General features: G+C 59.0%; 36 protein-coding genes and 2 pseudogenes (2 of these 38 cut by a window edge). 21 read left to right on the top strand and 17 right to left on the bottom strand.

The genetic code is table 11. The annotated features are described in order from the left end of the window. Together X727_RS163285 and X727_RS163290 are read right to left on the bottom strand one after the other, a co-directional pair. Positions 1-991, bottom strand: partial view of an acyltransferase gene (locus X727_RS163285; RefSeq protein ID WP_023697358.1) — the 5' portion only. It extends 98 nt beyond the left edge of the window; 991 of the gene's 1,089 nt are visible here — the first part of the coding sequence; the start codon lies at positions 989-991; its stop codon lies beyond the left edge, outside the window. Positions 992-1,012: 21 nt separating this feature from the next. Next, entirely contained in the window at positions 1,013-2,197 is a 1,185-nt protein-coding gene (locus X727_RS163290; RefSeq protein ID WP_023715458.1) for an acyltransferase, read from the bottom strand. Positions 2,198-2,904: 707 nt separating this feature from the next. Here X727_RS163290 and X727_RS163295 point away from each other — a divergent pair. From X727_RS163295 to X727_RS163305, 3 genes are read left to right on the top strand one after another with little or no spacing between them, the layout of a single operon-like run. Then, a complete protein-coding gene (locus X727_RS163295; protein WP_023833445.1) occupies positions 2,905-4,128 on the top strand; it encodes a DegT/DnrJ/EryC1/StrS family aminotransferase in 1,224 nt (407 codons plus the stop codon). A gap of 9 nt (positions 4,129-4,137) precedes the next feature. Beyond that, positions 4,138-5,721: an oligosaccharide flippase family protein gene (locus tag X727_RS163300; RefSeq protein WP_023715459.1), complete on the top strand. Its 1,584-nt coding sequence runs from the start codon at positions 4,138-4,140 to the stop codon at positions 5,719-5,721. 18 nt (positions 5,722-5,739) lie between these two features. Then, positions 5,740-6,792, top strand: coding sequence for a GNAT family N-acetyltransferase (locus X727_RS163305; RefSeq protein WP_023715460.1), 1,053 nt, complete (start codon positions 5,740-5,742; stop codon positions 6,790-6,792). Positions 6,793-7,511: 719 nt separating this feature from the next. On the opposite strand, the gene X727_RS163310 is transcribed toward X727_RS163305, so the two are convergent. The 3 genes from X727_RS163310 to X727_RS163325 all read right to left on the bottom strand — a co-directional run bounded on the left by X727_RS163310 (position 7,512) and on the right by X727_RS163325 (position 12,778). After that, the gene (locus X727_RS163310; RefSeq protein ID WP_023697353.1) at positions 7,512-8,231 is read right to left on the bottom strand and encodes a Crp/Fnr family transcriptional regulator; all 720 of its coding nucleotides are present in this window, start codon (positions 8,229-8,231) and stop codon (positions 7,512-7,514) included. 712 nt (positions 8,232-8,943) lie between these two features. Next, complete coding sequence (locus X727_RS163320) at positions 8,944-11,244, bottom strand: mannose-1-phosphate guanylyltransferase/mannose-6-phosphate isomerase (RefSeq protein WP_023833444.1); 2,301 nt, start codon at positions 11,242-11,244, stop codon at positions 8,944-8,946. A gap of 13 nt (positions 11,245-11,257) precedes the next feature. Next, positions 11,258-12,778 (bottom strand): phosphomannomutase/phosphoglucomutase, encoded by a 1,521-nt coding sequence (locus X727_RS163325; RefSeq protein ID WP_023697350.1) that lies wholly within the window; start codon positions 12,776-12,778, stop codon positions 11,258-11,260. A 121-nt stretch (positions 12,779-12,899) separates the two neighbouring features. On the opposite strand from X727_RS163325, the gene X727_RS1000000167655 reads away from it, so the two are divergent. The 3 genes from X727_RS1000000167655 to X727_RS0133085 all read left to right on the top strand — a co-directional run bounded on the left by X727_RS1000000167655 (position 12,900) and on the right by X727_RS0133085 (position 16,288). After that, positions 12,900-13,325 (top strand): hypothetical protein, encoded by a 426-nt coding sequence (locus X727_RS1000000167655; RefSeq protein WP_155923507.1) that lies wholly within the window; start codon positions 12,900-12,902, stop codon positions 13,323-13,325. Between the two features lie 167 nt (positions 13,326-13,492). Continuing rightward, complete coding sequence (locus X727_RS163335; protein ID WP_023825218.1) at positions 13,493-15,373, top strand: GNVR domain-containing protein; 1,881 nt, start codon at positions 13,493-13,495, stop codon at positions 15,371-15,373. 126 nt (positions 15,374-15,499) lie between these two features. After that, entirely contained in the window at positions 15,500-16,288 is a 789-nt protein-coding gene (locus X727_RS0133085) for a sugar transferase (protein ID WP_023833443.1), read from the top strand. Between the two features lie 550 nt (positions 16,289-16,838). Here X727_RS0133085 and X727_RS163345 read toward each other — a convergent pair. Together X727_RS163345 and X727_RS163350 are read right to left on the bottom strand one after the other, a co-directional pair. Then, positions 16,839-18,152 carry a polysaccharide biosynthesis/export family protein gene (locus X727_RS163345; RefSeq protein ID WP_023697345.1) on the bottom strand — a complete coding sequence of 438 codons (1,314 nt, stop codon included), beginning with the start codon at positions 18,150-18,152 and terminating at the stop codon, positions 16,839-16,841. 14 nt (positions 18,153-18,166) lie between these two features. After that, positions 18,167-19,039, bottom strand: a complete 873-nt coding sequence (locus tag X727_RS163350; protein ID WP_023697344.1) for a glycosyltransferase family 2 protein — start codon at positions 19,037-19,039, stop codon at positions 18,167-18,169. A gap of 294 nt (positions 19,040-19,333) precedes the next feature. On the opposite strand from X727_RS163350, the gene X727_RS163355 reads away from it, so the two are divergent. After that, positions 19,334-20,518, top strand: a complete 1,185-nt coding sequence (locus X727_RS163355; protein WP_050589034.1) for a glycosyltransferase — start codon at positions 19,334-19,336, stop codon at positions 20,516-20,518. Here the strand turns inward: X727_RS163355 and X727_RS163360 are convergent. Next, entirely contained in the window at positions 20,511-21,641 is a 1,131-nt protein-coding gene (locus X727_RS163360; RefSeq protein WP_023833441.1) for a glycosyltransferase family 1 protein, read from the bottom strand. The two genes, X727_RS163355 and X727_RS163360, sit on opposite strands and share 8 nt — an antisense overlap. Before the next feature lie 190 nt (positions 21,642-21,831). Here X727_RS163360 and X727_RS163365 point away from each other — a divergent pair, with 190 nt between their 5' ends. Together X727_RS163365 and X727_RS163370 are read left to right on the top strand one after the other, a co-directional pair. Next, on the top strand, positions 21,832-23,103 hold the full coding sequence (locus X727_RS163365; protein ID WP_023697341.1) for a glycosyltransferase family 1 protein: 1,272 nt from the start codon (positions 21,832-21,834) through the stop codon (positions 23,101-23,103). Positions 23,104-23,359: 256 nt separating this feature from the next. Next, on the top strand, positions 23,360-24,790 hold the full coding sequence (locus X727_RS163370; RefSeq protein ID WP_023715466.1) for a DUF4214 domain-containing protein: 1,431 nt from the start codon (positions 23,360-23,362) through the stop codon (positions 24,788-24,790). Positions 24,791-25,283: 493 nt separating this feature from the next. Here X727_RS163370 and X727_RS163375 read toward each other — a convergent pair whose 3' ends face one another. Then, a complete protein-coding gene (locus X727_RS163375; RefSeq protein ID WP_031199989.1) occupies positions 25,284-25,955 on the bottom strand; it encodes a response regulator transcription factor in 672 nt (223 codons plus the stop codon). Between the two features lie 1,483 nt (positions 25,956-27,438). Between X727_RS163375 and X727_RS163380 the strand changes: the two genes are divergently transcribed. Continuing rightward, entirely contained in the window at positions 27,439-28,881 is a 1,443-nt protein-coding gene (locus X727_RS163380; RefSeq protein ID WP_023833438.1) for a hypothetical protein, read from the top strand. Between the two features lie 294 nt (positions 28,882-29,175). On the opposite strand, the gene X727_RS163385 is transcribed toward X727_RS163380, so the two are convergent. After that, positions 29,176-30,078 (bottom strand): glycosyltransferase, encoded by a 903-nt coding sequence (locus X727_RS163385; protein WP_245274099.1) that lies wholly within the window; start codon positions 30,076-30,078, stop codon positions 29,176-29,178. Positions 30,079-31,023: 945 nt separating this feature from the next. Here X727_RS163385 and X727_RS163390 point away from each other — a divergent pair. Beyond that, positions 31,024-31,458, top strand: a complete 435-nt coding sequence (locus tag X727_RS163390) for a hypothetical protein (RefSeq protein ID WP_245274098.1) — start codon at positions 31,024-31,026, stop codon at positions 31,456-31,458. A 280-nt stretch (positions 31,459-31,738) separates the two neighbouring features. Here the strand turns inward: X727_RS163390 and X727_RS163395 are convergent, their stop codons facing one another. The 5 genes from X727_RS163395 to X727_RS1000000169505 form a co-directional block, all read right to left on the bottom strand. Continuing rightward, positions 31,739-33,424 (bottom strand): SEL1-like repeat protein, encoded by a 1,686-nt coding sequence (locus tag X727_RS163395; RefSeq protein WP_245274097.1) that lies wholly within the window; start codon positions 33,422-33,424, stop codon positions 31,739-31,741. Positions 33,425-33,500: 76 nt separating this feature from the next. Beyond that, positions 33,501-34,907 carry an HlyD family type I secretion periplasmic adaptor subunit gene (locus X727_RS163400; RefSeq protein ID WP_023697333.1) on the bottom strand — a complete coding sequence of 469 codons (1,407 nt, stop codon included), beginning with the start codon at positions 34,905-34,907 and terminating at the stop codon, positions 33,501-33,503. A 39-nt stretch (positions 34,908-34,946) separates the two neighbouring features. Further along, the gene (locus X727_RS163405) at positions 34,947-37,565 is read right to left on the bottom strand and encodes a peptidase domain-containing ABC transporter (protein WP_245274096.1); all 2,619 of its coding nucleotides are present in this window, start codon (positions 37,563-37,565) and stop codon (positions 34,947-34,949) included. A 7-nt stretch (positions 37,566-37,572) separates the two neighbouring features. Beyond that, positions 37,573-37,752 carry a hypothetical protein gene (locus X727_RS1000000168770; protein ID WP_023715472.1) on the bottom strand — a complete coding sequence of 60 codons (180 nt, stop codon included), beginning with the start codon at positions 37,750-37,752 and terminating at the stop codon, positions 37,573-37,575. A 934-nt stretch (positions 37,753-38,686) separates the two neighbouring features. Beyond that, positions 38,687-40,945 (bottom strand): DUF4347 domain-containing protein, encoded by a 2,259-nt coding sequence (locus tag X727_RS1000000169505; RefSeq protein ID WP_280805911.1) that lies wholly within the window; start codon positions 40,943-40,945, stop codon positions 38,687-38,689. Between X727_RS1000000169505 and X727_RS1000000168755 the strand changes: the two genes are divergently transcribed. Further along, positions 40,844-41,077, top strand: a complete 234-nt coding sequence (locus tag X727_RS1000000168755) for a hypothetical protein (protein WP_023715473.1) — start codon at positions 40,844-40,846, stop codon at positions 41,075-41,077. The two genes, X727_RS1000000169505 and X727_RS1000000168755, sit on opposite strands and share 102 nt — an antisense overlap. Before the next feature lie 28 nt (positions 41,078-41,105). Here X727_RS1000000168755 and X727_RS163415 read toward each other — a convergent pair whose 3' ends face one another. After that, entirely contained in the window at positions 41,106-41,420 is a 315-nt protein-coding gene (locus X727_RS163415; protein WP_023715474.1) for a hypothetical protein, read from the bottom strand. Positions 41,421-42,526: 1,106 nt separating this feature from the next. Between X727_RS163415 and X727_RS1000000165445 the strand changes: the two genes are divergently transcribed. The 3 genes from X727_RS1000000165445 to X727_RS163425 are packed head-to-tail and all read left to right on the top strand — an operon-like array spanning position 42,527 to position 49,630. Continuing rightward, positions 42,527-46,252 carry a glycosyltransferase gene (locus X727_RS1000000165445; RefSeq protein ID WP_050591255.1) on the top strand — a complete coding sequence of 1,242 codons (3,726 nt, stop codon included), beginning with the start codon at positions 42,527-42,529 and terminating at the stop codon, positions 46,250-46,252. Positions 46,253-46,262: 10 nt separating this feature from the next. Beyond that, a complete protein-coding gene (locus X727_RS163420; protein WP_196814961.1) occupies positions 46,263-47,345 on the top strand; it encodes a glycosyltransferase in 1,083 nt (360 codons plus the stop codon). Beyond that, a complete protein-coding gene (locus X727_RS163425) occupies positions 47,342-49,630 on the top strand; it encodes a glycosyltransferase family 25 protein (protein ID WP_023833430.1) in 2,289 nt (762 codons plus the stop codon). Before X727_RS163420 ends, X727_RS163425 begins: the two co-directional genes overlap by 4 nt. Positions 49,631-49,676: 46 nt before the next feature. On the opposite strand, the gene X727_RS1000000165925 is transcribed toward X727_RS163425, so the two are convergent. Further along, positions 49,677-50,864 (bottom strand): FkbM family methyltransferase, encoded by a 1,188-nt coding sequence (locus X727_RS1000000165925; RefSeq protein WP_196814960.1) that lies wholly within the window; start codon positions 50,862-50,864, stop codon positions 49,677-49,679. A gap of 262 nt (positions 50,865-51,126) precedes the next feature. Here X727_RS1000000165925 and X727_RS163435 point away from each other — a divergent pair, with 262 nt between their 5' ends. The 6 genes and pseudogenes from X727_RS163435 to X727_RS1000000165910 all read left to right on the top strand — a co-directional run. After that, positions 51,127-51,858 carry a hypothetical protein gene (locus X727_RS163435; RefSeq protein WP_245274095.1) on the top strand — a complete coding sequence of 244 codons (732 nt, stop codon included), beginning with the start codon at positions 51,127-51,129 and terminating at the stop codon, positions 51,856-51,858. A gap of 355 nt (positions 51,859-52,213) precedes the next feature. Continuing rightward, positions 52,214-53,632 (top strand): hypothetical protein, encoded by a 1,419-nt coding sequence (locus tag X727_RS163440; RefSeq protein ID WP_023833428.1) that lies wholly within the window; start codon positions 52,214-52,216, stop codon positions 53,630-53,632. Between the two features lie 94 nt (positions 53,633-53,726). Next, a protein-coding gene (locus X727_RS1000000165920) for an IS5 family transposase (protein WP_155923506.1) occupies positions 53,727-54,484 on the top strand; the annotation gives its coding sequence in 2 pieces (ribosomal slippage) (positions 53,727-54,054 and positions 54,054-54,484; 759 coding nt in all). Between the two features lie 310 nt (positions 54,485-54,794). Further along, positions 54,795-55,058 (top strand): annotated as a pseudogene (locus X727_RS163450) (iron chelate uptake ABC transporter family permease subunit); the annotation flags it as partial. A 23-nt stretch (positions 55,059-55,081) separates the two neighbouring features. After that, positions 55,082-55,323: pseudogene (locus tag X727_RS163455) on the top strand (ATP-binding cassette domain-containing protein); the annotation flags it as partial. A gap of 2,267 nt (positions 55,324-57,590) precedes the next feature. Then, positions 57,591-57,671, top strand: partial view of a hypothetical protein gene (locus tag X727_RS1000000165910; RefSeq protein ID WP_245274094.1) — the 5' portion only. It continues 549 nt past the right edge of the window; 81 of the gene's 630 nt are visible here — the first part of the coding sequence; its start codon is at positions 57,591-57,593; the stop codon falls past the right edge of the window.

Here is a 57,671-nt window from a genome sequence, read left to right as displayed (position 1 = left end):
TCAACACAAGTTCGATGGGGGCCGAGATCCAGTCCGGCGCTTCGAATGCGACGCCGAACTTCCGGGCCGCTGCCTCGACGTTGTAGAAATGAATGAACTCGTGGAAAACGTAACAGCCGTAGCTTATGCGTCCCAGGTTGCGCAGGGGCCTTGTGTCCAGAAGGGCGACGAAACGCGAGGCCTGGTTCCTCGCGATCTGGAAGACCAGAAGCGCGGCTGTAGCCGCGACTGCCGGCGCATAGACGCGCCAGACGATCTCGTCCTTGAGGACTGTCAGGGGCAAGATGAGAAGCGCCAGGGCGGCGATGCTCTGGGCCGCCGTGGAAACCAGCCATGCCGGTACCCGCCGGTCGAGGTTCAGTCCTGCCAGACCACCCAAGGCGAGATAGCCAAAGCCGATCATGGGATTCAAGCCGATGACCTTGGACGATGCTCCGGCCCATTCGAGGCCCGCCTGAGTGATGAGACCCACAACCACGAAAGCAACGCAGATCTGACCGGCGGCCTTGCTGTGGGTGAACAGCAGCAAGGGTGCAAACAGCACATAGAATTGCTCTTCGATCGCCAGCGTCCAGAAGTGGTTGAAATGGCCTACCCAGTGGCCGGTCGTGAACACATAGATGTTCGTGGCGTAGAGCAGCATGGCCTGGGGCGCGCCGCCTTCGAAGCCATCGAAGTGAACGTACAGCGAGGCGATCAGGAAAACGCCGATCGTCGCGTAATAGACGGGGAATATCCTGGCCGTGCGTCGAAGATAGAATCGCCCCAGACCCGCAAGCGTTGTCGTCTCGCCAGCCTCGACTGCCACCCGCGTGCGAGCCAGGATACGGGTGATCAAGAGGCCGCTGAGCCCGAAGAAGAGCATCACCCCGTCGCCGCCAAGGGATCCATACGTCCCTTGATGAAACTTGTGGCTAATGAATACGAAGACGAAGGCGATCGCGCGCAAGCCATCAAAACCCTTGATGCGGCGTTCGTCGTCGAGTCGCATTGGTCGTAGCTCCGCCCGCTTCTACGTGGCTCTTTGCCGGCCAGGGGACAAGGCAGCGGTTGCGCTGCTGGCCTCGGTGCCCTCCCGCGCCGTCAATCTGGCGCCCAACCGCAGAAGCGGCCGCTCGAAGAAGTGCCAGGAGAGCGTCGCCAGCGCGATGGTGATGAAAAGCTCCAGGGCCAGTTGAACGTTAGCCGGCGCGTCGATCTCCAGATGCAGCTTATGGAGCACCGCCGTGAGGTCGTAGAAATGGACGAACTGGTGCAGGATATAGAAGGCATAGCTCACCCGGCCGAGCGAGCGCAGCGGCCACAGGTTGAGGAAAGCCACGACCGGGGTCTGTTGGTTACGGGCGATCTGGAATAGGAACAAACCGGCCACAGTGCAGGTCAGCGGTCCGAAGACGTTCCATGCGTCCCGGAAATATCCGAAGACCAGCGGGATCGCGATCAACGCCAGGCCAGCCGCCGCCTGGGATTGCGCACTCACCAGCCATGCGGGCGGCTTGAAGTTTTTCAATGAGGCGAGAAAGCCGCCGACGCCGAGCATGCCGAAGGCGATCAGCGGATCGACGTGAATGGCGTTCGGGTGGGTGTTCACCGATACGAGCCAAGCCAGCCTTGCCGCGCCGGCGAGCATGAAGCCGATGCAAATCCGAAGCAGGTATTTGCGCGGGGTGAACAGCAGGATCGGCGCCAGGAGCAGGTAGAACTGCTCCTCCGCCGACAGCGACCAGAGGTGACCGAAATGACCGTGGGCCCCGGTCGGCGTCATCTCGATATAGATGTTGGTGCCATAGAGGGCGTAGATCGTCGCTTCCACGCGCGAGAAGCCGACGAATGAGGTGAACAGCGAACCCAGTGCGAAAACACCGAGACAGGCGTAATAAAGTGGGAAAATGCGCAGGCTGCGGCGCAGATAGAAGTCACCCATCGACCGCCAGGTCGACTGGACCCCCGCTTCGACCTTTGCGCGCATCTCCGACAGTATCGAGGAGATGAGCATGCCGCTTAGCACGAGAAAGAGCCAGACGCCGACGGAACCATAGGAATCGTGGTGCGGCAGGGTCGTTTTGTGGCTGATGAAGACCATCAGGACGGCGATCGCGCGCACGCCGTCGAAGCCGGCGATACGATCTTCCGCCGGCCGGGCGACGGCCTTGGCCGACCGGACGGCGAAAATCGCGCCTTGATCAATGGTTGCCATGGGTCAATACTCGAGCCGATGCTCCGCAACCGAGACATGGTTCGGCCCCGGGGGCCGTCAGACTTTCTTGGTTATAAACGCCTAACTCTTTGTCACATCAATTCGGCCAGAAGGCGTAGGCTCTGAGCGTGACGGTGCAGGCGTACGTCTCGCCAAATTGAGATCCTGAAAAATGTTGTTTGCGCGCCGGTCGTCTATAGGTGGGTTACTCGTCTCTTCCAGACGATGGATCAATGAAAAGAAGCGTAACGATAACATTTCTCCCAGGCCGAGCTTATCTCGCAGCACAACATACGCTTCGGCTTGACTGGACGCTAAGCTGCATTGTCGCACTGCCACAACTGGTGATTCAGGGTAGATGAATCTGCTGTAGGCCACCCGCCGGAAATCCCTATATTGAATTCAATATTAAGCGTTAGCGTATATTATCGAATGGCGGGTGCGACACATTTTGGAGTTTCCCCGCCGAAAATGTCGGGCCACACATTGCTTGCCCCATTGCAATGGGGCCGGAAGGTTGTTTCAGAGCCTGTCCGCTGACCGAAAGCGGTATCCGTATGGTAGGAACCCAACTGTCCCAATACACCAGGCACGCCGGCCGTCGGTATCTGCATCCCACAATAGGACAAGGTGAGCCACCGGCTTTGTCGTGATACGACCACTGCAACTTCTCGCACCGAGTAGGTCTTTCGTTCTGAGGATCTGACATGATTCCGATCATCAAGCCCACCATGGATCTGGCCGAGGCCGAGGCGGCGCGCCGCGTCATCCTGTCCGGCTGGGTCACGCAAGGCCCCGAGGTGGCGGCCTTCGAGACGGAATTCGCCACCTTCACGGGCGCGCCGCACGCTGCGGCCGTCTCGAACTGCACCACGGCCCTGCACCTGGCCTTGCTGGCGGCGGGGGTGAAGCCCGGCGACGAGGTGGTCACGGTCAGTCACTCCTACATCGCCACAGCCAATTCGGTGGCCTATTGTGGCGCGATCCCCGTCTTCGTCGACATCGATCCGACCACCTACAACATTGATCCGGCTCTGATCCAGCACGCGTTTTCGGCCAAAACCAGCGCGATCCTGGTGGTCCACCAAATGGGCTTGCCCTGCGACATGGCTGCTGTGGTCGACATCGCCAAGGCTAGGGGCTTGCCCCTAATCGAGGACGCGGCCTGCGCCAGCGGCAGCGAGATCTTCTGGAACGGTCGATGGGAGAAGGTCGGCAAGGCGCACGGCGACGTGGCCTGCTTCTCCTTCCACCCACGCAAGATTATGAGCACCGGCGATGGCGGTATGCTGACCACCAAGCACGCTGACTGGGTCGCCAAATTCAAGTCGTTGCGCCAGCACGGCATGAGCGTGCCCGACACGGTCCGCCACGGCTCGACCCAGGTGATCTTCGAGACGCACCCAGTGCTCGGCTACAACTATCGCATGACCGACATCCAGGCCGCTGTCGGCCGCGAGCAGCTCAAGCGCCTGCCCGGCATCGTGGCCCGCCGCCGCGCGCTTGCCGCCCGCTACGCCGAATTGCTCGGCGAGGCGCAATGGCTGGGCCTGGTGCGCGAGCCGGCCTACGCGCGCACCAACTGGCAGAGCTTCTGTGTCCGTCTGCCGGACTCCGCCGACCAGCGCACTGTCATGCAGGCTATGCTGGATGCCGATATCGCCACCCGCCGCGGTATCATGTGCGCTCACCGCGAGGACGTCTATGCCTCCCGGCCCCTGCGCATGTCCTTGCTGGAATCGGAGGCAGCCCAGGATCATACCATCGTCCTTCCCCTCTATCCCCAGATGACCGATGAGGATCAACAGAAGGTCGCCTCGACCCTGATCAAGGCTACCCGGGTTCAAAATCCAAGGCCCATGACTCCAATTCTGGAATTCAAGCGAGATGTGATGGAGGTCCCACATCGGGGCCGGTCTGTGCGAAAGTGAGAGATAGGAATGGCGAGCATCCGGCGCGCGGTGGTCGCGGTCTATTTCGAGAAGTACGCCACCCTCATCCTGAATTTGGCGACGCTGTATGTTTCGTCGCGGTTTTTGACACCCAACGAAATCGGTGCTGCCTTCCTTGGCGCCAGCCTCGTCGCGCTCGCCGAGGGTATGCGGGACTTCGGCGTCACCAACTACATCGTCAACGCCGAAAAACTCTCGAAGGGGGAAATACGCACTGCCTTCACCTTGATGCTGGCGGTCGCCGTCGTCCTTACGACCGCCTTCGTCGCGACGGCGGGCCTCTATGCCGCCTTCGCCCACGAACCGCGTCTGGAGAACTTTGTCCGCACCGTGGCATTCGGCTATCTGTTCTCCAGCATCGGTTCGCCGATCGTGGCTCTGCTTCGCCGCGACCTGAAGTTCTGGAGTATCGCGGCCATCAACCTGGGCTCCGCTCTCGTCGGCAACATCACCACAACTGGCCTGGTGATGATGGGCTTCGGCTATATGAGCTTCGCCTGGGGCTCGCTTAGCTATCCGCTCTCCACCTTTGTCTTTGCCGTCCTCATGCGCCCGGACCTGTCCATCTTCCGGATCGAGCTCACAAAATGGCGCGAGATTCTGGCGTTCGGCGGCTTGAACACCGCGACCGGCCTTCTGACCACCCTCGGGGAGGTCATTCCAACCTTCATGCTGGGGCGGGCCAGCGGCAGCACCGATGTAGGTCTCTACAGCCGAGCCCAACAGGTCACACAGATGCCCAGCCGCCTAGTCATATCGGCTATCTCCGCGGTGGCCCTGCCAGGGTTCGCCGCCCATGCGCGCACGGGGCGTCCCCTCAAGGCCCCCTATCTCAAAGCCGCCGCCAGCCTGACCGCATTCCACTGGCCGGGCCTGGCGATGGTCATCCTCTTCGCCTATCCCCTGGTGCACACCCTACTGGGACCAGGATGGGAGACCTCCATCCCGCTGGTGCAAGTGATGGCGGCCGCCACCATGCTCTGCTTCCCCGTCCCCCTTATGTTTCCGGCCTTGGTAGCCGTCGGCGGCATCCGAGACACGGCCAAGGCCTGGATCATTTCCCTGCCGATCACCAGCCTGATCATGATCCTGGCGGCCCAGCATGGCCCATTTATGCTAGCGCTCTCGATCTTCGCCACCACGCCGATCCAGGTGGGCGTCGGCCTCTGGTTCCTGATGCGGCGGCTGAAATTGAGCGTCGGCGAATATCTGCGCGCCCTACTGCCCAGCGCCGTCGCCACCCTCGCGACGGCGCTGGGCCCGCTCGTCGTCATCGGACTGAACGGCCTCGACATGAACCTGTCGGTCTTACAGACTGTCCTGGGCGGCGGGCTTGGCGCAGTGTTCTGGTTCCTGGCCATGGGCTGGACCCGTCATCCGTTTGCCGCCGAACTGGCTTATCTGCTGGGCAGGATCCAGGCCTTGGCGCCTGTGCGCCTGCGCGCGCCCTTTGCCCACCTCCGGCGCTTCCTGGGTGAGGACACCGAACAGGGGCAGGCGCCTGCGCCGGCCGACGCGAACACCGGCGGACCGCTTCTTCGAAGGATTGCCTGGATGGCAGACAAGCACTGACTGCAGGGGGAACCGGTGATGAATCACTCTGACGCCATGGATTCTGCCGGCGCGAAAGCCGCCGGCTCGGATTTCAAGCGTGCGTTGGGCCATCTCGCCGCGCCCGCCGTGATCTCCGCTGCCCGCATCGTCACCCCCTTAACCTCGCGGGGCGTTAAAATCGCCTGGTTTGATGTCTGGAACTCGACCCTCGACCAGGTCTTAGACGACCTACCGGCAATTCCCGGCTGCGACCGCGATCTCTATCGTGAACTCACCCAGCCTACGAGCGTCCAGAAGCGCCACGCCCTGGCGACGGAGAGCGGCCGGCCGACCGCGCTCATCTCGCTGCGTCGCCGCCGCCGGTACTGGGAGCCCGTCGCCTATCAATCGCTTTCCGGCGTAATCGCGCCCACGTCCTCTCCCGCCGCTCTTGGTCGGGCGCTACACGCCCTGGGTGTCGAGGTCCGGGTCGAGGCGGGGCTCGACAAGAGCGTCGTGGATCTCAAGCCGCGATCCTACTGGTCTCCAGACAACTACCGCGTCGACCTGCAGGGCGACTATGAGGCACTCTGGAGCCGCAATCACCGCAAGAATGTGCGCAAGGCCCGCCAACGTTGCGACGAGTTCATGCGCCTTCGCGTCGACGATGTGGGCGACCTGGAATGGTGCTGCACCCAGTGGAGCCGCGTGTGGGAAAGCAACGACGCCGAGGAGACGGTCGCCGCGGAGGATCGTCTGCGGTTCTGGCGCGCCTTCATGAAACGGCAGACCGCCGACAGTCCGATCCAGTTCCACACCTTGCACCTGCTCGACGGCGGTCGGCGCACGGCCGGCACCGTCCTGATGTGTCAGGACGGTGCCGTGCTCGGCCAATGCATCGTTCGCGACCCCGAATACGACGGCTTTTGGGTCGGTGTCCGCATAATGCAGGCTTCGATCGAATGGGCGGCAAGCGCTGCGTATCGCCAGTTCGATCTCGGTTCCGGGCAAGACTACAAGCAGAGTTGGGGTCAGCCCGTAGCCGGGCGTTATGGTGCGATCTTCCGCCCACTTGCGGTCAGCGCGCTCTATCGGTTCGGACTTCTGTGACGACGCAGCGACATTAGCCGATTGAGCAAACGGATCGAGCTCTGCATTGCTGAGGACGACCGACCCGCCCCCAGTGCTAGCCCAGAAGCCAAGCAGAACTTCACCGGGTGCCACAAAGCCGGGGAAAACGGCTCTGAAAGGTGTTACTTCGAAGGTCCTAATATTACCATCGTTCCAGCCGGCAACGCCACCCAGGGAGCCGGTGAGGCCCGATGGTCAGACAAGTTGCACCCCAACAGGCTGTCGGGCCGCTTGCGCGGATTCCGCTCCCGGCCAAATGAGCGCGTGCGGCCCGAAGTCTGCGGGGTAGCGGCAACCGCCGCCGGACCTGACCGGCAGGATCCACTTCGCGCCCGGTGACAACGATTATGTGCTATTGATTATATAAGAAGAATTCATCCAAACGAATAATGAAGGAGTAGAGGCGAAGCGTGACTGGTATCAGGCGTACTCCGAATAAACGGCAAATGTGGGACCTGCAGGCCATATTGCCAGCTAATCCAGGCTGACGCAGCTTTATGCCCGATCTTACTTGCTAGGCTCAAGAAACACGCAAAAGCTTGCCTAAGCGGAGCGGCAGGTTCGGACTGGTTTGTAGCTGGGCGCAACTCTCTTTCCATCGCTGCAGCTATTCACCAATGGGAATTCCGTTGCGGCCAGTCCAGCGCTCGAGCGCGCTTTACCAAAGCGAGGGTTCCAAAGGCTAAGGCGCCCGGCGCTCAACTCTTGATGTATTCGCCGTCGAATCCAGCGAACTTCGCCAGACCGCGGTAATCGAGCAGGCGGACATGGCCCTGCCGGAATTCGAGAAACTTCCGCTCGCGAAGTTCCCGCAGCATTCGATTGACGTGGATCGGAGTAAGGCCAAGGGCGTCAGCGAGGTCGTATTGGGTGAGCGGGCAGTCGAAGCCGTTGCGGTCAACTGCGCCTACTCGTTGCAGACGCGCTGTCAGCTCGAGCAGCAAATGTGCTGTCCGCTCTAATGCGTTGCGTCGTCCTGCGCTGGCAAGGTGCTGAGCCATAACCGCCCCATTGCGCAAGAGGGCTCCAACGATGAACGCGAACAGACGAGGCGATTTCATAGCGGCAAGCGTCAATGTCTTGGTGGGTGCCACCAGCAATGAAAGTTCAGTTTGAGCTACGAATGTCCCAATAGAGCCGCTTCCAGGTGATTGAGACAGAACGACATCGCCAGTCAGGGCAAAATCGAGAATTTGTCGCTGCCCGTCCGGAAGCTCATGGGAAATGCACCCCCAACCCGACTCGACGACGTAAATACGATCGTTGTCGTCACCTTGGCTGAAGATTACCGCGTCGACTAGATACCGCTTCGCGGCGAAGCCGAGGGTCTTGATCAGAGCGGCGTCGTCATCGTTAAGTCCAACGTATGACAAACTGTGCTCATCTCCTCTCGAAAAAAAACGTGAAGCCTGTGTCATCCCTAACCCTACCCAATTCCTATGTACCCTCCTGAAACTCATCATGCATATTAAATTTTAGCTTATGAGCGTTCTTTCAGATCTCGCCAAAGGAAGGTGCCACGACATCAATCTCCTGTCGAAACCTGGATCGGAATAGGCCACGGGTCGATTGATGCCGCCTAGAGCTTGTATTATCTATGACTTACTCCTCTTAAAATTCTCCCTCATTGACTCAACGATCTCACTGGCAACGAGACAGCTCCGATTGTCCGCCTGGTCGGCGGCATTGCGCAACGTCAGGGACGCATCCCGCAGCAGGCCCCTGATCTGCGCCGGAGATAACAACTCCGATGCTTCAAGTTCCAAGAGGACCGATTCACTCACATGCAGCGCTGCAAGCGCAACTACCCGAGGTCTTGTTGCAAGCAGCTTCAAGAGATCACCACTGCGCCTGTCCCGCGATTTCTTTTTTGCCATCGTCGCCCTTCAGCTGCCCGGACAAAAAGCTTCTACTTCCCACACTTTGATAAGTTTACGCCGCCAGAAGCCGGGAGACCCTCGTGTTTGTGGGCGCGGCCTCTGCTTAAGGTACCGCAGTTTGCCATGGTGACACAGAGGCAAGAAGATACCGAATTAGCGGTACCTCCCACCGCATCAGCGCGAACGGTGAGAAGACTCCCTGTTTGGAGTAAGATCTGCCGCGTCGTGACGCGATGAGCAGTCGCTTTCTTCAACCATAATTCTGCTTCGCAACAAGGCTGTCCGCTTTCAGAGAAAGTCCCGGAAACGCCTGAACCTGCCCCTCAGTCTTGTCGAGATATTGCATCAATGCCGTCACCAAATGGTAGAAGATGCTGGCAGGAACCTCCGTCGCCAGCGACCGACCGCGCTCGTCGATCCTGTCCATCCACAGGCCAAGCGGCGCGGGATCGATATGCCATCTGAAAAGGCGCGCGACGCGAGCTTCGATCTCGGGTTTCAGATCAGGCCCACCGATGTTGTCCAACGCGATCGCCGCCTTGATGGCTTCGCATTGAGGCCAGCTGCGCGAGAGCCTGTCGAGAGGCATCCCTTGTCTCGAAACGGCCGCATAAGCCAGCCCTGTGGCTCGATTCAGTCCGCTGGCGACCGCCGACGAATAGAGTTTCCTCGCGTAAGCAGCCAGATCTTTCTGTCCGGTTGCCCGCGCGAAGTCGACGAGCAGGGAGGCCCATTCGAAATGGTGCCCAGGCTCGGTCCACTGTCCCTTGTCTCCGGGCAACGGCAGCCAGTCGGCATCGAAATATTCGCCGAGCGTCCAACTTTCCTGGTCGAAGAAATGGCTGCGGAATAGATCGATGATGCGAGCCGCTCGACGCAGATATGCGCGATCGCCGGTTGCGGTGTACCAGGCAAGGAATGATTCGAGCATGTGCATGTGTGGGTTCGAGGACCGAACCCCGTTCCAGCCTGGTGTCTCGAGGAAGCCATTTAAGCTCCCATCCTCAAGGTGCGAATCGATGAAATGAAATGTCTCCTGTGCAAGCTGAAGGGCAGGTTGGTGGCCGCAGCGATAGGCATGAGCAAGTGCCAGGAGCACGCAGGAATGGTCGTAGGCATCCTCCGCCGGATCGGCCACGCTTCCATTGGAATTGAGGGTGCGTACCCAGCCTCCACGATCTGTGCGGCCGTATTTTGCGATGAAGTCTATACCATGATCGATGAGCTTGTCGGCGGCCCCCGTCCAGCCACGTTCCTTGGCCACAGCGAAAGCATAGATCTGGCGAGCCATCGTGCGCATCCGCTTGGGTTTGCCCAATGGCCTGGCATCGAAACCGAGCGCTTCGTGGAAGCCGCCATGCGCGTTGTCGACGCCTGCGTCTGACCAAAGCGGAAGGGTCTCGTTGAAGAGCCAGTGCTCGACGCGCTTGCGCCATGATCCGCTGACAATGACCCGGTCTTCCGACGCTGTGAATTTCGTCTCGAGGCGCCCGCTCTTCTCAAGTTGCTCGACGACCTTCTTCACATTCTGACTATGGCTGACCGGGGCGATGAATATGGCGTCCGGCGTTGCGACCACCGCCACATCCTTCATTCCTATGACGGTGAGCAGCCGACCTTGGCTTCTGAGGTAGGAGTTGTCGCAGTCCATGGCGACGACATCGCCCATTACGACGTTGCCGTTTCCGTCCACGGGGCTGGCCTCCAGCAAGGATTGCCACGACCCAAGATCGTTCCAGCGGAACGAAGCCGTCACCATCGCGATGCCCCGCGCATGTTCCATGACTGCATAGTCGATCGATGTGGAGGGGACAGCCGAGTAGAAGCCTTGCGGCAGGTAAACGCCCGACACATCCACCTTGGCAGTGCTGAAGGCGCGTTCGGCGGTTTCCCAGATCTCCGGGTGAAACTCGAGCAAAGCCCTCCGCATCGTGTTGGCACGAAAAAGGAAGATACCAGCATTCCAGTAAAACCTCCCCGACGACAGATATTTTTGCGCCGTCTCGATGTTCGGCTTTTCGACAAAGCGTGAGACCGCGGCTGCGCCGTCACCATTGGCCGCAACCTCAATGTATCCGTACCCGGTCTCTGGATGAGTGGGCTTGATGCCGAACACGACAATGCTTCCCGAGCCGGCGGCGGGCATACCCGCTTCAACGGTCTCCCAGAACTGCGTCTCGGTCGATATCTCATGGTCGGAGGGAACCACGAGCACAAGCGCTTCGTTGCCGTGCTCCGAAATCGTCTGCAGTGTCGCAATGGCGACCGCTGCGGCCGTATTGCGGCCCAGCGGTTCGAAAATTGGCTTTCCCCCGTTCAGACCGAGCGAACTAATGTCGGAGATGACGCGTTCGGCATGGCGTTCGGATGCTATCAGATAGATCGGCGTTTCGTTGTCCGGCCACGCCTTCAGGCGCCGAACCGTCTTCGCCAGCATAGAGCCATCCCCCGAGAGATCGTGGAATTGCTTAGGATTGTCTTCGCGCGAGAGCGGCCACAGCCGGGACCCGACCCCGCCGCTCATAACAAAACTTACGATCCGGTGTGCCATGCTTCGGTTCCTCTCAGAATGTCTGGTTGTAGGCTCCGACCTCTGGATTGCGGCGCAGGACGGCGTCGATCGCCTCGAACATCTGTCGACGTCGCTCCGACGAGACGGGGCTTTCGACGACGACGACAATTTCGGGCTTGTTCGACGAAGCCCTGACCAGACCCCAGGTGCCGTCTTGAGCCACGACACGCACCCCATTGACGGTAACCAGATCAACAAGCGGCTGCCCCGCAAACTCGGTCCCGTCCCCCTTCATTTTCATGAAGTCGCCCAGGACCTTGTCGACGACGCCATATTTGACTTCGTCGGGACAGTGGGGGGACATTGTTGGGGTGCCGAAGGTCACGGGCAGGGCGCGGTAGAGTTCGGCCAGCGTCCTTCCCGGATTACGGTCGAGCATCTCGCAGACAGCAATCGCCGTGATAAGGCCGTCATCATAGCCACGCCCGATCGGCGGGTTGAAGAAGAAGTGTCCCGATTTCTCGAAGCCGGCGATTGCGTTAAGCTCGGCTACCCGCCGCTTGATGTAGGAATGTCCCGTTTTCCAATAGTCCGTGCGCGCGCCGTTTCGCGCCAGAACTGGATCCGTCATGAAAAGCGCGGTTGATTTCACGTCCACGACAAAGGTGCATTGCGAATGCAGGCTGGAAATGTCTCGCGCCAGCATGACGCCGACCTTGTCAGCGAAGATCTCGGTGCCCTCATTGTCGACGACGCCACAGCGGTCGCCGTCGCCGTCGAAGCCGAGACCCAAATCGGCACCGGTCTCCAGAATCTTGTCCCGGATGGCATGCAGCATCTGCATGTCTTCGGGATTGGGGTTGTAATGCGGGAAGGTGTAATCGAGCTCCACGTCCAGTGGGATCACGTCACAGCCGATGGTCTTCAGCACCTGTGGCGCAAATGCGCCAGCCGTCCCGTTGCCGCAGGCCACGACCACGCGCGGCTTGCGTCGAGCCGTCCTTCCGGCAGTCAAGTCGTCGATGTATTTCTCACGAAATCCGGACACGAATTCGTAGCCGCCGCCACCGACAAGATCGAAGTCGCCGTTCAGTACGAGCGCTTTGAGGGCTGTCATCTGGTCAGGACCGAATGTTAGCGGTCTCTGTGCGCCCATTTTAACTCCGGTCCAGCCGTTCTCATTGTGGGAAGCCGTGACCATCGCAACAGACGGAGCGTTGAGTGCGAACTGGGCGAAATAGGCGGTCGGGGAAAGCGCCAGGCCGATGTCCTTGACATGTGCGCCAGCCGCCATCAGCCCTGAGACCAACGCCATCTTTATGGACATTGAATAACTGCGAAAGTCGTGACCCGTGACGATCTCCGGGCCGACCCCCATTCGGCGGATCAGAGTGGCGAGACCCATTCCCAGTGCTTGGGCGCCCATCAAATTGAGCTCGGGCTCTTTCTCCGAGCCAGGGTGGCCGAACCACCACCGCGCATCATATTCCCGGAAGCCAGTGGCTTTGATGAGAGCATTGTTCTCGAACGCGAATGTGTTTGGCCTGGCTTGGGCGACTATCGTTAAGGTCACGGCTACCGCTCCGGGATTGCGCCAATATTCCTAGCATGGCCGCGAACCTCGGCCCCTTCATGAATTCGGGTAGCGCTACCCCGCGGCTCGTGCCGCTTCATCCAATAGGTGGTGCCGATCGATGATCGAAAGGATATCTCGTCCAGGCATGGCGGTCGCGTATCGTGGGGGTAGGCCCGCATCGGGCGCCAACATCAATTGTGGCTCTGTAGTGCCGCTGACATCATTCGGATTCTCCTTTCACAAGAACGTCGATGATAGGCGTTTCCAGGCTTTGGCGCGTGCCCTCGACCTCATTCAGCCGGAGATCGAAAGGGAATCGGAACGACTTCGCCAAGCTCGGAAACGAATGACAGATTGTGCCGCATTTTGCCTGGAGGCGACGGAAAACGGGGATAGGGGCGAACGTCTTTCAGCCAAACTGGTTATCCTCTCGCACGATCTTGCGGCAAACCAAGCACGAGAGTTGCTGCTGGAACAGCAGAAGTCATTTCTAGCCAAGATAAGGGCCGGTCTGCCGCGCATTCTTCATTCGCAAAGGATGTAGGTCTACGCCAATTGGCGGCGTTTACCTTCCCCCACGTCGGCGTAGTCTTTCTGCAAAAGCCGGGATCGCGGGCCCCGGCTCTTATGAGAACATCGGGCGGACGCCATGAAGCTCTGTATCGGGCGGCGTGCACGAAGGACTCTCCCATGCCCGCCGGAGACGTTTGAATGAACCGCTTGTTCGCCAACCAATGGCCTTTGGCAACCAATCAGCAGGCCAATGTCGGACAGGAATTCGTCGGCCTCTCGGACATAACCGGGTTTTTGAGACATTATGTCGGAACAATTACGGCCTGCCTTGCCGCGGCACTCCTGGTCGCATGGTTCTACGATTTGACCACCGATCCGGTTTTTACAGCCAGCGCCCAGATATTGATCGAACCGAAGCTACCGCAACATTTGCAGGAGGGCGGTGAAGTAAATCTGTCATTGGACACCGCACAAATTGAAAGTCAGATCGCAGTACTGCAATCTGAAAAGATTGCTTCGATGGTAATTGATCAGTTGAAATTGATTGAGGATACGAGTTTCAATCGCCCCGAGACACCGATGTTGCAGGAAAGATTCAGGAAACTCAAAGATATAATGGTGCAGGCTTTAGGGCTTGAGAAAAGCGCACGGCTGAACTCACTCTGGGGGCATATCGGCTTAGGCGCTCCGGAGTCGACCGCAAAGCTGACCGATTACCAGAAGTCCCGTCTCAGCATGCTGATTTTCCTCAGTGGCCTCGATGTGCGAAGGGTAGGTGTCTCCTACGCGATAGACATATCCTTCACCTCCGCCGATCCGGAGGGCGCCGCCAAGATTGCGAATGCAACGGCTGACGCCTTCGTGCATGAACAGATCGACACCAAGGCCGATTCGGCAAGAGAAGGTGGAGCATGGTTGGAAAAACGCCTTCAGCAGCTGCGCACCCAGATGAACGAGGCCATGGCAAGGGCGCAGGCATTTCGCTCTCGGCACGATTATAGCGTAGGAGGTGGTGCAAGTGCCGGTGGCGGCGTTAATTCTGAACCTACTCTCGAAGAACTCGAGGTAACTGCTGACACCTATCAGAAAATGTATGAGAGCTTTCTGCAGGCTTACACCAATTCGGTAAGCCAGCAATCCTACCCGGTTGCAGATGCAAGAGTGATCACTGCCGCGACGCCGCCGCTTTTTCCAAGCGCTCCAAAACCGAAGCTGGTGTTGGTCTTCGCTGGCGTCGCAGGGCTCATTCTCGGCATTGGCCTTTCCTTCGCGCGGCATTCGTTCGACTGGACCATACGATTGCCACGTCATGTCCGCGATAATCTGGGAATAGAGTGCGTCGGAGAACTACCGCCCACGAGCAGGCGCAGGGAATTCGGAAACGTCGACGAAGTGACCAAGCATCCGTGGTCGCGATACAGCCAGAGCCTAAGGAAAGCGCGAACCGAAATCAGCTTGGCGGAAACGAACCATCCGGTGAAGTTTCTTGGACTAACCGCTGTTTCGAACAACAGTCAGAAGACTTCCGTAGTCAGCAACCTCGCCACGCTCTATTCGATGTCCGGTCTAAAGACGTTGGTGATTGACGCTGATGTTCGCAGGTCGACGATTACCACAAGACTGATTGGGCACTCAAACGTCCAGAGCAACGAGTGCCTGGATCCCGCTCGACATAATATCATACGCGCTCTGGGGCGGCGGTTCGACGTTCTTTCAAGTTCCGTCGTGGATGCAAAGAACCTGCTCGTGCCAAGGAACATGCAGGTTTTCCTTTCTGAAGTTACTGCTGGGGACGCGGCAGGCTACGAGTTGGCCGCTTATGATATCGTCATCGTTGACCTGCCATCGCTTGAATCCGGGGCGGATGACCTGGTCGTTGGATCCGTGCTCGACGGTGTCGTGGTGGTTGCGGAGTGGGGAAAGACGCACGTCGACGCACTGCGGGAACTCGTGAGAACACTTCAGGCCTCCAGGACGCCTATACTTGGCGTGCTTCTCGCGAACGCGAGGGTAATGACGTCCAAGCACCGTCGGGTTGCCGCTAAGCAGAGCGCTTTCGGAAGCCGGCAAAGCGTGTAGAGCAATCATATGTGAGGATAGGGGGTAGCCCCTGGAGTATCGCGCTACCTCCTTTGCATTTCTTGCCGGCACGTTCCGTCCTTGGAAGACTGTCGAAGTTAATCAACGAGAAACAGCGACCGTCACATGACAAACGCCTTCGAAAAGCAGCACCAGGGTGAGGCGCTTTGGAGCCAACCCGTTGTGCCGGCCGCGATCCAAAGCAGGGCGATCCTGCATGTTGTTTCTGCGCGTGACTACGCCAGCACCGGAACGGTGTTGAATGAGCTGCCGGGTGTCCTCACCGGAAAGACGAACCCTCCGATTGGAGGCCTCCTCAAACGGATCATGGATCTGGCCATAGCCGGCGCAGCGCTCGTTTTGGCCGCGCCCGTCATGATTGTCGTCGGTCTGTTGATCAAGGTTACGGCCGGCGGTCCAGCCGTATTCTCGCATAGGCGAGTAGGCTTGGGTGGAAGCTCATTCAATTGCTATAAATTTCGCTCGATGGTCGCCAATTCGGACGAGGTTCTGAAGGCATATCTCGAGTCCAACGCCCACGCACGCAAGGAGTGGGAAGAGACCCACAAGATCAGGAACGATCCCCGCGTTACGCTTTTCGGGCGACTGCTGCGCAAGTCCAGCCTGGATGAGCTTCCCCAACTCATCAACATACTGCGCGGTGACATGAGTTGCGTGGGCCCAAGGCCGATCGTCGAGGACGAACTCAGGCGTTATGGCGAGCATCAGGCAGAGTACCTCGCAGCAAGGCCGGGGCTCACCGGTCTTTGGCAGGTGAGTGGAAGAAGCAGCATGGACTATAATAACCGCGTTGCGCTGGACAGCCACTATGTGCGGAACTGGTCGATCTGGCTTGATATCGTGATCTTGCTCAGGACCATCGTCGCGGTCATGCGGGTCGGCAGGGCCTCCTGAAACGTCGAACGATCACTTCTCGTTTCGATTGCAGTAGTGCGACAGAGACAAGCCTGCGAGGTAGGCGCAAGCCAAAAGAAATATCAAAACCAGAGATTTGCCACCAGTCACATGGCCCCACAGGCCTAGGCTATTCCAGGCAAGGATTGCGATCAGAAGCACTGCAGTCGCTGCCAGCAGCGCGGCAGCCTTGAAGCGTAGACCCAGAAGTATCCCTGCCACCGATACGGCCAGTATGCTTGTGAGCACCGATATCTCCAGTGGCACCCGCAGAAGGAGTTGGCTTTCCGCGGCGGGGAGTTCCGTCAGGGGCCGAGACCCACCGTGCGCCAACTGATAGGCGGCCTAGGAGTGCAAGGCAAGTGCTAGATACGGTGCTTCGGAATGCTGTTTGCGGTATTGCAAAGGGGTACTTGTAGAGCCACATATTTTTGGGTCGCAGCCCCATGCCTAACGCCCCAGCCATCCAACCCCACCTGCAACAGGTGGCGGTCCTGGTGAGCATCGACGGAGCCAGGATGCTGGCCTGGTTCGCGCCAAGCGGATCTGGTCAGTTCGTAGTTCCAACAGCAGTGGTGTCCGCCTGGACGCTTGCATCCGCTGCAGGCAAGCTGTCCAAGCCAGACTGCGGCAGGGGGATTTCGACCTTGATGGTATCGCCCGGCTCGACAAGGGTTGTCTCTTGGGCAGCAAGTTCTTCCGTGCCGGTGTCTTTCGGCCTCACAATGGTGAAGATCGGCTTGGCCCTCGCCGCACTCTGCCTTAGCGCCAGCAGAGCGGGCACAGCGACCTGCGTCTCGCTCAGCAACTGCACTGCGGTGTCGGATTTGCTGGTCACCTCGTTGAGCTGCTGCTGTGTTTCGCGCAAGCCCTCGGCTACCTCGCTGGAACGCTGATTGCTAAGGTTGAGTATTTCGATGTCTGTCTTGCTCATCTCCTGCCTGACACGCAGCATCGAGGTCTCGGCCGCTAATCTGTCGCTCTGCATCTGGGCGACAGTCCCCTCCAGCGCAAGTTCCCGTGGTGCAACCGCAAGGCCCTTCTGCACGAGATTCGAGACACCCGCGAGCTCCTTTTGGATGAGCTCGATCTGTTTGTCATGGAAAGTCAGCTGTTGCTCGAGCGAGGCCAGCTCCTGTTGCAGGAAGTCCTTGAGGTCTCGCAGTGAACGGAGCTGGGTCGCCAGTGCATCCTTTCGGATATCGAAAATCTTGCGTTCCTGGTTCATTGCAAGGGCAACGGTTTCGTTTGAAACCCTGTCCCTCAGTTCAGGGGGGAAAGCGATGTCGTCACTGCCGGCCAGCTCTGACTGCAACCGCGCTTTGCGTGCGAGCAGGCTGACATTGTTCAGAGCCAGCAGCCCGACATCGCCCCGGGCCGTGATGAACTCTCGTCCAAGCCGAGACACATCATCCTCGCGTATCGGCAACCCGCCGGCGACCCCAAGCGCCTGCAGCACTGTCAGGCCGGGCCTGTAGGGAAACTCTCCGGATTGCTTGACGTTGCCGACCACATAGAACGGCCTGTACTGGGCAATCTCCACGGCGACATCCGGCTGGCGGCCGAGTCCCATCTGCTGCATCAGCCGATCGCCTATGGCGCGGGCGAGAGTCCCAGGAGCGGTGCCCTCCGCGCGTATCTGCCCGACAAATGGCAGGAAGAGAGTCCCGTCGGCACCGACAGTGAAACTGTCGTTGAGAGCCGCCCACTCGAAGATCACATCACGCGATGCGCGCCATTCGTAGACTTTGAGCCTGACCTTGTCCTGCGGCCCAAGCAGGTACTCCGCGGCTGATGCCGGATACGGACAGACAGAGGCTGCCGCCAATGAAATCCCTGCCGCTGTTGAAAGCCATTTCCGCATTGTCTTCACCGTCGTCAGATCTTCAGGATGTATTCGGGTTCGATGCGCCCCATGGCGATATGCAGGATCGCGAGCGCGTTGCCGCTGAGACGACCTCTGCGATCGACATATGGCTCGGGCCAAAGGCTCTTTGCGAGGTTGGCCGCAATGTTCCTGAACATAAGGGGCAGTGCGAAAGAGGCTGGAACTGACCCCTTCTTTATCAGGTAGATCGCATTGACGACCTGGGAGTAGCCGAACCGCTTTCCGCTGACGCGGCCCGTTTTGATTCCGAGATGAACGCCCGTGATCGACGTCACGCATACGACGCGGCCTCTGGATCGCATTTGACTTGTGAAGTCGATGTCTTCTTGCCAGCCGTAGAGGACCAGGCGCTCGTCAAAGCGCAAATCGCCAACCAGCGAGGAGCGGAGCGACATATTGCATCCGTAGGCACCGACATGGTCGACCACGGACGCTCCATTCGGTTTTAGGCCCTCGGCTTCCCTCAGCGCAGCCTCTGCATCGTCCCAGGTGAGACCAGCATTGGTGGCGCCGTCTCTGACGACCCTGCCCATCACAACCGCCCATCCGCGATTTCCGGCAAAAGCCTGCTCGATCTGCTCCAGGTACTGGGTGGATGGAACGAAATCGTCGTCGAAGAATGTTATGATGTCGAAGCGCCGCAATGAAGGCACGAGAGCGGCGTTGCGTTGCGCAGCCAATCCTTTTGGACCGAACACATTCGACACAGGGAAGGGGCAGCCGTCCGGCAGGTCGATGTGTGTGGCGTCGGGTGCCGACAATATGACTTCGTCGGGAAGTCTTCTCTGGCTGCCCAAATATCCGAGCAGGCGAGCTACTTGCTCGCTGCGGCCGAGGGTTGGGATAATCACCGCAAGTTTCATGTTTCGTCCAGGCGTCGCTCCCCCTGACCATATTATGACGCGATGGCTCAAACAGCTTGAATAAAAGTGGGCGCGACCAACGCGGCCTACCTCATCGAGTACCAGCTTTTGACGTACTTCCTGCAAGCGGGTCACGACCATAAGCGGTAGGCGCATACGCGCCGGCAGCGGTCGGTGATCGATCGGACAACTTGCGATGGTCCCCGCACAAAACGGAAACTCGGGCTTAAAAGAAAGGGGAGAACCATGCTCCATGAACGTTCTTCCGACCTGGCCATCGCGGCCAAGGTCGAAATGCCGATTGAGGAGTTTCCGGCTGCCCCGGCGCCCGACTTCGACAGATATGCCAGGATAGCGGTCGTTCACGACTGGTGCCCAAATTTCCGGGGCGGCGAGCGAGTTCTGGCGCAAATCTGCAAGCAGCTTCCCAATGCAGAGGTATTCACACTTTTCGATTTCCTCCCGGCCGAGGTGAAGGAGCAATACTTCCGCGACGTGCAATTTCATGCCTCTCCGGCCAACCGGATCCCTCTGGTGCGGAAATTCTACCGGTCTCTCTTCTTCTTTTGCCCGTTTCTGATCGAGCAGTTCGACGTGACCGGCTATGACGCTGTGATCTCGTCGTCGGCCGCATTTTCTCGTGGCGTGATCACAAGGCCTGATCAGCCGCATCTGTGTTATGTGCACAGCCCTGTCCGCTATGCTTGGGACGAGCAATTCTCGTATCTTGAGCAGGGCAAGCTCGGTTTCGGTCCGAAGGGAATACTCTACCGCTATATGCTGCACCGTCTGAGGACCTGGGATACGAGAACCGCGCACGGTCCAGACCTGATGCTGGCGAATTCCAACTATGTCCGTTCTCGGATCCGCCACATCTACGGACGTGACGCAAAGGTTGTTTTCCCGCCGGTCTCGCTGAAGGAACTGCCCTGTGTCGAGGACAAGGACGATTACTACGTCTCGGCGTCCTTCCTGGCCCCCTACAAGCGCACCGACCTCGTGATCAGGGCCTTCAACGAGATGCCGTCGCGACGGCTGGTCATAGTGGGCGAAGGACAGCAATCGGCCAGCCTGCGGGCGCTGGCAGGTCCTAACGTCACATTCTCGGGATTCCTTCCTCGCAGGGACTATATCGATACGCTTGCCCGAGCGAAGGCGATGGTCTTTGCGGGTTGCGAGGACTTCGGCATCGCGCTCGCCGAGGCGCAGGCCTGCGGGACGCCGCTGATCGCTTTCGGGAGAGGCGGCGCGGTCGATATTGCACGCAGCCTGGGGTCAAATTCCGAGCCGACGGGGGTGCTGTTCAAGGCTCAGACCATCGATCACCTCAAGGAAGCGGTCAAACGGTTCGAGGAAAACAGCCACCTCATCACCCCGCGGGCCTGCGCTCGGAACGCGCAGCGCTTTTCCGAAGAGAATTTCGACCGCGCCATGCTGGACTCGATCGGAGCGGTCCAGGCACTTCACACGATCACGTGAGTTCACGTAACCTGACTATCCTGGTCTCTGGATCGATACCGTCGGCAAGAGCCATCGCCTGCAGGTAGCGCAAGGCGCTCGCTCTCCAGCTATATGCCAAGGCTCGGGCTTTTCCCTTCCTCATGAACTGCACGCGTAGCGCCTTGGAATTGCGCAGCCCCATGAAACGGTCGAACCACGCCTGCGGGTCGTTGGCAGCGGCATAAAGAGCTGCGTTCCTACAGACCTCGGGCAGGCTGGCGCGTTCGGACACAACGACCGGACAGCCCAGCGCCATTGCCTCGACAACCGGAAGACCAAAGCCTTCAGTTAGCGAAGGAAAGGCCAGGCAAAGCGAGTCCATCAGCAAAGCAGCCAACTCGTTGTCGGAAATGCGTCCGAGCCAATGGATATTTTGGGCTTCAGCTCTGGCTGATCCTGTTTTGAAAATGTCCGAATCCGACATGCCGACGACCGCGATCTTCAGTCCGGCCTTGCCAAGGCGCTCGGCCATATCGAGAATGAGCTTCACATTCTTGTGAGGTGCGGCGCCGCCGATCATGACGATTGTTTCACGCGAGGCCGCCAATCGTGTCGCCGCCGAATGTTCAGGCTTCCATCGGAGGACATGTTCATGACCGTTGGGGGCAACGAAGGCCCTCTGCTCCGCAACGATGCCCAGCCGAACCAGCTCGCCTAGCGAAAAATTGGAAACGGTCGAAATGCTGCATGCAGTCTTGCCGAGGCAGGGTAGCAGCGCTTTGTAGGAGGTCCTGAAGCGAAGTGAATAGCTCTCTGGGGCATTCCAGACATTTGCATCATGAATGCAGACAATGTGCTTGCGCGACAGAAGCGGGCCGGTATTGCACAGGCTGAGGAGCCCGCCACCCCGAAGAGAGGCGGCTAGCCGGGTCTGCTCCCATAGGTGCCCACCCCTGCTGCCTATCTCGCAACGTTCGATGGAATTGATCGCGATGTCTGAGCTGCCAGGTGGGCAGTAAAGCCTGAGTTCCAGCCCACGGGTGAGCGGCGCCTGCTCGGCGAACAGGGCATCCAGCGCACGCACGATCTCTCCGGCATAACGCTGGACGCCCGTTGTCGGTTGGGAAAGGAAACGCCCGTTGATCGTCCACTGCCGTGCCATGTCACCCTCTCCATGTCCCTAGTTTGAAACCGTCAGCGCGTGGGGTCACCACAGCCGTTGGGTCGTGCGGACGCGCGCAGCATCATCCAGGCAGGCGAGGGCGAGCGTTGGAGCTACCTCAAACGTTTGAGGGTCGCTGCGGTTCAGAGAGTGTTAGTCTGGATGTTGGGGCGGCAAGGCGGGGGACGTGATGATCGGCAAATCTGAGTTCGATGCGGCGCCGGCGGTGCAATCGGGGAATTTGAACGGACACAGCGTTGCCGCCGTGGTGGCAAGATCGCTTCCCGGAGGCTCGCAGTACCTGATTGGCCATCCGGGCCGGACATTGGCGGACTTAGTGCCGCCAAAGCGCCGGTGGACGATAAACGGTGATTTCACCACGCTTCGACGCAATGGGATAGCGCGTTATGCCCACGAGGTGACGATGGCTCTCGACGCCCTTATTTCCGAAGGGCATCCCTTGGGTCGCGACCTTGAGATCGATCTCGTGGTGCCGCGCCAGCCTGCCGAGCCTCTTCATCTGAAGGCAATCGCGGTGCGGGTCGTCCCCGAATTCAACAGGCCTCGACTTCCCCAGTTCTGGGTACAGGCGCAGTTGCCCTGGCATGTGCCGGGAGGGTTGGTGAGCTTTTGCAACCTCGCACCGGTCGTGCTGAGACGCCAGATCGCATGCATCCACGACATGCATACAAGGTTGATGCCGTCGAGCTACGGGCGAGGGTTCCGTTGGGCTCACCGCCTGATCCTTCCGCTGCTGGGCAGGCGGGCTGCACGGATCACTACGGTTTCGCAACTCTCCCGCAGTCATTTGGTCGCGTTCGGCATAGCGCGCGAGGAGAACATTGTCGTTACTTACAACGGCAGCGACCATGCTAAGAAGTGGGACGCGACGATATCATCCTTGGCTGTCAATCGGGGCAGGCCATATGTCGTTTGCCTCGGCCGGCGGGATCAAGAATACAAGAACATGGGGCTTCTCGCTAAGCTCGCATCGTTTCTAGATGAGATGGGCCTCGATCTGTGGATGCCGGGTGACATCGACGAAACCACGGTCTTGCGGCACGTCCCGAAAATGCCGGCGAACATCATCCTTCTTGGGCGCATAAGCGATCACGACTTCAAAAAGGCGCTTGAAGGCGCCCTCTGCTTCCTGTTTCCATCACGGATCGAAGGCTTTGGGTTGCCCGCTATCGAGGCTATGGCGTCGGGTTGCCCGGTCATAGCCTCGACTTCGCCCTGTTTGCCTGAAATCTGCGGAGATTCCGCACTCTATGCCGATCCGGACGACGTCCAATCATGGATCGAAAACGTTCGCCAGCTAGCGGTCGACCCAGATATGCGCAAGCGAATGGTTGGCAAGGGCCATACCAGGGCGAGCAGCTATTCCTGGCGCTGGATCGCTTGGAAATATCTCGAGCTTATGATCCAGGTCGACGCCGATTTCGGGGAAGTCTACGGGTAATTGACCGCGAGCGCAGTTACCTCGTTGGTTAGCGCACATCGCAATCAATTTGAGTCATCCTCGGCAGTCACCCCCCGCTCATCCGGGTGCTGAATCGGGGCAGCGGCACTCCAATGGTCATGCCGCTTGATGGCTAGGTTGTAGCCTCCAAAGGAGGTAACGCGAAGCTTCCCATATCCATTTTGACCAATTGCTCCCGTGTCCCGCAGTTCCGACAATCCCAATATTGATCGTCGTGCAGGGAGGCATGATCGCCATGTCGTTTCGTTTCGCAGCCGCGACTGCTTTGTTGCTGATAGCATCGGCGCCCGCATCCGCCGATTTGCTCTGGGGCGTGAACGGCCATCCGGTGATTTCCTACCCGGATGTTCCGATCGAAAAACAACTCGATTTCGTCAAGAACCTCGGTCTCAAATCATACCGGGTCAACATCACCGCCGCAGATCAAGGAGATACCCTTGCTCGGGTCGTGAAGGCCGGTAAAGAAAGAGGGATCGAAATACTCCCCGTGATCACGCCGGGACTAGACCTGGACAAGCACGATCCGGAAGAACTCTATAGTCAGGCCCGGCAATTGGCGGTCGTCCTTGGGGGCAGGTTCAAGAACGATATCCGCGTTTGGGAACTCGGCAATGAGATGGAAATCTATGCCATCATAAAGCCCTGCGAGAAACGCGATGACGGATCACAATATCCATGCAGCTGGGGGCCTGCAGGTGGAACCGGAGCGCTCGACTACTACGGTCCGCGTTGGGTGAAGGTGAGCGCTGCCCTCAAGGGCCTGTCCGACGGCATGACAGCAGTTGACCCGAGCATCAAAAAGGCAATGGGTACGGCTGGATGGGGCCATACCGGCGCCTTCGCGCGGATGAAACAGGACGGAATCGCCTGGGACATCTCGGTCTGGCACATGTACGGGGAAGATCCGGAATGGGCTTTCCACGAGATTTCCGCCTACGGCAAACCCATCTGGGTCACCGAATTCAACAACCCCTACGGAAGTCAGCACAGCGAGCGGCAGCAGGCCGACGGCGTCAAACAGGCAATGACACGGCTTCGCGAACTCCAGGATACGTACAAAGTCGAAGCGGCGCACATCTACGAGTTGCTGGATGAGACCTACTGGGCGCCGAGCTTCGAAGCCAATATGGGGCTGGTTCGACTTAGCAAGAACAACAACGGCAAATGGATAGCCGGTGAACCAAAGCCTGCCTACATGGCTGTTCGCGACATTACCCGTGGCCCGCAGCCGTTGCCCAAGCCACACCGAGATTGCGCCCCTGAAGCAAAGTTTGCCGGCCGGTTCACCTATGTCCATCAGATAAATTTTGCCTATTGCCTCGTCCTTGGCCATGATGGCGATGCCGCAGGGTTGGATCGGTGGTCGCCAGCCCTCGAGAACGGAGACGCCACGCTCACTGCCGTGATCATGGAAATGTTCCGCTCCGACGAATTCGAGGCCAAATATGCCACGATTGGCCTTACCGACCGAGCCTATATCGGCTTTCTTTACCTGATGCTGCTGGATCGCCCCGCAGACAGTTACGGCATCGAAACCTATTCCCGTCAGTTGCGGGCAGGATCAATGACGCGTGATAGCATTGCCCTTGGCATCGTCAGCTCGAGCGAATTCAAGTCCCGACATGCTGCCCTGCGCAACGCCTCGGATGTGCCCGCGCCCTACTAAGCAGGACAAGACGCTGGTTATGGCGGCGGCATTTGCAAGTCCATTGCTCCGCCTCCGGCCACAAAAAGCGCCGGCAAGTCGATTGCCGCGATCGACATGCCAGGCCGAGATCATCAGACAGATGCATCACGTCGCGGACTTGGACCCGAAATTGCTTGTTGCGGTGGCCGCGACACACGCATTGTTACTATTGGAACCGATGTGTACCGCTCTTTAGACGGTCGGCCAGGCGTGCACGAAGCCCCGAGGGAACGATATTCGTCCATAGGTGCAATCATTGGCAGCCTTTTTGGTAATCGCGGAATCTTGAGTGGACATGGAGGATTTTCGTTGAGGCTGGAGTGTCCTGCACCCAGCAGAGCCTCGTCCTGGCAAAACTATCATTTGCAGCATCGGGCATGACAACTGATTCCAGGTGGTTCCCACCCACCGCCAAGGGGAGGAAAACCATCGGTGCGCCGAGGGTTGACCTCGGCGCACCGCCTGAAACCACTCACTCTTGCGCGAGAGCGCCTTCCCCGAAAAGATCGTTGACCTTATAGGCGACTTCCGTCCTATTCGTCGCCTTCAGTTTTTTCATGATATTTCGGATGTGCACCTTCACCGTGCTTTCGCGCAGGTTCAATTCGTAGGCTATGATCTTGTTCGCCTTGCCGCGCCGAAGCGCCTGAGCCACTTCAGCTTGCCGATGCGTGAACATAGTCGTCAACGGACGCGTGTCGCGGCTGCCTGAATCGATCAGATGGCGCATGGACAAAACGCTGCTGGCCGGTACAAAGATGCCGCCAGCCGCTGCCAGATTGACGGCTTCGACACAGACATCAATACCAACTGAAGTCGGGATGTACCCACGTGCACCGCATTCAAGCGCTGTTAGTATTTGCCCGAGATCATCTGTGTCAGACAAAATTATTACCGGAACAGAGCTGAACTCTGAAGAGATTAATCTAATCTCATCTGCAATGCCGCGGTCGGCTAATTTACGCCCGCCAAGGTTGAATAGAATGGCAGCCAGAGAAGGGTAAGACTCCTTCTTTATGCGCCATTCTTCGATCGCACCCATGGCGGCAATGGCCATACCGAGATCATGGTCTTTAAGGGCTGATGCCAGACATTCCCGGTCCAGGGCCCTTCCGTCCAGNGGCAATGGCCATACCGAGATCATGGTCTTTAAGGGCTGATGCCAGACATTCCCGGTCCAGGGCCCTTCCGTCCAGGATAAGTAGGCACTCTTTGTCGGCTTGTTCGTTACCCCTTCCCGTACTGTTCAAAGCAGCTTCTCGTTGACTTGCCGAATCGAAACTATGCAGTCCGATTGCAGAAACCATACTAGTACCCCAACTTTGCCTATACACAAAGCGACCCTCTGGCGGTCGCCATAACCCCCTCACAATTCCTGGATTTTTTGAAGTGTTCTACCCGTGAAGGCTTAGCCGGATCTCTCCAGCTTAGACGCTCATCATTTCCCCCTATGCCACCTGGAATTGTGTAGATTATGCTATACAAGCGGGTGCTAATCTAAGTTAATTTTCGGTGAACTTTTTTCTCACGTCATAGAACTCGCTGATGCGCGGCCAACAGGGGCTGGTCGACACGCTCACTTCATTGAATAACAGTTCGAGATTGGCAGTGCTGTCATGCTCATCCGATAGGCGGAAGCTGGGCAGACACTCCTCGGTGGCAAACTACCCCAAAGGCTTCGTTGACGAGATACGTTGCCAAGACGAACATGGATTTGCCGGCGTCTGCCCGGGCTTACGCGGTCTGTCTGCGGATATAGCGAAGACAGGATAGGGGAGCCACTCGCCCGCCCCAGTGGCTCCCCTATCGTTTTATGGGAGCGGCGCGCCGGGACAGCAAACAAGAATCCGCCTGCCAGCTTGGCTGGCAGGCGGATAGATGCTCCTGGACTTAACGCTTGGACCTCAGGCGTTTCCCTGGGGATCCGTCTCACTCAGACACCGCCCACCCCTTGCATCGCTGGAGGTCACGGTTTCGAAGGCATCGATCAACTTCTTGGCGGCTTTGTTGGCAACGTGGGATTCGGGATACTGGGCGGTCACAGCCCGCGCCCGTTCGTAAATCTCCCTGAGTTGCATCATCTGCTTAGGGCCAAATGGGCCATGTATAACACGGGCGGTCATACCGCTTGTCCTCCTCATGGAACTCTCGAGAACCCACCCCGTCACCAAGAGCACCCAATAATCTCCAACTTAACACGTCATTTCACGATTGTAAGCACAACCTGCCCGCTGGCCTGTGTATAAGAGTGACGTTTCGCGCCGTCGAGGCGTTCTTTAGGGTGCGTTTGCCAATTATCCGTTTGCAGGAAGGGGTAGGCCGGAATCGGAACGGCCGGCGGGTCGAAGGGTCCCGGACGTGTCGGCCTATGCCGCGCTTTGCTTCTCCAGCTGCAGGCAACCAACACGACATTTGGGCACCAGGCTGGCAGCCATTTTATCAGGCTCACCGGCAAAATAACTTTGCGCCGTGGGATCTGCCGCTGCTCGGGGCTACGGCTTCTGCGGAAAGCAGGACTACGCCGTTTGGCTCTCTTGCCCAAGCTATGCACCTGTCGAATGATGCACTCATCGGATAGCGTCTTTCGAACGCTAGAATGACCAACAGGGAGAGAGGCTCAGTCAGCAATGCAGGTTTCTCTGCCGGGTCTTCTGGTGTGCGCGGCCATTCTGATCATTGCATACTATTCCCGAGGAATGCTGATAGTTGGGCTGATTGCTTCCCAGGCATTCGGCGCTACCGCCGTTATGAGCCTGACTTTTTTGGGTGGGTCTTCTCCGCTCATCTACACCATGTTCGAGGCTCTGCTCGTCGCTGCCGTCGCTGCCAGACGACATATATGGATCGACTTAGGAAAGGTGTTTGGGAGCATCCGCGCGGTCTGGGTTCTTGCGGGCGCTATGGTTTACGCAGTTATTGGAGCGTGGCTGTTTCCAAGGTTCTTCGCCGGGCAGACGGCTGTCTTTGTCCAGTCGAAAATCCGCGGCACCGTCGTGGAAGCTTCGCTGGCTCCGGTTTCCGGCAATACCTCTCAGACAGGCTATTTCATTCTCGGTGGGCTCACGACCATCGCGCTTTGCACCCTGTTGCTGCACTCTGACAGGATAGACCAGCTACGCCGTGGGTTCTTTTTGTGGTGCGGCCTGCATGCTGGCATGGGGCTGATTGATTTCGTCAGCAAAAATGCCGGCGTGGGCGACGTACTCGCCCCGATCAGAACCGCCAACTATGCGATCATAAGTGACGCCTACGAGGCCGGTTTCGCACGCATCACAGGACCTTTTTCCGAGGCCTCTTCGTTTGCCGGCGCCTCCCTGGCCTGCTTGGCATTCTCCTATACATACTGGAGAATGACCAGGTCCCGTCTCGCCCAGTGGCTGTCGGCCATCCTGCTTTTCCTGACCATCCTGTCGACGTCCTCGACCGCCTATGTTGGCCTCACTCTGCTGTGCATTCCGGTCGCCCTCTCAATGTTGGCATCAGTTCTCAGGGGACGAGTCGAGCGGGAGGAGATATTGATCACCGTCCTGATGGTGCTGGGCGTGGCCCTTGTTATGGGCGTGAGCCTCTACCGGGCCGACGCGCTGGATCCCTTCGTCAGGCTCATCAACAGCACCATCATCAACAAGGCAGCTTCCGCCTCGGGCAACGAGCGCACCTATTGGAACCTCAAGAGCCTGCAGTCGTTCGTTGACACCAGTGGCCTTGGCGTGGGCTTCGGCAGTTCCAGGGCATCGAGCTGGCCGATCGCGGTTCTGTCCCAGCTTGGCTTCTTTGGGTCTCTGATGATGGCCATGCTGCTCGGTGTCCTGACCAGGGGATTGGGCGGGGTACAACAATGGGTGACGCCTGAGACGGCTGCAGTCGCAATGAGCATCAGGAACGCCGCCTTCGCCGCCATAATTGCCAACTCGGTGTCGGGCGGCAGCGCTGACCCAGGCCCCATCTTCTGCATCGCAATCGCCGTCGTCTCCGCCACCAGGGTCAGCGCCTTACGCATGGCAGCAGGATTTGAAAGACACAATCGCTATCAGGCGGCACAGCCCATGCCTGCTATCGATGCCGCTTAGGCGACCGGAACGCTACGCGACGCCCAGTGCCACTCGAGTTGTTTTGCCAGCGATGCCGGAAAATCGGACTACTGCTTTCGTAGCCATTCACTGCTTCGCCGACTCCTTGTGATATTTGCGCGATCTCAGCAGCCGTATGCAGTGCCATGTGTCTTTGGCTCTAGGACGAGCTGATAAATGTAGGCTTGCGTTGGCAGCGGGCAATTTGCGATTGTGATATCGCGAGGCCTGCCCTTTTGGCAGCTACTCCAGAGGCGAGGTACGCCCACGCTTCAACGAAACGTCCGGCCTGCTTTATCCGCTCAGCAGCAGGCTTCGCCAGCCCTGCAGGAAGCGCTGTTTAGAAGCGCGCGAGGCAACGTCCCGCAGTTCGCGGCTGGCCTGTGCCTTTTCGCTCGAACTGCGTGAAAGCGCTTGCCGCATCGCCTGTCCGATTGCAGTCGTGTCGTGTGGAGGAACTTGCACGCAGACTCCTTCCACCGCTTCCACCAATGCACTTCTCTCGGAGACGATCGGTAAGAGGCCCATATGGGCCGCCTCCAAGGCGGGCATTCCAAACCCTTCCAGAAGGCTCGGCAGAACGAATGCCTCAGCGTTCGCGTAGAGCCATCGCAACTGGCTGTCCGGCACATATCCCGGCAGCACCGTCCCTGGTATCGATTTCGCAAGATCGATGATCTTCTCGCGGCCGTCGCCTCGCGAGCCGCAAAGCACGTATTTGATACCTTGCTTGTAGAACCCGCCGTTTCGATATGCCTCAAGCGCCGTGATCTGGTTCTTGCGTGTTTCAAAGGCGCCGACAGTCAAGAAGAATGGCCCTTTGACAGCAGGAAGGGATTCCAGGGATCCATCAAACAGGCCCGTACGCACGTACAGCGGAATGGTGATCAGGAATCGGAAATTTGACCCATAGATGGAGACGAAATTATCCTTCGACCAATCGCTGACGAAAACAATCCCGGGCCTGTGTCTGCGGATTTTTTCATATGCGACACGGTAATTCTCAACGGTTCCAGGGTCATAGAGGAAGCTGTGGCTCAAAGGGCCGACGTCATGGCAGAGCACGACATCTTTTTCAGCCAGCTCTGACCTCAGCACAAAGAGCGGATCGAGAAAAACCCGGCTGTAGCCATCAGCGGCTTTGCTGCCGATCAAGCAATATCGGCTATCCTTAAGCCAATTGATTTCCAGCATCATCAGCCTTGCCGCGATCTTGCGCGCCAGCCCTCCGGGAGCCACCGCGCCAAGTCTCCAATATCGAACCCGTGCGTGCTGTGGTACGAACTCCTGGCAAAGGTCCTTTGCGATATGCCAAGCACCAGTCCGGTTCAATATCGATAACGAGTTTTCAAAGAGTGGACGACCAACGGCGAGAGCCCCGAAGGGTTCGGAACAAGTCGATCCAACTCTTCCCGCCGCCCTCCGTGGACCTTGCCGCTTTTCAATATCCAACGACCGTTCTCCAGATAGGGGTATCGAACCCATTGACGGCATTCATCCAATGCCACGGAAAAAATTGTCGTAAGTTTCAGTATGGTCGTGAAAAGGTATCGGGTAGTGGCTTTTTGTCAACGGAACCAGAGGACAAGAGGCTCCTTTAAAGGAGCAAGTTGGGTCTAACCTTATTGATAATAGTTGCCGCAGCGGGAATTCAGCCCAGCAGACTCCGAGCGTTCTTGCGCTCGCGATCATCCGCAGGCATCAGGCTGACTGTGCGTCATCGCTGGCGGCGCGCTATCACATCTGTTGCCGTGCTGGCCCATGTGGGTGGTACCGTCTCAGATGTGCTCGCGCGCGCCGATACGGCCACTCGGCGCCAGGGATGAGGGCAGGGATGAGGTGCACTCCTTTCCCTGCCTTCAGCATCGCGAAAGTCGTAAGCCCAGCCAGATAAGCATACACTGAAAGGCAGCGGCGCGGACGGCCCCAAAATCGAGACCTTCATCGTGGTCGAACACGGAGGCTGTCGGCCTTCTTCGACATCCTCGATCCGAGCCCGCGTCCATTCAGCTCCGATGCAGACTGCGCCAGGCTGCCGGCCTCAGCGCGATAAGGCACGATCTGTAAGTCGGCGATAGAGCGCTCTGCCGCCCCCGGCTCCTTCCATCATTCAAAAACAACTTAGATGGATGGGTGTTTGGTGTGGATAAGCCTTCAACGGTCATTGGTCCCGCGAGGCAGGCCGAGCACTCTTGCCGTATGAAGGCGGAGTACGTTGAACTAGTCTTACTGGAGCAATCTCTTGCCAACGCTGGCGGGATGACCCGTCCGTTTTTCGATCGAGTGAGTGATGTCGCCGAGAAAACGGACGGTTCCATCCTGTTCGATGTTCGCGTCGATGGCGACATGCGAATCCAGAGGTTGGCGGCAATTGGGTATGGTGCAAATGGCACCGTCGCAATCATTATGGACAAGCAAGGGCAACTTAGCTCCGCTCCGATAGACGGCGACGAGAACAAAATTGTCGAACTAACCGTGTGGTGTTCTCTGCCGATGGCTGAGCAAGCCCGCGTTAGCTACACGGGCGCCATCGCGCTTTTGCTTACGAAGCTTCGTCAGGCGGGATTCCTTGAATGAAATGGCCGCTTAAAGGGCCGCCGTTCAGCAAATCGAGCAGAGATGGTATGGGGAAGCGACTCGCCTTTGCCGAGCTTGGCGCCGTCAGCACGGTCACCCAGGCGCGCATTGCGGACCAGAACTCGACGGCACGACCCAGTTGATCGGCAACCAGATGAAGGAAAACGGAGCACGGATATATGACCGCCAGGGGGGCAATTGGCTTCCGCACCAAACCTAGAATCCGCTGGATTCTCATTCGTGGCTGACATGCGTTTGGCGCGCTCGCACTATGCGGGTCTCAACCCGGGGCGAGTTCGGCAAGTTCGTCGGCCGCTTCACTAATACCGAGTGCTGCTGCGCGCTCAAGCCATAGGCGACCGGCTGCCGGGTCGCGCTCCCCAGCGATACCCCTTGAGAAATAACGCCCGAGCATGAGTTGGGCTTGGCCGTGCCCACGTCCAGCAGCGGCGGAGTACCATTTCTGCGCCGCCGTTTGGCTGACCCGCACGCCCTGGCCAGTTCCATACATGGCGCCAAGTGCAAACATCGCTCCAGCGTGACCGTCGAGCGCGGCCCGCTCGAACAGCTGCATAGCTACCTTTGGCTCACGCGCGCCACCGCGGCCATTGAGCAGCATCTCGGCAAGCGCCACCTGGGCGTCGAGCAGGCCGGCATTGGCCGCCCGAGCAAACCAGAGGCGGGCCTGCGATAGGTCGGTCACCACGCCGCGTCCATCTTGCAGGAGACGGGCGTACATATATTGCGCCTCGGCGACACCTTCAGCCGCGCGCCTTAGCCATTGCGCCGCTTGGCCCTCGTCCTGGCGGACGCCAACGCCATTGGCGAAGCAGAGCCCAAGATTGAACGCGGCGATCAGGTCCCCCGATGAAGCGGCCGCTTCGAACCATCCGGCAACGCTTGCACGATCATCCGGCTCGCCGGCTCCTTCGAGAACAAGATTGGCGAGATCGACCTGTGCTTCCTGATTGCCGCCAAGTGCAGCGGCGCGTAGCCAGCGTGCCCCTTCTTCGAGATCCTGAGCCACGCCGTTGCCCGTCAAATAAAGCGAGGCCAAAGCGCGGGCGGCGGCCTGATGGCCCGCTTCGGCCGCCCGCCGATACCAGTTTGCGGATTCTGCAAAATCCGGCCGCTGCGTCTTTACATAGCGATCGCCAAGGAGATAGGCAGCCTCAATATTGCCCGCCAATGCAGCGCGCCGCATCCACGCCTCTCCAGCAGATATGTCCTGGTCGACAAATGCACCATCAATCAGTGCCAGTCCCAACCGGAACTGAGCGGAGGGAAGGCCTTTTTCTGCAGCAGCCTGATAGAGTTGAACGGCTGCGTTGATGTCGCGCACGACGCCGAGCCCGTGCTCGGTAAGGACCGCGAGAAGGTAGATTGCGGTCGGCAGACCGGCGTCGGCGGCGCGTCTTACCTCGTTTGCAATCCTGACCCTGTTTTCACGTTTGCCACTACGGGCGAGCGACAGGGCAAAGCCGAGACACCCCTCGGCGCAGCCGGCAGAAGCCGACTTCTCGTACCATCGGTGCGCCGCATCTGCATTGCGCATTGCTTTGGGACCGCTGGTAAGTATATAGCCGAGGATCGCCTGTCCGGTGGCCGAGCCCGCCTCAGCCGCCTTGGTGGCAAAATCGAACGCCGCTGTGAAGTCCGGTTTGCCCGAGGAATCCGCCATGAACAATTGGTCGGATTCGGAGCCCTTGCCGTCGCCTTCCTTAGCCACCAGCCCGGTCAGGTAGAGAGCAGCGAGCAGCGCTTGCGCATCGGCGCTCCCGTGGTTGGCTGCCCGCAGCAGCCATCGCGCCCCTTCCATACGGCTTGGCGGCACACCCGAGCCTTCGAGATAGCAACGCGCGACCCGGTACTCGGCCTCGACGATCCCCGCGCGCGCCGCGGTCGCCATCAGCGGAAAGGCTTCTGCGGGCTTGCCGCTGTCAGAGAGCTGGATCGCTCGGCGCAACGCTGCCGCCGGGGAGGCCAAGACAGTCAGCCGATCCAGGATTGTCATCGATCCGAGCCTCCGAAAACACCCTGCGCTATGGCTCCCGCATGGCTTCCTGGCCGATCGGGAGCATCACACCGAGAATATATTTGAGCACTGTGCGGCGGCCGACCTTAACGTCGGCGGTCACCGGCATGCCAGGGCTCACGGTGAAACCGGTAGGCACGCCGTGGAGGGCGACTTGGTCGATGGAAATCCGCGTGCGATAGAACGGTTCGGCGTCCGAAGGCAGCATGGCCAGTGAGCTGTTCGGATCACGCGCCTGATCCTGCGCAGAGAAGGAATCAGGGCTGAGCGTCCGCACGGTGCCATGAGCAAGGCCGTATTGCGAATAGGGGAAGGTATCGAACTTGATGACCACCGGGTCGCCGATATGCACAAAGCCGCTGCTGCGGCCGACGATGTTTGTCTCGATTTCAAGCTGCGCGTTGGCCGGCACCAGCGTAATCAAGCGCTCGCCGGACTGCAGGACCGAACCGACCGAGACCTTGGCCACGGATTGAACGATCGCGTCTGCTTCGCTCTTCAGCTCGACCAATTGCTTACGCAGCTTTGCCTTGTTGTGAAGTTCACGGGCGTCCGACATGCGCGAACTGGCTTCGGACAGGCTCTGTGAAACATCCGCTCGCCAGCCCTGAATATAGCCGTCGCGCTCGGCGGCCACCGCCGCCTGCTGGAGCTTTGCGGCTTGCGCGGTCTGCTCGGCATTGCCGAGCGCCCGGGACATTTCCGCGCGATTATCTTCGGCGAGCAGCGTGTTGAGGCGGCTGCCCACCTGCCTTGCTTCGAGCTGCTTGCGCATCTCTTCGATCGAGCCCGCGACCGCGAGCCGCTGGCGGTAGCCATCTGCATCCGATAGCGACCGCGAGATTACGGAACTGAGTTCGTCGCGCTGCCGGTCGAAATTCTCGACCTTGGCGTCATAGACCGCTTTGCGGCGCTCAAAAATCGATGCCTGCAAGGTCCAGCTTGGGTCGAGACCGTCATAGTTGAAGGTCTGGCCGTCCGCTTCGGCTTTCAACCGCGCGACTTCAGCTTCAAGTGTCGAAACCTGCATCCCGAGCGCCGCCAGATCGGCAGAAGCAAAAGTCGCATCGAGGCGAGCCAGCACCTGACCGGCCTGCACGTGCTGTCCCTCACGAACGTCGATCGAGCGCACGATCGCCGTCTCCAGCGGCTGCACGACCATATTGGGCGATTTTGACACCACGAGTCCTCTGGCCGTTACAACCTGATCGACCGGTATCAGTCCGGCCACGGCGATCAGCGCGATGACCAGGCTCGCGATGATCCAGACGATGCGCCGCGCCGCCTGCGGAATAGGAGCATTGGCGACAGCCGTCGACGGCCACTGGAATTCGAGTATGGCTGGCGTCGTCAGATCCCTCGTTTCCATCCGATGCCGCCGAGAGGGGAGGGTGATGAGAGAGGTGCTACTCATGGGTTACCGGACCTGAAGCGCATCTGAGTCGTGGCATCGTCAAACCAACCGCGGTGGGATGGCGACCGGGCGGCCATGACGGCCGTCGAGGTGCCGGTTTTGCTGCGACCACAGCTGACGATACAGCGCGCAGCGCTCGAGCAGTGTCGAGTGCGGCGCGACGTCAAGGACCTTACCTTGATCCATAACCAGGATGTTGTCGCATTCTGTTAGCGAGGACAGCCGGTGCGAAACGATGATCATCGTGCGGCCGCTGGCGATGCGCATAAGATTGGCGCTTACCACTGCCTCGCTCTCCGGGTCGAGCGCGCTGGTCGCTTCGTCGAGGATGAGAATGGTCGGGTCGTGGATGAGGGCGCGTGCGATCGCCAGCCGCTGCTTTTGACCGCCTGACAAATTGGGCGAACCTTCCTCGATATAGGTGTCAAAGCCATTGGGCATGCGCTCGATGAATTCCTGGGCGCCGGCGAGGTGCGCGGCGCGCATGGCATCGGAAAGCGTCAAGCCTGGACGCCCGGCGATGATGTTATCGCGGATCGACCCGCGAAAGAGAAAATTGTCCTGCAGGACCACGCCGAGCCCTTGACGAAGATGGCGTAGGTTGATCTCCTTGAGGTCGACGCCATCAAGTTTGAGGAAGCCACTGTAGTCGCGGTTGATTCCCTGTAGGAGGCGCGCGATCGTTGATTTTCCCGAACCGCTACGCCCAACAATGCCAAACATGCTGCCGGCGGGAATGTGGAAGCTGACCCGGTCAAGCGCCGGTGTCTTTGTAGCGATGTAGCTGAATGTCAGGTCGCTGAAAGTGACCTCGCCCACAAACCTGGGTCTCAGGCCGGTGGAATTCGAACTGCTCTCCAGCGGCCGGTTGAGAACCGAGGCCGCCTCGCCAATAGCTGCACCGACCTCCTCGTAGTCTTCAACCAGTCGGGCCAGGCCGACCAGCGGCTGCGCTACGCGCTGGGAGATCATCATGAAGGCAAACAGGCTGCCAACCATATAGCCCGAGCGGTCGTTCAATGCGAGATAGGCGCCGATCAGCATGGTGCCGAGCACCATGACGCGTTCGATCGGCGTGACTAGCGTCTGCGGCCAGCTTGCAAGCTGCCCGAAGGCGAGGCGAGCCTTTCCGGCTTCCGCTACGCGCTCATCCCAGAGCGCCTTGCGCTGCGGCTCGAGGCCGAGCGCCTTCACTGTCTTGATGCCGACGACAGTCTCGCCAAGCGCTGCCGACTTCCAGGTCTCGGCTTCGACCACTCGCTGATATCTGCGGCGCAGCGGTCTGAGAAAGGCAAGGATGATCAGCATGATCACGGCCGCGCACGCCATTACCACCCAGGCGAGCGTGGCGTTGATGTAGAACATGACCGGTATCAGCACGCACAATGTGATCAGATCCAGGAACGTGCTGAGAAGTTTTCCGGTCAGGAACTCTCTAATACGATAGACTTGGGCCAGATGATACATCGTCTCGCCGGCCGGATGACGCTCGAAATAGTCGAGCGGCAGGCGCAAGAGCCGGCTAAAGACGTGCAACTGCAGCTTGGTGTCCAGACGGGCGCCGACGACGTTGATGATCAGTCGCCGCGCATGGCCAAGAAGTGTCTCATAGGCGAAGACCACGGCAATCACCGCAGACAAGAGCAGCAACGTCGAGATGCTGTTGAACTGCAGCACCTTGTTGACCAGCGCCATTACGATGAGTGGCGGCAGGATGGTCAGAATGCTCAGCGTGAACGAGGCAATGGCTATGTCGCGCAGGGGCTGGCTTTCTAGCCGCACCAGTTGGGTGAGCCAGTGAAGGGTGAAAGGCGCATCCGCCGCCACGTGCGACCGTGTCGCGCGCAGCAGCACCGCCTCGCCCGTCCACACCCGCGACAGCCGAAGCTCGTCGATGGGGGTGGCCTCACCGTCGTCCGGCGCGTCGGCACTTTTGAGGAAGACGACATTGCGCTCCGCACTCGCTCCGGTCAGGAGGGCCGCGCCGCCATCGCTGAACAACAGCACGACCGGTCCGGTATCCTGGAAGCGCAAAAGATGCGACCAGCGGATACGCAGGGCACGCGCCCACATGCCGGCGGTCTGCGCCCATTCGGAGAGATCGGTAGCGGTCGGAACCGCGCTCGCTGTCCTGAATTCGTTGGGGTCGAGTTCGACGCCATGATAACGCGCGGCCTGCAGTACTGCCTTGATGCGTGGCCCGATCTGGTCGCGCTCGGCGGGACCGCCGGGGGTCCGCGCCGCCGCGTTGTGGCCGCCCGCTTGGCGCGCTGCGACGTCGCCTTCGGCGTCGGCACGGATCGAGGCCGGCTGGTTTTCGGCGTTTACGGGCACGTTTACCATGGACTTCTCATCCGGTACGCAGGGCGAGGGTTCGAAAATGCCCAAGCCGAGGTATTTCTGCCGAGGTTTCCGGCAACGCCGCATTATACTTCGAACCGACCGGCCACGCGACTCTGATGCCAATCCCTGTTTGAAAATGATGAACGCGCGAATTCCGCTCTCCCGCGAAGTCCGCGCGTACGTTTCGTCCTGTGTGGTCATGGTGGCTGACCATGGTCGGGAACCCAATAACCTGGAATGATCAGCGCGCGGGTCCGCTTTCCAGCGAAGCCCGCGCGCCTGGTTTAATCTGGACCATTTCCTGTCCAGGTTCACTCACTGCTCACTCATGCGGCTTCAGAATATCCTTCAGAGCCTTCTTCACTGTGTCGTCAGTGTTGGCGTAGCCGGCGCCCTGCTTGGTCTTGTCCGAGATCAGGTCGGTGCTCGCACCTAACGGCTTGTTCTGGTTCTGACCAAATCCACTGATCGTGTTGAGGACATTCAGGAGGTCGGTCGTCACCGAACTGGCCGCCAGACCAACAAGCTGCCGGAACGACGCATGGCTGACGGCACCACTGTCGGTCGAGCCGGATCGCAGGAACTGCGTCGAGTCCTTTAGGCCCAGCGTATTGGTCGTGACGTTGGCTTTGTGACCAGGGCCGTTTTCGGCATTGTTATGGTTCCCGGAATTGCCAGGTGCATCCTGATCTCCGTTGCCAAAGCCGTTGTTGCCATGGTGGTGGTCACCTGTGTCACCGCCCGGGCCGGTCGCTCCGGTCGCTCCCGTCGATCCGGCTGAGCCAGTCGCTCCGGTCGAGCCAGTAGAGCCTGTTGCACCAGTCGAGCCAGTAGCTCCGGTCGAACCGGTTGCTCCCGTGGAGCCCGTTGCACCAGTGGCGCCGGTCGCACCAGTCGCGCCGGTAGAGCCCGTTGCACCAGTCGAGCCTGTCGCCCCGGTATCACCTGTGGCTCCGGTAGCACCAGTCGAGCCAGTCGAGCCCGTTGCACCGGTCGCGCCGGTATCACCGGTTGCTCCGGTCGAGCCTGTCGCCCCGGTGGAACCGGTTGCACCAGTCGAACCTGTCGCTCCCGTGTCGCCAGTTGCCCCGGTGGCTCCGGTGGAGCCTGTTGCTCCAGTCGAGCCCGTCGCTCCAGTGGAGCCAGTCGCCCCGGTATCACCTGTTGCTCCGGTCGCTCCGGTATCACCGGTCGAACCAGTCGCACCGGTAGCGCCGGTGGCACCTGTGGCTCCGGTNGCTCCGGTCGCTCCGGTATCACCGGTCGAACCAGTCGCACCGGTAGCGCCGGTGGCACCTGTGGCTCCGGTTGCACCAGTTGAACCAGTCGCGCCGGTGGCACCCGTCGCTCCAGTATCACCGGTTGCTCCGGTTGAGCCCGTCGCTCCGGTCGAGCCAGTCGCTCCGGTATCGCCGGTTGCACCAGTCGCGCCGGTATCACCGGTTGCTCCGGTCGAGCCTGTCGCACCAGTAGAGCCGGTNAGCACCAGTCGCACCAGTAGAGCCCGTTGCACCGGTCGCGCCGGTATCACCGGTTGCTCCGGTCGAGCCAGTCGTCCCGGTGGCTCCGGTTGCACCAGTCGAGCCAGTCGCTCCAGTAGAGCCAGTCGCTCCAGTAGAGCCGGTCGCACCTGTGGCTCCGGTAGCACCAGTCGAACCTGTCGAGCCCGTTGCTCCGGTCCCCCCGGTAGCACCTGTTGCTCCGGTCGAGCCTGTCGCACCAGTAGAGCCGGTGGCGCCGGTCGAACCTGTCGCTCCCGTATCGCCGGTCGCACCTGTGGCTCCGGTAGCACCAGTCGCACCAGTAGAGCCCGTTGCACCGGTCGCGCCGGTATCACCGGTTGCTCCGGTCGAGCCAGTCGCCCCGGTGGCTCCGGTTGCACCAGTCGAGCCAGTCGCTCCAGTAGAGCCAGTCGCTCCAGTAGAGCCGGTTGCNCCAGTAGAGCCGGTGGCGCCGGTCGAGCCTGTCGCTCCGGTAGCACCAGTCGAGCCAGTCGAGCCCGTTGCACCGGTCGCGCCGGTATCACCGGTTGCCCCGGTCGAGCCAGTCGCACCAGTAGAGCCGGTGGCGCCGGTCGAACCTGTCGCGCCCGTATCGCCGGTCGCACCTGTGGCTCCGGTTGCACCAGTCGAGCCAGTCGAGCCCGTTGCACCGGTCCCACCTGTGGCTCCAGTTGAACCAGTCGCGCCAGTAGAGCCCGTTTCACCAGTTGCTCCGGTCCCCCCGGTATCACCTGTTGCTCCGGTCGAGCCGGTTGCACCGGTAGAGCCGGTCGCACCTGTCGCTCCGGTATCGCCGGTTGCTCCGGTCGACCCTGTTGCTCCAGTCGAGCCAGTCGCACCAGTAGAGCCGGTTGCTCCGGTCGAGCCGGTGGCGCCGGTCGCTCCCGTATCGCCAGTTGCACCTGTAGCTCCGGTATCACCGGTTGCTCCGGTTGAGCCTGTCGCGCCCGTATCGCCGGTCGCACCTGTGGCTCCGGTTGAACCAGTAGAGCCAGTCGCTCCGGTATCGCCGGTCGAACCTGTGGCGCCGGTTGCACCGGTCGAACCAGAAGCACCCGTCGCGCCAGTCCCACCTGAAGCGCCCGTGGCGCCGGTCGCGCCTGTGTCACCAGTTGCGCCAGTGGCGCCCGTTGCACCGGTCCCACCCGAAGCACCTGTCGCTCCGGTCGCACCGGTCACACCTGAAGCACCCGTGGCGCCAGTCGCGCCAGTTGCACCGGTCCCACCCGAAGCACCTGTCGCGCCAGTCGCACCAGTTGCACCGGTCACACCTGAAGCACCCGTGGCGCCAGTCGCACCTGTGGCACCCGTCGCGCCCGCGCCGGTGGCTCCAGTTGCACCTGTTGCGCCGGTCGCTCCGGCGGGACCCGTCGGGCCTATTTGATTCGTGATGACGAGACTGCCCCCATTGAAGGTATCGCCATTATCGCCATTGTTACTTGCCACTGTCGCAAAAGTATAACCGCCACCAGAAGGCGTGAGTGTTCCGTATAGCTTGAATCCGCTGTCGTATACCAGATAAGTGTGCGTAGTGTCTGGAACCGTTATAGTTATAGCAAAGGTGAAAACAAAACCATTAGCTGCGGAAGGCAGTTGAAAGCTTCCAACAGCTTTATCATCTGAATATTGTGTTAACGGCCCACCACCGTCTGGATCTGCAAAAGTGTTGTTAGTATCCACCAGATAGAACGTGTTAATATTATTGCCGCTACCACCATCAATGATGCCAGTGAGTGTCAGATCGCCTGCTACAAGTACTCCGGTGTAACTTGCCACGCCATCTGAGGTCAGTGGTGGCCGGGGCGTCGTCGCGCTCCCGCCAGCGGACAGTTCCCAGGCGCCACCCAGGGCCGCTGCGCCAACCAGCGACCTCGATGCGCGAACGTCCGCGCCGACGGCCTGTTCCAGCGCCGCAACGAAGGTCTCGCCAGCATTCCCAAAAGCTGTCTCGCAGCTCCACAGTCGCAGTTCGCCCTCCGCGGCAAGCGCCCTGCCGATTGCGGCAAGATCCTCAGCATCTTCCTTCAGTGTGGCGGCCGACCACTCTCCGGCTGTGAAGCTAACCCGGCCAGGTGCGCCATGCGCCATAATATGGATCGCGTCGAGCCCTTCGTGCCCTGCGAGCGCCGCAGCGATCTGCTGCGCCGCCGGCCAGCGGCCGTCGAGCACAATCGCTTGAACCTCGGGGCGCACGTTGCCGAAAACTGTCTGAAGGTCGGAGACCGAAGGATCGACAAAAAGAATTTCAGTGGCACGGGCCATGACTGGCTCCTGTTGGCTTCGAATTCGGTTCAAACGGAAACCGCCCACCGGCCTGGCCGGTGAGCGCTCGGGATAAGCGGCTTGAGAGGCCTCACCTTCCGGACGGCCCGACGGCGCCGTCGGGATGTTCGACAGCGGGGCTCTCTACGCGGAGGAAGCTGCAGGCCTGGAAATTCCCGCCATCGTCAAACGTGCCAATCGCCAACGAACCGGCTGCGGCCGGAACCTTGACGGTGACAGCGACGGCGAGGCTTCGCTTGACGGCCTTGGGAAGAATGACCTGACCGACGACGGCGCTCTTGGTCGTGTCCAGGATAAAATATGGCACATTCTCGGTCGTGTCGCCGATGGGCAAGACGCCTCTCACGGCAACTTCCATGACCGCAAACCCCGTTATATAGCTCATGATTTCCTCCTCGGTCGGCAGCGGCTGCGCCGCCGTTTGTCTTGTTTCGTGCCTAGGTTTCTATCGCTGCCGGGCGCCCGCGCCCGCTGAGGCCGGTCGCAGCTTCTACCGGCGCTCGAGCCGCGTGCATTGAGCAGCCAGCAGTTCCGTAAACCGGCGGGCGCTGCGCAGAGCGACGAGCCGGGCGCTCAAGACTTGAAGGCCTCTCCGTGCCGGCCGATCGAACGGCGCCCCGCTTGTCTTCAATGAGATGAGTGTGGAGTTCGCAACTGGACGGCGGTCCACAGGGCACCGAGCAATACTCATCAATCGCCAGGCAATCTTTGCTGGCGGCCAGGTGCAGATAATTGGGGGATTGATCGAAGCAGAAACCTACGTTGCGGACGCATCGTTTCGCACTTGGTATCACACCGACCACAGCCAACTCCCAACACGCGTGTCAACTTGCGAGGGAAATCGACTACTTGCGAGGGAACATCAGGTTGGGAAAACGTTGGATCACGTCTTCCTTGCGCCAAACACTTTCTGCGCCCTCACGCACGAAGTGGCACTTGCTCCAGATACTCTCCTGGCTTCGCAGACAGCGCGAACCGACAGGCCTACTGCCCGGTCCACGGAAACCCTCCCATACATAAGACATTAGTAAATTATAAAATTAGCAACTTGTAAATAACCTGTTTACAATTTGTTAATTGCCCAACAACGATTTACTACCTTGGAAAACATCGAGATGGCGCGCATACGGCCAAATGCATCGAAAAATCCGGGACTTAAGATACACCACCTTCGTTATCGACGAACGCTTGATATCGCGGCGGGGTGTACATGGCGATCGAGCCTACAGGGCAATTCGCAAAGCCTCGCCCAGGGTGACCGCGAGACCCTTGCTGCGGCGGAAGGTGCTGGCTAACAATGGATCACGCTGAGGTAGCATCCAGATGGCCGAGGCAGGGGAAAATGTGCATGGGACATGAAGGCCGGATAAGTCCGCACTGGAACGGATCCCTGTCCCCGATGGCACCATGGCACAAATGTAACCGCTTCAGCCCGCAGTCATGGGGGTCGAAAGTCAGCATATGACAAGCGGTAAGCGCCTCTGCCTTAACATGATCGTCAAGAACGAGGTGGCGAACCTTCAACGCTGTCTCGGGGCGGTTGTCGACCACATCGACTGCTGGGTCATCGGCGACACCGGCTCGAACGACGGAACCCAGGATTTCATCAAGGCGTTCTTTGCCGTCCACAACCTGCCTGGCGAGCTGCACGAGTTCCCGTTCCACAATTTCGAGCAGGCCCGCAACGCCGCGCTCGATCACGCCTATGCCTCGCCGCTCGCCTATGACTATCTGCTGTTCGACGATGCCGACATGGAGCTGATGGTTGAGCATACGGGGTTCCGCGAGGGGCTCGACGGCCCGGGCTACCGGCTGTTGCAGCGGTCGGATTCCGGCCTGGCCTATTGGAACACGCGCCTTGTCAAACGCGACGCCGGTGCCCGCTACCATGGCGTGACCCACGAATATCTAGACGTGCCCGGTGGCGTGCAGGAACTGAGGGGTGCCTGGTACAAGGACCACGCCAGCGGCTCGAACCGGGTGGACAAGTTCGAGCGTGATGCCAGGCTTTTGCTGGACGCCCTTGAGAACGATCCGGAAAATCAGCGCTACTGGTTCTACCTGGCGCAGTCCTACCGCGACGCTGGGCGGACGGCGGAGGCGGCGGTGGCCTACGCCAAGCGTGCCGCGATGGGCGGCTGGGACGAGGAGGCGTGGAATGCCCGCCTGCAGGAGGCGCGCTGCCTGCGGAAACTCGGCGACGAGGCTGGCTTTGTTCAACAGGCGCTTGCCGCCTTCAATCAACGGCCGCAACGCGCCGAGCCACTTTATGACCTGGCACGGTTTTACCGCGAGAAGGGGATGAACGACGCCAGCGTGTTGTTCTCCGAAGCAGGGCTGGCGATCAAGCGGCCGGAGCAGGACATCCTGTTCCTCGAGGATTTCGTCTACACGACAGGCCTGCTGGAAGAATTTTCCATTGCGGCAAACTACGCGCACGATCCCGTGCGCAAGGACCGCGGTTTCGCGGCATGCAACTGGTTAGCGCTGGACCGTAGTATCGGCGATGGACCCAGGGATCTCGCGTGGTCCAACCTGTTCTTCTATGTGCAGCCAGCCAAGACAACGATGCCGTCGTTCAGCGCTCATCCGATCGTTTTCGCTGCGCCCGAGGGCTACAGGCCGTCAAGCCCCTCGGTGGCGCGCCTGGGCAAGGAGATTGTGCTTGCTCAGGCAGCGGTGAACTACACCACAAGCGAAGACGGCGTCCATCTCCGGACGAAAGGCGGCGAGGCGATCCTCGCTCGGAATTTCCTTCTGCGGTTGACCAATGGGCTCGCCGTCCGATCGACAACCGAGATGCTGCCGCCGACAAACATGCGCGAGGCCGGCGTCGAGGACCTGCGTCTGTTCGCCTGGAAAGGTAAGCTGTGGGGCTCGGCCTCCGTCCGCGATCTGGCGGACAGCGAGGGCAAGCAGGTCATCATGCGCGTCGACGACAGCGAACCCAGCCACCACCGGATGACCGACCTGCGCGTGCTGCCCGCGACGGGGCCGAGTGCGCACGACGGGAGATGGATGACGCAGGTCAAATCAGGCGAAGCCGGCGAGGAGCGGCTGCAGTTCGTCTGTTTCGGCGATCCAGTTCGGGTGGCGGATGAGCAAGCTGAAACGATCAGCGAGAGCTCTCCTGGAATTGCGGCCCAACGATTCAGCGGCGTAAGCCAACAGGTCGCTTTCGCCGGCGGTTGGCTAATGTTGATTCGCGAGGTGCAATGGAGACCCTCCGAGAGCAGGCGATACTGCCTGCATCGGTTTGTTTGGTTCGACGCAATGAACCTGCTGCAAAAGGTGAGCCGTCCCTTTTACTTCAAGGAAAAGGGCGCCGAGTTCGCTGCCGGATTGGCTTGGCATCCCGATGAGAAGCGCTTGCTGATTTCCTACAGCGTTGCCGACAGCGAGTGCTGGATCGCGACCGTCGATGAGGCGGATGTGGGAGGGATGCTAGAGGATGTGGATCGCCTGTCTTCGGGGGTGGCTGATCCAGGAACGAAGCAGACACTGTCGACGCCGGCCTTTCGCGCCCCTCCAACGAAAGCCGCGATGAAGCCTGGCCGCGCCGACGGTGGGGCCATGGGTCATGCAAACCGGGCGCCGTTGGAAGGTAAGGACTTCGGCACCGGCAGCATGAAGTCGACAGAAGAGATCTTTCATGAGCTCGCGCCGTTTCTGCGCGACGTGGATTCTCCGCTGGAACGACGGCAACGATCGCGCCAGTTCGACGCGCGGATTTATCCCTTCCTTGGCAGCGACGACACCGCACTTCCGCAGATCAACTGCTTCTATGAAGTGATGTCCGACAAAGCTGAGCATCGTACCTTGATTGGCGCCACAACGTCGATGCGAGCGGCTGGCCATCCGGTGCGGGTGTGGAGCTATGCGCCAGAGAAGCTCGAATTCCTCGTCCCGCACGGGATCGAGGTCCGCAATGCCGACGACGTCATGCCGCGGGCCCTGTTCGAGCGCATCGTCGCCGGCTCCGAGATCAGATATTTCAGCGATATTTTCCGCTACGCCCTGCTCTACGAACATGGCGGCCTGTGGATGGATTCCGACGTGATCCTGCTGCGGCCGTTCCCCTTTCGCGGCGATCACTTTTTCAATCTGCAATGGCGGGGAGCACACAAGGGCCACTTCATCTGCGGCAACGTCATATACGCCAAGCCCTACAGCCGCCACCTCAGGGCGCTATACGAAATGTCGCTGGAGCGTTTCCATGAAGCGCGCGGCAAGGATTTCGGCGACATCGGCCCCAAGCTGCTGTCTGACTACATCGCCTCCGATGCGGGAGCCGAACTGCGAGAACGGGTGTTCAGCCCGATGTTCTATAACGCGATCGATTGGACGGAGATCGACCGGTTCGACAGGCCGATAGCGGAATTGGCTGACTATCTAAACGATGATCGCGTGTTCGGCATCCATCTTTGGACCGCCCGCAACGACGCCCGGCCGGGCGGCGAAGCGGCCCCGTTGATCTCGCTGCTGATCAGCCCGCTCGACAGTTTCCCCACATTCACAAGTCTCGCCGACCGCTTCAATACCGACAAGAACCGGCACACCGGGAACCGACACGCCTATGCCCGGATCTACGATCGGCTGCTGTCGAGCAGAAGGCTGGCCATGAAACTCCTCTTGGAGATCGGCCAGTCCACCAAGCAGGCACAAGGCAACCGGACCGAGACGCCTTCGGTCGACCTGTGGCAGAGCTATTTTCCGTTCTGCCGGGTGATGGGCGTCGACCGGACTGATTTTTCGCAGCTCAACAACGAAAGATTCAAGTCGTTCGTCTGCGACCAGTCCAAGCTCGACGATCTGCGCGAGGTGGCCGCGAAATTCGGACCTGGGTCGCTTGACGTGATCGTCGACGACGGCAGCCATGCCTCGTTCGACGAGCAGTTGACGCTGCGCGAGTTTTTCCCTCTGCTCGCAGGGGGCGGCTGGTACTTCCTCGAAGACCTTGACTGGCAGCCGCCGGGCGAGGATCTCGGCAAGATCACGCTGACTAAGACCCTGCTGCGGGAAATCCAGCAGCACGGCAGCGCGCGCTCGGTCGATCCGCTGGGCGTGAGCGCGCTTGCCGGTCAGTTCGCCGAAATCCTCTTTTTCGACAGCCACTACGAACTGAATCGGGCAAAGCTGCTCGGTGGCTTGGTGGCTATCCGCAAGGGCCCGTCGGGCATGTCCGCCAGGCGAAGTCTTGCACCAGTGCGTGAGTGAGCAGAGCGCCGTGAAAGTCGCTGTCTACACCATCGCCTTGAACGAAGCCGCAAACGCGGAGCGCTGGGCCAATTCGGCCGTCGACGCCGACTATCGCATTGTCGCCGACACGGGCAGCACCGACGATACGGTGGAACGGCTGACCGCTGCCGGCGTTACCGTGCACAGGATAGCGGTCCGCCCATGGCGTTTCGACGATGCCCGCAACGCCGCCATGGCACTGATCCCGCACGACGTCGACGTGTGCTGCACAATGGACATGGACCGGTTCCTTGAACCTGGCTGGCGGGCAAAGCTCGAGGCTGTCTGGACTCGCGAGACGACAGCCCTTTATTGTCAGACAGTGTACAGAGCGAGCGTCGACGACCCGACCCCACTTCGCAACTGGCCAGCGAAAAACTTTCATCATCGCTGGGGATATCGTTTCAGGCGGCCAGTCCACGAGGCTCTGGTCTTCACTGGAGAAACGGAGGTCACGGCGAACAGCAGTGACATTGTCATGTTCGAGGTGCAGGACCTCGCCAAGCCAACAAGGAGCAGCTACCTGCCGCTGATGGAGGTGGCACTGAAGGAAGACCCCGAAGACGCTCAAATCTGCTTCTGGCTCGGACGGGACTTGATGTGGGCCAACCAGCAAGAGCGGGCCGTTTCGCTGCTCGAGCGCTACCTTGAATTGCCAACAAGCAGGTGGGCGGAAGAACGCTCCGAGGCGATGCGTTATATCGCGCGCATGCGGCCGGAGCAGAAATTGTCCTGGCTGGACAAGGCCCGGATGGAAGCGCCGCACCGGCGTGAGATCTGGCTCGACCTGGCAGAGGAGTTCCACAGCAAGGCCGACTGGCTGAATCTGTTCTGGGCCTGCACCAATGGGATCGAGAAGACGCACCGCACCGGCAGCTATCTGGACGAAGCGAACTGCTGGGGTTTTCGATTGTGTGATCTCGGTGCGATCGCGTCGTGGCGCCTCAATGTCATGGACCAGGCGGTGGAGTGGGGGCAAAGGGCGCTAGAACTGGATACGGGCAATCAGCGGCTAAAGGACAACCTCGATTTTTTCATTAGACACCGAGACGACTTGCGGGCAGGGGCATGAACAGTCCGTCCTACAAGCCCGCGCGGCTGTTCACGGCGTTCGGCACCGTCATATATGTCGAGCCCTTAACGGGTGAGTTGCGACACGGCCCTGTCGAGAGCAGCCCGGCGAACGCATATTTTGAGTCGGGCAACCGTTCGGGAGGTGCAAACCGGCAGGGTCGCCTGATCCATGCCGTCAACGGTTCGGCCGAACCGATCTCCTGCTATTCTGGCACCTGCTTTTCCGTCTCACAGTCGCAGCGCGAAAACCAAGCCGTCGATCCCACGATATTCGAATTCATTCCGCTAGAGCGTGGTTTGCTGGCGCTGAAGTCCGGCGGAGTTTTTCTGTCGGCCATACCTGACGGTCAGATGAGGCTCAGCGCTCCTGTTTGCAGCACGTGGGAGCTATTCGTCGCGTCGGAGAACTGGTGCACTGACATCGCCGGCTTGGGCGGTGAAATATTGCGCGCCGCTGGACCGGAATTCGACAGGAGCGGGATCCATGGTTACATTATTCATCCGGTCATAAGGGCGAGAACAAATAGGAATTCTAAACGACCGAGAGTACTGATATATGGCTATACAAAGTGGTCTCACGGTAGGGTTTACTACGATATAATGCGTAAATTACATGACCTTGGGTTCATTGTAGATATACTTGATTGGCAAATAAATAATATCGATCAAGTCGAGTACCTTTCAAAATACTACGATGTGTGGATGAGTGCCCTCGATGGAGTGTCCACGTTGGTGGATCGATATCAAGTTCCATACGATCGAATAATTGCCATTTCCCACCACGAATTCGATATACGTATGCTTGTAGAACAGAAGGGAAAAGACGTATTCGACAAGTTTGCAAATTATGGTGTAGTTAGTGAATCGGTGTATTCAGCCTCGATGATGCTAGGCATACCGAGAATGCCAGAGGTCGCATCGCTCGCTATAGACTATCAGAGCTTCTTTAGTCCTTTGCCAGAACGGCTAACGACAGTTGGCTACGCCACATCAATGTCCGTACAGACGTATGGTGTGGAGTGGAAGCGCGGAGACCTTGCCGAAGCGGCAGCGGAGGAGGCCGGGTTGATATTCAAGGTGGCCGGCTCAACTGCAAACCAGATTTCATTCCACGATATGCCGATTTTCTATCAGAGCGTCGATGCAGTTGTAACAAGTTCGGTTAACGAGTCTGGCCCGCTATCGGTTATGGAAGGGGCAGCTGCGGGAAGGCTTGTAATCGGCACATCTGTGGGCCACTTTCCTCTCAAGGCTTATCAAGGAGGCGGCATAATTGCGCCGATCGAGCCCAGCAAATTCAAGGCCTTCACCAGTGCCACTCTGCGCTACTATAAGGAGAATCCCGCTGCCTTTGTGGAAAAGTGCTATATGACGAGGGAAGCTGCGCGAAAGTTCGACTGGCAATACTCGATTGATGAGTGGGTCGATCTGATCGAACGACCAGGATCGCCTGCCAAGTCTTCTCGCTTAGCCACTCGAACTTATATCGACCAAGGGTCAATTAGCCTTGCGCCTGTCGCCCCGCAATCAAATGGCGAAGCTGGATCACCATTGATTCACTTGATAAACCTGGACCGCAGTATTGCACGACTTTCTAAATATCAAGCCAATAACCCGCATCTTGTCAGAAATACTTTGAGGGTATCAGCAATTGATGGTGCGTCAGTTGACAGAGATCAGCTAATAAAGGAAGGATTTATTACTGAGGACTGCACTTACCTTCCAGGTTCTCTTGGATGCGCTTTGTCTCACATCAACCTATGGAAGTTGGCGGTTTCAGAAAATAAGATAATTACTGTTTTTGAAGATGATGTTCGTGCGTCATTTGACTTTCTTACGGAATCTGCCCGCATTCTCTCCAACGCACCGGCGGACTGGGACATGATAAAGTGGGGTTTCCTCTTTGATCCGCTCTTCCTGTGGTTGGATTTCAGTTTCTCAAAAGCTAAGCTTGAATTCTATGATCGTCGATACAGCAAGCAAGGCACCTTGTTCCAATCTGACAAATCCTCTCGGTCTCTTATTAGGATAGCGCACTCTTTTGGTCTGCAAGCCTACTCACTTACGCCAAGGGGGGCGCAGAAACTTCTTGAACGATGCCTGCCTTTGAAAAAAAGAACTATTCCATTTCCAGGAACTGGAGTAATTCTTGAGGATACAGGTATCGACTGCGCGATGTGTGCGGCGTATAGCTCGATGCAAGCGTTCATCTGCATGCCGCCGCTTGTCATTGCCGATGATGAACAGCTTTCTGAGCGAGAAGCTGCGGACCGAGCTCATTGATTTGATGACTCTCAATAAAACTTTCTCTGAACGTCACCATTAAGAATTAAGAATATGGAGCAAGCCCTAATGCGTCGGAGATCGCGGCAAATTTTCGCTTTACCGGCTCCGATGAGGCCATGATCCTTTCACGCCGCTTGGTAAAAACCGCGTCGAACTCAATCGCATCGCCGTCAAAATGCTTTATTTCGTTAAGCTTCCGTAGAGAAAATCCAAAATCATCAAGGAGTGAAACGATATCACAAAGTAATTTTTGACCTATATATATGGGTGTGACGTGTGTTTCCAATTCAACGGCTAGGCAAGACTCCAGAAGGCGACCGAATCCGATAAGTACTTCGTATTCGAAGCCCTGAACATCAATTTTTACCATGTCCGGTGAGGGCGCGCTCTGGGTTCGGAAAAATTCGTCAAATCGAACACATTCGACCTCTTGGGTGCCGATCGTAGTGAAAAGTCGTCCTATGGAATACCGCTGCAACACCTCTGTATTAGGCGCTCTCAGTGATGAGCAGTCCGATGAGGCAGCTATGTGTAATTTTTGAGTGCCAGTGGAATGCGCTAGGGCCTTCTCTATTACTTGAGCGCCAGGGATTCGGCCAAGAGTTTCCCTTATCGCGGCTGCCTCCGACGGTATCGGTTCGAAAACCATCGGCGTAATCCGATCGGCTCTTAGCATCCACTGGATCTGCAGGCCCCCTTGGCCGCCGACATCGACAATCGTGATGCGCTCCTCCGCTGGCACACTAGACAATTCAGCATTTGCGTCAAAGGTCTCAACCAGAACGCTCATGAGGACAAATTGCTCATGTCCTGTACCAGAATAGACGGGCTTGCGGTTGTTGGAGCAGCCAATTGATAGTGTTGGGTGGAGATTCAGAAAATGTATGTCGATATCAAAGACATCCTCAGCGACATGATCAACCGATATACTTATACTTATGCCGTTATCTAGGATAATTCCACTAGGAGATATTTCGGCGACATCAATAGAACCGTAGTGGTGGACGTAGAAATTGGTGGTGCAATTCACGCAAAATTTTACGCGACACTTCACTCTAACAATTCTAAAAAGAAAAGCTGGATCTTGCAATCGCAAGAGGTGCCAGCTATGTCGTTCTGTATCCGAGACGACAAGAAATTCGCCTTCTAGGCGAATAGACATCTCATGCGCCACCTGCCAATTTGAAAAATCATCTCCGCTGTAAGTTTGCGAAAGGATAGCCTCGCCCACTCCTGATGCCCTATCTGCTCCCCGAGCCTTCGCCATTGGTGGATAGCATGGTAGATTAAATCTGGGCGGTCGGACATCAGGAATCGAAGTGCGACGACGAGATTTCGTTACACTCTTGGGAGGCTCGGCGGCCGGCAGCCTGATTTCTGCGTCGTTGACCGATCGGGACGCCCTCGGGGAAAGCTACGCGACCATGGCACCGACTACTGCGTCCCCATCCCTCCTTTCAGCCCCGTTCGAACTCGCCGGCGACTGGGGCCACATGCCTCCGCGCGCGGCAGATCAGGTCATCGAGCGCACGCGGCACGCCTGCCTGGATGGCGTCCGCCTGCTCTCCGATCGCCAGCCGACGCGACTTCGTGTCGACGAGCACACTTCCGGGCAGCCGGCGATCTGGCTGCACCCCGACGGCAGCAGCATGGCGTGGATCATTGTCGACATAGGCGAACGCGACTGGTCAAAGCTCGCCTACCAATTCGGCCATGAGCTCGGCCACGTCATGGCAAACAGCTGGCAGGCGGACGCCAAGCCGGCGCCGCCCTGTCAGTGGCTCGAGGAGGCGTTGGTCGAGGCCTTCTCGCTGCGCGGTCTCGGTCGCTTGGCAAAGGACTGGAAAGAGAATCCGCCATTTGCCGGCGACAACGCGTTCGGCGATGCCATCGCGGCGTATCGCGACAACATCGCCCGCGGCTACGCGGCGCTCGCCGACAGCCAGGGGCTGAGCCGCGACGCCGCTGCCTGGTTCGGCGACCATCGAGGCGAGATCGAAATACCCGGCCTCAATCCGTTTGCTCAAGCAATGTCCCGAACCATCCTGACTGAGTACGAGGCGGCGCCCGACTGCATCGAGGCGCTGGGCGCAATCAACCGATGGCCCGGCCGCACAGGTGTACCGATCGCCGAGTATCTGAAGCGATGGGAGGCGAGTTGCGCCGAACTGCAAGCCTCGCCCCGACTGCCGGTCCGGCTGCGCGAACTGCTGCACATCGCTTGATCGGTAAGGGGGTGACGAACAAACCAGCCATCTCTGATCTTCGGAACTGCACCGAAGGAGGCAATTGCGAGCGTTGACGCGCACGAGACAGCATCCTTCCGCGAAGCCTTGCACGGGCCGCGGCAGACCAATGGCGGCCGTTGAGGCTTCCTTGATCGTCTCCCGAAGACGTTCGACTTGGCGGCATGATCACCGGATTGATCCGAAGCAGGCACTCCCCCTTTGCGAGCGTACTGCTTTAGAATGATCTAATATAGTCGATTGCATGGCAGTCGTCGTTCGCGGAGCGGTATATGGTGTGTAATCGTTGGTTGCCAAACCATTAATTCAAAGTGGTGCGCCGGGAGAGCTTGTCATGAAACTATCGAACCTGATCAAACGTTACGACAATGTGGAAAGAGCCACCGAGGAACTCGAGACAGAGCTAGTCGAGGCTTTGAACATCTCCCTGAGCCTTGACGAGGTGTCACGATCAGACGACGGCAGTGCCTCGAAAGACAGCCTCGCAATAGGGACCGATGCCCTGCAACCCGAGGGCACTCCCAATGAAACCCCTCGCCAGCTAACTTCGCATACGCAGAGCCGGCTGGCTGCTTTGAGCTCATTTGAGATGCTCTTTCAGGATGCGGATGGCCATTTGGAGGATGTCAAAGCCAAGCTAATGGAGGTTGCAACTTTGCACCACTACACACGCGAATTTTTTCAGATCCTTCAAGCGGACTTCTTTCGTGCCAACGAACTGGAAGTGGCAAATGCCAACCTGACGAGAGAACACATGGTCCTGTCCGAACAGCTGCACGATGCGATGAGGAAGCAACGTGAGCACGACAGCGCGTTCGGAGCCATACAGCAGCGCGAAGTATGCTTGGTCCAGGACAGGGACGCTCTTCGTAGTGCGCTCGCCGCCGTAAGGCTGGAACTTGTAGAAGCGGCCAATACCATCGCAATAAGGGAGGCGGACTTCGGCGAGGCGGCCAAAGCTCTTTCGGCCAGAACAGCCGAGGCCGATAGACGGGCGCGCGAAAACGATACCTTGCGAGAAAAGCATGTCAGACTCTCGATCGACCTCGACAAGGCGCAAAAGCGGGAAGCTGAGGCGAGGCGGAGGCTTGATGAGCTGTCGACGATCCACGCCAACGATGCGGTGCGGCATTCCGAACTGCTGGCTGCGCTCGGCAAGAGCGAGAAGGACGAAACGCGGTTGCAGAAGTCGCTTGAGATCGCGCAGGCGAAACTGTCGGAAATGGCAGAGGCCGCACGCATCATGGAAGATGACACGGGAGCCGAACGTGCACGCAGTCTCGCAGAGATGCGAGGTTTGCGATCTGAAATTCAAAGTCTTCAATTGCGACTGGATGCGGCAACGAACGAGGCAAGCGTAGCATCCAGTGAAATCGCCAGGCTGACGGCTCAATGGAGCGATACCATGGCCGAAAAGCAGGTTGCGGATGAAAGGTATTCTGATCTCTTGAAAGAGAGCGAAGCCCACATGACGAACCTTTCGAAGCTGACTGCGGACCTCTCGCACATCTCGGCGCAATACGCCTCCGAGCAGATGCAGCACGAAGTCCAGAGGCAGGAATGCGAAGATTTGCGGGCAGAAATTGTTGCGCTTGGTACGCGGGTCAAGGAGTTGCTGCCCTATGAGCGTTTGCACAAAGTAACGAGCGCAAGGGAGCGTGAGGGCGTTGTTGGTGTTGGCAGCATGGCAGTGGAACCAACCCGCTCCACAACCAGACGACGTTCCCGCCCGAGCTTGCGTGCAGCGTCGTAGGGAGCGACGGCGGTACTGATGCTAGGGTCCGGACCCATAAACCGCTTTCATTGATGCGGCTGCCGTGATTCAAGGTCACCGACTGGAGGCTTCGATGGATCGGGACTATTTCTGGCTGACGGGCGAACAATTCTCGAAGCTCAAGCCGCATCTTCCAACTGACACGCGGGGCAAGGCTCGCGTGGATGATCGGCGGGTTATCAGCGGTATCATCCACGTCATCAAGAGCGGTGGACGCTGGGTGGACGCACCTGCCGCCTACGGTCCGAGGAAGACGCTCTACAATCGCTTCCATCGCTGGGCTAACAAGGGCATCTGGACCGGCATATTCCAAGCCTTGGCCAGTGCTGGTGGGCCACCGGCACAACTGCTTATCGATTCCTCGGCTGTTCGTGCCCATCGCAGTGCGGCGGGCGGAAAAAGGGGGAACTCAACCAGGCAATTGGCAGATCACGCGGCGGGCGCACCACCAAGATCCACGCCCTGACTGATGGAATGTGCAGGCCAGTCGCCTTCCTTTTGACCGGCGGCAACGTTGCCGACTGCAAGGCGGGCGAGGTGCTGATCGATCAGATGCCGACGACAACCCTGCTGAACGCCGACAAAGGCTACGACAGCGACGCAATTCGTCGCCAGGTCAAGCAGCGCGGCGCTTTCGCCAATATTCCACCGAAGGCAAACAGGAAGTGGAAGAACTGCTTCTCGCCCTACCTCTACCGCGACCGCAACGCCATCGAGCGCATGTTCTGCAGGCTTAAGGACTTCCGCCGCATCGCCACCCGATATGATCGATTGGCTACCAACTTCCTCGCTGCGGTCTGCATCGCAGCGACAATCAGCTATTGGCTCTAACGCCGAACCCGAACTACTTGCAAAATTGTGGGATCATAGGCAAACAGTAGTCTGGCGTGATGTCGACGCTCAGTGCGGAAGGACAGGTCGCTCCTGTAGGGCCCGCAGCGGCATTTCGGGCTTAGATAGTCGGGGTAACCCGTTTCGGTGCGAATCCGAACCCGGTCAGGGTCGCCCCCTGATCGCCTCATAACAATTCAAGCACAATGTTGCCGAGACTGACGACAGCGCTGCAGCGCTCGCACCACAATTATGAGTCTTGGCCCTAGTGGTCACAAAGTGATCCTTTTGGGCGCACCATCCAGCGCCCGGCGCCTCTGTCGCAGTCAGCGGAGGCATCGGTTTCGTCGGCATCGTCGTGCCGCATCTGCTGGGGCTGCTGATCGGCCCGGGCAATCGCTATCTCTTGCCGGCATCGGCGCTGCTTGGCGCCTGCATGCTGCTGATCGCCGATGCCGTTGCCCGATTGGTCGTGGCGCCGGCCGAATTGCCGATCGGCATCGTCACCGCGATCGCCGGCGCGCCGTTCTTCCTCTGGATTCTGCTGCGCCAGCGCGGCGTAATCGACTTGTGAGATTTGAAACCTATGAGGCCGTCATGATCGAAGCACGCGATGTCTCGGTGGCGATGGGCGGCAAACGCATCGTCGCTAATGTCGATTTCGTCGCGAGGCCGGGCCAAATTGCCGCCATCGCCGGACCGAACGGCTCGGGCAAGACGACCTTTTTGAAGGCGTTGTCGGGCGATCTGGCGTCTACGGGGACAGTGGCCAACGACCGCGACCTCTCGCGATGAAGCCAGTGGAGGCCGCGACCGTGCGTGCCGTGCTGGCGCAGGCATGGTCCGATCCTGATTGAACCGTATTCGATGTGAATCCCTCTTTTGTTCCCATGGCAGGCCGTTTGCACGCGCAGTAATAGTTGATTCAACCGCTGCTGGTATAACGTGGGATGTGGGTGGCGGCTCCGATAGTTCGGCGGGCGCTGAGTGCCGAAGCCGCCTGCGCAGTGGGGTCCGACCGCGCCGTCCTATTCTGGGACAGCGCGGTCAACGTTTCGTTAAAAATGTTATGAGGTAATTAAGTGCGTGCTAATTGAATCGCCGTTCGCGATTCGGTGCATGCATGCTTGTCCCAGCAGTTGGTTTCGCTGCGCTGGGTTGGTGGTCCTTTGAAAACTGATCCATTTCAGCGCTAACAAAGTGACACCGCTCTTGCATAGATATTTGCCGGCTGACCCCGGTCCTGATCCGATCATTGATCCAGGTCAGGCTCGCCGGGCTCGAGGTGGTCGGGGTATCGCCCGGCGAGCTGTCTACCAAGCGCGGAACGATCTGGCCGCGGGGACGGCCCGGCTTTCTTTGGGGGTAGAGAGCAGCGGGCCTAACCGGCTGGGGACTGGGGACATGGCCGGCGGCCAAGTTATATATGCTGATGCTAATATGAACGCACCACACCTTTATGGACTAAGCGAAGGTGGAGCATGCTCGACGAGTCGGTGGCGACCTGTTGTGAGCGTGTTTGAAGCGCCTCACTGCTCAACGGTGTTTCACCACAAAAGCCAAGACCAAGGCGCTGGCCTGGGCGAAAAAGATCGGCGACAGGTGAGGGTCGACGAGATCACCCCGAAGCGCTAATCGCCATTCTGGGCGGAAAAGTCTGGGGCCGGCGCCCTCCTTTTGAACCTGAACAAACCAGAAGGGCGCCGAGCCTTTTTACCAGACAGCGCTTTGAGGGAAGCGGCGCCGAGTAGCAGGAGTGTATCTCTCTCGTTGGAGTTGTTGGAACACAGCCTTTTGGACGATGGCCCGCAGCGAACGCTCGAGAACCGGCGCCAGCTGGGGTCTGCTGGGCTGTGCGGCGCCGGCCAAGCAGACATCTGGTCCGCCGCAGCTGAAGTCATGACCTATTCGGTCGATCGGCGTTATGGCGTGATCACCTAGGAGGCCCCGCGCGCAAGCTGGCTGCCGCCGGGATCGATTGACGACTTGGGATGGAGAGCGGTCAGCGGGAACGCGCGCCCGCAGGACCCTCCGAGTGAATTCGAGGACGACCGACTACACGCTGAGTTCGGAGCCCCTGGACTAACATCGAGGCTGGCCTAATCCACCTGTTGGATGAACTCGTGGGTGCTGAGTGTCTGAATGGTTTGTCGTCGGTGAGTAGACAGCGCCGCCATTGACTAAGCGATGCTCTTTCGTTCTCGGCCTATCTGTCGGCCACTCTTGGCGTCGAAGCCGACCATATTCTGGTATTCAACGACGGTATTCCTGTCCGCTGGTGCCACAGCATCTGTAGCGTCCAAGTTCCTGCGTCATTTGTCGTCCTATTCGGCCAGTCGCCGCGATCCCCAGGGCAGCATCGCCGATCATGTGCAAACGCAAGCCTCGGCCCGGCTACCCAATAACAGTGGGGAGATCGTTGCTTGCAAAGACAGCATCATCGGACGTGTGAGGCACCTGCGCCGCGAGGAAGGCTTGCGTCATTCCTCTGCAAGATTTCAGGGAGGCNGGGAGGCGCTTGCCGCCCAAGGGTGGCGCGATTTAAGACGGTCAACCTTCCCCGGCGATTTGACGACGCTGCGTGGCCGGCTTGTCGGGCATCATCGGCCGCCTTTAGATGAGACACCGCCGTCTCGACGGGTAGGCTCGGCGGTGTTCGGTTTTTCTTCGGTTCTCTTCGTCCAAAGCGTGTGGAAAAGCGCGAATGAAAACAAGAAATATCCAACCTGGAATATGATCAAAATCAGCAAGGTCCATGCAAGCGACTTCCAGAACGAACCCGTTGCTAGGTAAATCCATAACGCCACCACGGTCGACGTGGCAAACATCCCGACCAAGAATCGCGGAAAAAACATTTACGTTCAATGCCGCCCCATAATTGGACCGACCGGTCTCTCGTCTACTCCCAGGGGCATTTAAGGTTTCACTAAATTAGTCATTGCGCAAGCGCCATGCTGAGTTAATGAGTCCTGCGCCAATCTGGATGACGCCGGCCAGCACGGGCCAATAGTGAACAAAAAGAGAACGAAGAGTCCAGCATGCCCTTGACGAGGGAGAAATATGTTCCTTATTTCTGCGTGATCTGGAGCAGCAAAGCGACCATGGCTTGGCGTCAATCGCCGTGGATGGCGAAGCAACGGCAAAAACCGCGGAAGACAATTTTTGGGTCGAGGTCTGGGATCGCGAG

Origin of the sequence: Mesorhizobium sp. L103C105A0 (genome assembly GCF_000502215.1) — a bacterium.
GTDB lineage: Bacteria > Pseudomonadota > Alphaproteobacteria > Rhizobiales > Rhizobiaceae > Mesorhizobium.
Note: the sequence above shows the minus strand (reverse complement) of the source record. Positions and strands in the feature narration are given on the sequence as shown.

Coding starts and splice junctions, on each gene's coding strand:
- X727_RS163400 (WP_023697333.1), bottom strand. CDS start 34,907: ATGAGTAGCACCTCTCTCATCACCCTCCCCTCTCGGCGGCATCGGATG.
- X727_RS163365 (WP_023697341.1), top strand. CDS start 21,832: ATGATCGGCAAATCTGAGTTCGATGCGGCGCCGGCGGTGCAATCGGGG.
- X727_RS163335 (WP_023825218.1), top strand. CDS start 13,493: ATGAACCGCTTGTTCGCCAACCAATGGCCTTTGGCAACCAATCAGCAG.
- X727_RS163370 (WP_023715466.1), top strand. CDS start 23,360: ATGTCGTTTCGTTTCGCAGCCGCGACTGCTTTGTTGCTGATAGCATCG.
- X727_RS163305 (WP_023715460.1), top strand. CDS start 5,740: ATGAATCACTCTGACGCCATGGATTCTGCCGGCGCGAAAGCCGCCGGC.
- X727_RS163295 (WP_023833445.1), top strand. CDS start 2,905: ATGATTCCGATCATCAAGCCCACCATGGATCTGGCCGAGGCCGAGGCG.
- X727_RS1000000165445 (WP_050591255.1), top strand. CDS start 42,527: ATGATCGTCAAGAACGAGGTGGCGAACCTTCAACGCTGTCTCGGGGCG.
- X727_RS163290 (WP_023715458.1), bottom strand. CDS start 2,197: ATGGCAACCATTGATCAAGGCGCGATTTTCGCCGTCCGGTCGGCCAAG.
- X727_RS163385 (WP_245274099.1), bottom strand. CDS start 30,078: ATGATGCTGGAAATCAATTGGCTTAAGGATAGCCGATATTGCTTGATC.
- X727_RS163320 (WP_023833444.1), bottom strand. CDS start 11,244: ATGGCACACCGGATCGTAAGTTTTGTTATGAGCGGCGGGGTCGGGTCC.
- X727_RS163310 (WP_023697353.1), bottom strand. CDS start 8,231: ATGACACAGGCTTCACGTTTTTTTTCGAGAGGAGATGAGCACAGTTTG.
- X727_RS163350 (WP_023697344.1), bottom strand. CDS start 19,039: ATGAAACTTGCGGTGATTATCCCAACCCTCGGCCGCAGCGAGCAAGTA.
- X727_RS163380 (WP_023833438.1), top strand. CDS start 27,439: ATGCAGGTTTCTCTGCCGGGTCTTCTGGTGTGCGCGGCCATTCTGATC.
- X727_RS163415 (WP_023715474.1), bottom strand. CDS start 41,420: ATGAGCTATATAACGGGGTTTGCGGTCATGGAAGTTGCCGTGAGAGGC.
- X727_RS163440 (WP_023833428.1), top strand. CDS start 52,214: ATGAAACTATCGAACCTGATCAAACGTTACGACAATGTGGAAAGAGCC.
- X727_RS163435 (WP_245274095.1), top strand. CDS start 51,127: ATGCCTCCGCGCGCGGCAGATCAGGTCATCGAGCGCACGCGGCACGCC.
- X727_RS0133085 (WP_023833443.1), top strand. CDS start 15,500: ATGACAAACGCCTTCGAAAAGCAGCACCAGGGTGAGGCGCTTTGGAGC.
- X727_RS163360 (WP_023833441.1), bottom strand. CDS start 21,641: ATGGCACGGCAGTGGACGATCAACGGGCGTTTCCTTTCCCAACCGACA.
- X727_RS163425 (WP_023833430.1), top strand. CDS start 47,342: ATGAACAGTCCGTCCTACAAGCCCGCGCGGCTGTTCACGGCGTTCGGC.
- X727_RS1000000168755 (WP_023715473.1), top strand. CDS start 40,844: ATGGATCGCGTCGAGCCCTTCGTGCCCTGCGAGCGCCGCAGCGATCTG.
- X727_RS163300 (WP_023715459.1), top strand. CDS start 4,138: ATGGCGAGCATCCGGCGCGCGGTGGTCGCGGTCTATTTCGAGAAGTAC.
- X727_RS1000000167655 (WP_155923507.1), top strand. CDS start 12,900: ATGATCGAAAGGATATCTCGTCCAGGCATGGCGGTCGCGTATCGTGGG.
- X727_RS163345 (WP_023697345.1), bottom strand. CDS start 18,152: ATGCGGAAATGGCTTTCAACAGCGGCAGGGATTTCATTGGCGGCAGCC.
- X727_RS163355 (WP_050589034.1), top strand. CDS start 19,334: ATGCCGATTGAGGAGTTTCCGGCTGCCCCGGCGCCCGACTTCGACAGA.